This is a genomic window from Scytonema sp. NUACC21, assembly GCF_054684315.1.
In genome coordinates, this window is sequence record NZ_BAAFZH010000040.1 from 1 (window position 1) to 41,157 (window position 41,157).

Below are 41,157 nucleotides of genomic sequence, written 5' to 3' on the forward strand. Positions count from 1 at the left end.
GGAATGGATAACTCTGCGCGAGTGGATGAATGCTAATCGTCAGTTTCGCGTTTGGCAGGAACGGTTAAAAGTAGCAATGCTTGAGTGGAAAAATAACGACTATGATTCTGGGGCGTTGTTGCGAGGTGTGCCGTTAAGTGTAGCAGAAGATTGGTTGTACAAACGCTCAGATGAAATGACGCTGTGGGAGCGAGACTTTATTCAAGCTAGCGCAAGTCAACGGGATAGGGAGAAACTAGAACGCGATCGCAGAAGGCAACTTTTAATTGTAAGCAATTTAGTAAGTTATTTGGTAGCAATCATTGTATTAGGGGCAGCACTGTTAAAGGTTTCACTAGGATTTGAACTGTTGCTTTTTCTTGCAGCTGTAACTATTGCTGCCTTATTCGTTACCATTAGTCAATGGAGGTTACCATTTGTATCATCGTATCGAGATGAACAACTGGTTATACAAGATATACGTGAGTTAGAAAGCTGTATAAATGCGGAGGCTATTCGTAATTTTCACCGTAGACTGGCAATTGACGAGTTACAAAGTCCAACCAGACCTCTGCTAAGAATTTTTTTTAATATTAGTGAAAATGTAGAAGCAGCACTAAATCAAGAAAGTGCTTACTATCAGCGTCAATCTCTTGAGGGTGTTATACAGCGTTTAGATGCACAGTTACACACCTTGGCTCGCAGTACTAACAAATATGCTGCTCGGTTCTACGTTATCGGTCAACATTGGCGTGAAGTACTAAATAATTATTTGAGCGAATTAGCTGAAACTGTAGAAATTCGCCAAGAAATTGATAATCCTTACATAATTGGTATACCTCTTAACGACACACAACGAGAAATCTTTATTGGACGTACTAACATTGGCTTACGCATTGAGCAATTACTGCTAGATCAACGCCGTTCTCCTTTATTACTTTACGGTCAAAGGCGTATGGGGAAAACTTCATTGCTTAACAATTTGGAACGTCTACTTCCAAATAACATCATTCCTATGTTTATAGACTTGCAAGGAGCACCATCATTAGCTAAAGATTTTGCTGGTTTTCTTTACAATCTAGCTAAAGAGATGGTTAAGTCTGCTAAGAAGCAAGGCATTATCCTATCACCCCTGACTCGTGAAGCACTTAAAGATGATCCCTTTACCTGCTTTAACGAATGGCTCTCTGAAGAAGTAGAACAAGTACTAGAAAAAAATATTGCGTTGCTGATGCTAGACGAGTTCGAGGCACTAGATAGCGCCATAACCAAAGGACGCTTTGACGAGCAAGATGTTTTGGGAATGCTACGTCACATCATACAACATCATCCCCAGTTCAAAGTGTTGTTGTCTGGTTCCCATACACTAGAAGAGTATCAGCGCTGGGCTAGCTACCTGATTAACGTACAAGTAGTCCATATTAGCTACTTTAAGCAAGAGGAAACCTGTCAGCTCATTGAGCGCCCTATCAAAGATTTTGCTTTGCGCTATAAACCTGATGCTGTTGAACGTGTACTACAATTGACCCGTTGTCACCCGTACCTAGTACAGTTACTATGTAACGAAATTGTTATTCTTAAAAACGAGCAAGATCCTTCAATTCGCCGATTTGCAAGGTTGAGCGATGTGGAAGCAGCAATACCAAAAGCTTTAAATAGTGGTAGCTTGTTTTTTGCAGACATTCAGAAAAACCAAGTAGACTCCCTTGGGTTATCTATTCTACGCTTTCTGGCAGATCAAGGGGAAGGGGTAACACTCAGCACTAGAACTTTGTCGCAACAGTTCCCTAATAATGTAAATAGCGCTCTGAAACTACTTCTACAACGAGAATTGATAGAAAAACTTGATGACGGCTATCGTTTCCAAGTGGAGCTGATTCGACGATGGTTTGCTCAGTAAAATGTATGTAATTATACTATTAATCTAGTTTTTAAGTATATAGCTAATAACATTGCTGGTACCTTACCAACTATCAAAGAAATTTTGGAGTGGCAATCGTAAAAACCTGACGGTTCAGAATACAAGTTATCGCACATCCTCATATTTGCGTTGATTCAGAGACTTACGCCTGGAGACAGTGGGCTCACTTTTTTCCGTTTTACCAACTTTTGATAATTGGGTGTCGGATAAGGTATGCAGTGCAGACATACGACGAAACTCGACGGAACAAGGGTTAGCGTTACCGCTATTATGCCAAATGTATTCATTTTTACCAACATTCGGTTAAAAGTTGGTATGTTCAATTGTTAGCCAGACTTTTACTTGTGAGAGCAATAAATCAAAAGCTCAGAAGTCATTCTCTCCCTCTTTAAAGTCAACTTTATTAAGCCATAAAGGCATTTCATTGGAAATATATTGATAGCCAACGTGCTCAACATCAACTTCCTTTTTGCCATACCACCAAGAACCTGAAAGCTTATTTCCATCATCCGATAAAGTTAGGCGACCATATCCATTCAAGTTGCGATCTAGCCATCTCCACTTATACTCAAAAGTCCTTCCCTTCAAATAACCTATATATACACCTATCTTTCGTTTTTGCCCAAAGTCATAAAAGCCGATGACTTTACTACCCACTTGCTTAAAGTAGACAGTGTCGTTATCTGCAGGATCTAGCCATTGACCCGTTATATCTCTTTTCTCTGGAAACACTTCTTTAGAAGACTCTGACTTCTGGGTCGAAGAAGCCCTACGTTTCAAAACAGGAGTAATATATTCAGGTAAGCTTGCCCATTGGATAGCGTTACAACCAAACTTATAGGCAAATTCAATAGATCCTCCAACTCCTAAAGCATCATAAAAAGAAACAGCAAATTCAATTGCGGCTGTATCTCCAATACCTTGCTTCATTCCAACAACATAGTTAATGTGTTGTGCGATAGCCTCAGCTTGGAACTCAGAATAACACGCATTCAGAACAACGCATTCTACTGTATCAGAAAATAAATTAAAAAATCCTACCAAAGCTTCTGTACTTACTAACTTTGTCTCCCCTGTTTCATTCTCAAAAGCTATACCTTGCTCACCCTCTCCATGTCCACAAAAATGAATAATGTTGGGTTTGAAATCTAACACTGCTCTACGAACATCCACAGGACGTGCCGCTAATACCTGCCTAAGAATAAATTCATCTCGCTTCTGCGCTCGCTGTAAGCCATTTTCGATTTCGCGAATCTCTTTATCTAAGCGGAGTCGTGATGTGTCTTTAGGATTAGCTGCTAGAACTAAAACTGTTTTTGTCACTGGCTTATTCCTACAGAATTTATACGCTAATGGCTGTCAGGATTTGTTTGGATAATCACGTATTATACTGAAAAAGTACTTATAACGCCACATTTTAGGGATATCTCCCGCCTTAAGCCTATTTTAATTTATCTTGTAGCCGATGGCACAGAGTCCTCTGATCTTTCCATCTCCCTGTAACTTCATCAGGACGAAAATGGTGAGGAATGGAATTTAGGCTTTAGCAGCGATCAAGAGGCTAGTTTATCTGGTTTTTACCCTTAACCGAACCGTATTGCTACCCAACGGGTGTGCCACTTCGTGTCTTGTGCGTCTTTGCAGTAGCCTGCGGCAAGCCCCCGCGCGTCTACGTTAAAATAGGTAATATTAAACCGAGAAGGAAGTAATTTCTCGCGATCAGGAGCGGCGTACTTGACGTTGAGCCATTTCGTAGAATAGCTGGCGAAAAGTCTTAATTTCTAGTGGTTGTGAAAAGAACTGTTCTAGAAAGCAGTTGCATCTGCCTTGAGTGATATTGGTTCACATAAGCTTCCGTATACGTGAAGTGACTCTCCATGCGCCGTGTTAGAGACAGATTGTTGGAAGCCAGTGAACTCAGGTTCTCCATTACGTCCACCCACTTCTGAAATAGTGAATTCGTACTAGGAACGCTTTCGGCGACGACTTTCAAAAGCCTCAAGAGTTCTGGCAAGTTCTTTAATTGCTCCAAAAGCTGAGTCGAGGTCACGTCTATACTGTTCAAGGCCCGAAAGCATCGTATCACGGTCTTTTGGATGATTTTGCGCTCTCCCGTCAAGAATTGACACAAATGCAACATTCCTTAATATTTCTCCAAATTAGGAATTGGAAATTGGACATCGGGAATTGGGAATAGTTAATAAGAAACTCTTATGCCCCGTGCCTCAATCTATGCAGATTTCCGTGTTTCATTCTCTCTCCAGACAAATCAGTGTTGCGGCAATTACTGGATATCAAAAACATATTTCTCCCCGCAAAGGCTTTAGTTGCGCTTATCGCATTCTCTACGGTCGAGAGTCTTGCTCTCAGTATATTAAGCAAGCGATCGCTACTGAAGGATTGAGGGCTGCCATCGTCAAATCGCGATCGCGATTTCAAGCGTGCTCCAAAGCCAATCAAATTTTGCTGTCACACACTCAAAACTCAGACTCAACAGAAGAAACGCCCAACAAAAAGCGTCGTACCTCCTTTTGCTCTAGAAATCGCGATCGTCAATGGGATTGCAGCAGTAGCAACTATGAAGGCTGTGAGGGAAGTTGCGATTGTGCCAGTGGGCTGGGAGAGTTAGCAACTAGCGACTGTGGAATAGTTGATTGTGGCTCCTTAGATTGCAGCGCTGCTGATTGTGGTTCCTTAGATTTTGGAAGTTGTTGTAGCTAAAGTCACTAAATAAACCGCCGAGAATAAACAAAATGCGAATTAAGCAACATAAATTTACTTAAAACCCTTAGTAAGCAAGTGGACAGAAATAAGTAGAACTATGTTACGGAATTTTAGCATACTTGAAATCCTTAGAGGGTGTTTAGAAATAAAAAATAAACTCCTTAGCCGACCCTCAATCGGGAAATTTCTTGAGTGCATCCATACGCGAAAGCTGACTTGCGTGCGCTTTGCGCTTAGCGTCTCCGCCAGGAGAAGAAATAGGAAAAGAAGAGCGGTAATTTACACCGATAAGGGAGTAAGAACATCTTTAGACTTTGCGATTTCACCAATATTTTGGATATTTGCTTTCACGGGTGAAATTATTATAGAGAAGGGCAACGAAGATTAAAATTATTGCTCCAAAAACAGTGGGAAACAGTAGAAAACTCCATGCTGGTTTTGTCAGGTAAATAATAACTGGATTGGAGCCTGCAGGTGGATGAGTTGTTCGGGTAAACATCATCACAGAAATGGCTGTACCAACGGCTATAGCAACTGACCACCAAGTTGCTCCAAAGAGGATTAGACACAACAAACCAATAAAAGAACTGAAAAAATGACCCCCGAGTATATTTCGTGGTTGTGAAAAGGGCACATCTGGAAACCCAAAAACCAAAACGCAGGATGCTCCAAAAGACCCTAGTACAAGTGCTACGGAAAATGTGTTTGAGAGAAGCGCAACCGCAGCGATCACCAAAAATCCTCCTAACCAAGCAAGTATGATTGCTCTAACTGAATGCTTGGGAGGTAATTTAGTATTATCTCCCTTCAGCTTTTGGAAAAAATTTATCTGAGATGCTGTTTTTTTAGAACTAATAGCATTGCTGTTCGATTGCTGAGCCATGTAGATTTTACCTCAAATTACTAGCTGTTATTAGCATTGGAATATTATGATTTGCCTCGCCCGTGCTTAAAGAATGGACGAGGTTTCTTGTTTGATTTAAACTTTCTGTTTGAGGTGCTTGTGTGCCTCTTCTACTAACAAGTCCTTGCGAACTTTACCTGTTGCTGTTTTGGGTAAGTCGGCGAAGAAAAACATTTCGGGTTGTTTGTAAAGACTAAGTTGAGACTTACAAAAAGAGCGCAGTTCTTTTCCAGTAAGCTCTTGGGAGCCCTTTGTTTCAACAAAAGCTACCAGCAGGGTACGATTTTTTCCTAAGTTTTCAGGTGCAATGCCGATAACAGCAGCATCTCGCACCTGTTCGTGTTTGCATAGCACATTTTCAATCTCAACGGAGGAAATGTTTTCCCAACCGTAGTCGGTTTCTACGTAAATTAAGTCCTTTAAGCGGTCTCGAATTTCCAAATAGCCATCTGGATGAATAATTGCCATGTCTCCAGTATGGAACCACCCATCTCGAAAGGCTTTTTCGGTAGCTTCTGGATTGTTGTAGTAGCCTGTTGCTACCGTATTACCTGCTACGATCGCTTCTCCTAGGGTACGACCATCCCAAGGAACGTCTTGTCTTGAGGCATCAACTACTCGCAATCCTGTTCCAGCGTGAATAGTTGCTACACCTTGACGAGAACGTTTGAGAGCACGACTTTCGGGAGATAATGCCTGCCATTCTTTTTGCTCTTCACAGACGACGTAGGGACCATAGGTTTCATTTAATCCATATTGGTGGATGAAATTAACCCCCATCTCATCTAATTGCTGAATTAGAGTCGGAGCAGGAGCAGCTCCTCCTGTGGTAATTGTCAGCCCTCGAAAAGCTTTCTTGTCCCCTGGAGTTAATGCTAGCGATCGCACAAGGCGGGGAGCACCACATAGGTGAGTAATTTGATGTTGGGAAAGCGCCTGGAGCAAATCCGTAGAACCCTTTTGAATTTGGTGGTTGGGGAGAATAACTTGGGTAGCTCCCACAGCGACATTCGCCCAAATGTGTCCCCACCCATTCACATGGAACATGGGAAGTAACCACAAATATTTTGAGGCTCGGCTGAGTCCAATCATCAGCGCCTGTCCCAGTGCATTTAAGTAAGCGCCTCGATGGTTGCATATTACCCCTTTTGGACTACCAGTGGTACCGGAAGTAAAGTTAATGGCGATGGGGTCAAGTTCGCTGACAATAGTTCGATCTAGTTGAAAATCTCCGTTTTCCCCTGCTAAACAGGTTTCGTAGTCGAGGGCTTTAGTAGATATTGGATTAGCAGTATCATTTATAACAATAATTTGTTGCAAGTGGCAAAAGGTAATCTGAGGCTTAAGGAGAATTTTTTCAATTAAAGAGGCATCCACAATCAAAACCTTAGCCGAGCAATAGTTTAGCAGGGATAAAATATCTTGTGCTGCGAGCCACGGATTGAGCGCGACGATTACCGCACCAATAGCTGGAATGCTGAAGTAGGCTTCGATTGCCTGTTGGTTGTTGTGTGTTAGAAGAGCAACCCGATCTCCATATTCTACCTGAAATCGCTTCAGCGTTTGTGCTAAACAACGAGAGCGGTGTAATAGTTCGGCGTAAGTTACTATTTTGTTAGAGCTTGCGATCGCAGTTCCGTTGGGAAAGGCGCGACCACTACGTTCTAGGAAAGTGGTTGGAGTTAAAGGTACGTAAGAATGCATAATTGTTTCTAGATAATTTTGTTAAAAAAGCAACTAATAACATAGAACGGGCGAGGACTCCCGGACCACAAGATAGCTATTTCATAAGATGTTTGTCCCACAAAATAGCTATTTCATATTTCATGATTCTTGCCACTGACTTAATAGGAAATCATTGGACTTGATTGGTGAAGATTGCGATTATTCTTCAACGGGCTTTACATCTTCGTTGCCTGCAGCAAACTCGTTCCACAAATCAGGGCGCTGCTTGACTTTGATATAACGCGTAGCCAAAATGGTGCAGCCATTGATGGAAGCCATTGTATGAAAGGTACCTGGTGAGCGAAGTATTAACGAACCAGGTAAGTAAGTAACACCATTCTCAATATAGTCCCCAGTTAATACTAGAACCATTTCATACCCTATGTGCTCGTGTAAAGCTACAAATGCTCCTGGGTCATATTTAAGAATTGCGGCATCGGGACCTTGCGGATCTTGGTCTACCAAACTAAAAATTGTGTGGATTTGAACACCTTTTCTAACTTCTGGCTGATAGGGTACAAATTCCAGTGAACTAGGTATGGATACATTTTCCATACCCAAGAATTGAAATTCCCTATCATTAATGGAATTGTATGGAAATGGGTCGAACTTTATTTGACCATTGCTCATCAATTGCCCATTTGTTGAAATGGCTCCGTTACCTTTCTTGAGACCGTTATATCCTGATAAAGGTTTATTGGGTGTTTGTTCGTTGTTTAACATTAGTTCACTCCGTAATTTAAGTTGATTGAATTTTTCTTTGTTCTTGGCTGAGACCGTTGTAACCCCCGAACTTTACATCCAAGGGTTTTCCACAGGGTTACCGGAAAATTTGCAACTGCAAATGCTACGCAGCCTTCCCGGTTTGGAAAACTGTATCATGCTTCGTCCGGCATATGCGGTAGAGTACGATTATTTACCAGCTACCCAGTGCTATCCTACACTGATGACAAAGAAGGTGGAAGGGCTGTTCTGTGCCGGACAGGTTAATGGAACCACAGGTTATGAAGAAGCAGCAGCCCAGGGTATAGTTGCTGGAATTAATGCTGCTCGTTTTGCTCGCGGTCAAGAAATGATTGTTTTTCCTCGCGAACAAAGTTACATCGGGACTTTAGTAGATGACCTGTGTACTAAGGATTTACGGGAACCTTACCGGATGCTAACCAGTCGGTCTGAGTATAGATTGGTACTGCGCTCTGATAATGCCGACCAGCGTTTGACCCCGTTGGGACGGGAAATTGGCTTGATTGACGACCGCCGTTGGGAATTGTTTACTCGCAAGCAGGCAAATATAGCAGCAGAAAAAGAACGGCTGTATGCCACAAGGATAAAAGAACACGATGATATCGGGCGGGCGATCGCACAAGAAACCCAGCAAGCAATCAAAGGTTCAATAACTCTAGCGGACTTGCTGCGGCGTCCGGGTTTCCATTACCTAGACCTTAACAGATACGGATTGACAAACCCCAATCTAGACCGCGCCGAACAAGAAGGCGTAGAAATCGATATCAAGTATTCTGGCTATCTGCACAGGCAGCAAACTCAGATTGACCAAATTGCCCGTCAGGCACACCGTCAGTTACCTGCGGATTTGGATTATGCAACAATTGATACTTTATCCAAAGAAGCGCGAGAAAAACTGAATAAGGTAAAACCCTTAACTATCGGTCAAGCTGCACGCATTGGAGGTGTCAATCCTGCTGATGTCAATGCTCTGCTCATATACTTAGAAGTGCGTAAAAATAAAAACCAAAGTAATTTTCCCGCACTAGCGTAGAACCAACTCAACTCAGGGCACTATAGTAATAGGAACATCCAAGGGATGAAGTGTGAAGTAGAATCTGAGAAATAAATACTGGGGCTTTTGCCTGGGTGCGCCATTTTTTTCATGCTTCATCCTTCATTTTTCAGAATTTTCTGAAAACTTTGGTGAAATTATGGAGGCTAGTATGATAAGTGACATGATTTAATAGGCACCATCAACAATCCCAGATTAAAGTTGAATTAAATAACATATATCAATCAACTTGTCTGAATTGGACGAAAAATGGGATAACCCATCCAAAGCTCCTTATTCGCAGGCAGTGGGACGCGGGAACAATAGTTCCAAAAACCACAACTTAAAATAGCCATGTCAGAAAAAGCCAGTACTTATCTCATACTTCCAGAAGCATCCGAGGACTTAATAGTCAGCGAACAACCTTGGTCAATAGAGACCTATGCTGATGGCTTGATGGATGAAATCTTTGCTGATATCGACCAGATTTTGGATAGTAACGATAAGTTACCTACCGGAACTGTACAGCAAGGACACAGCTATCACTTGCAAACAATTACAGTCCCGCAAATTGTCTTACCAGAGACACAAATCCAAACCGTCCAAGCAACTGCTAAAGTGAGGACTAACCCACTAAGCACGGTAGTTTTGGGCACTCCGGCTACAAGCAAAGCAGTTAGCAAACCAAGCAAACAAAAATCAAGCCGCCCCCTCAAAATCACGCTTTGGATGGGAGCAGGCTTAGGTATAGCGATCGCGAGTATCGTTTGGGTATTAAACTCTGGTTTAGTCAATCGTTTGGTTTCCAAATCATTTCAGCAAAGCCTGCTGCAACAACCAGTTCAGTCACAAATCCCTACAAAGGTACAAATTGAGCAAGATTTGGTTAACTACATGCTGGGAGCACTGTCAGTGATTGATAGGCAGGAGGCAAGAAACAAACTCAGATCTGCCAAACCAGTGACAGTTGCTGCTGTCGGAGCGAATCAAACACCTGTTGCTTATTCATCCGCAGGCACTTTGCCAACACCTGTTGCGGCTAATAACGTACCACCTACCGCCAACAGGTCAACAACCATTGTTGAGCGAATCTACATCCCGGTATACCAAGCGCCGCAGCCCATGCGTTACGCGCCCCCTCCCATGCTTGCCAATTTCAGATCCTTGCCACCAGTTGCTAGTTACCCTCAGAAGCATTTGGCGCGTCCCTCCAAGCCAGCACCTGAGAAAATAGCTCTGAACAAGCCACGCTCAACTACCAAACCCATGACTGTCACTGCTCTTGCTGCTGTACGTCATGATGCTGCTGTACGCAATGACATTAAGCCCATAGCAGTACAAACCAAGCCAGTTACCGTGCAGCAAGCATCCAAGCCTCTGCCAATACTGTCTGTGACTTCTGCAAAAATTGCACCACCAAAACTACCAACAGCCACATCACCCGCACCTGCTGGGGCAGCACAAACACAAGAAATAGTAGCTGCGGTTTCTGCGCCAAGCCCTGCTGCACCCGCCCCCGCTCACACCTTAGAAGGTTTGATGGAGTTAGGGAAAAAATCTGCCGCTTTATTCAAAATTCACGGTGTTACTCAACAAATTGAAGTGGGTGAAGCTATAGGTAACAGTGGTTGGACACTGGTGGAAGTTGCCAACGGAGAAGCTATCATTCGTCGTAATGGTGAAGTACGCTCAATTTATGCAGGGCAGACGTTTTAGTTCGTTGTCGTAAGCAACCTCCGAATTAAATTCGGAGGCTTTAGCTAGATCTAGTACTAGTTAAAGCCTAGCTTACCAGACTAAGTGTAAAGAACACTACGTTAACAGCAAGCGTTAAAGTTCCTACTCCGGGATGCGAAGCTAGTCCCTGTGACCCTAGAACCAAGCAATTAACCAGACGTAAAGGTTTAAAGTCAGTGTTGGAGCGGAAAGTACCGACTGTTAACTTTGTCGTTCGCGAAGCGTGCCGACGAAGGAGGCATAGCTAACTTTACCCGTAAGGAGGCTCTGATGAGCAAAGTATTTGTAATTGATTCAAACAAAAGACCACTAGATCCAATTCATCCAGCGCAAGCAAGGCAATTATTGAGAAATAAAAAAGCAGCAATATTCCGCAAATTTCCATTTACTTTAATGCTTAAGGAAGCGAAACCTGATATACCTGTTCAACCCCTAAGACTAAAAACCGACCCAGGCGCAGTCGTAACGGGTATTGTACTATTGAACGATACAACAGGTGAAGTTGTATTTGCTGCTGAAATTAAACATAGAGGCTTTGCAATACGCGACTCTCTTACTTCAAGAAGACTATTAAGAAGAAGTAGAAGAAATCGTAAAACTAGATATCGCCAACCCAGATTTAATAATAGAACACGACCACAGGGATGGCTACCACCTTGTCTTAAAAGTCGTGTTGACAATATCAAAACTTGGGTTGAAAGATTGCGGAAATTTGCACCAATTGAGGCTGTATCTCAAGAATTAGTGCGTTTCGATCTCCAATTAATCAGAAACCCCAACATTGAGGGTAAGGAGTACCAGCAGGGTACACTTTACGGTTACGAGACTCGTGAGTATTTACTTGAAAAATGGGATAGACAATGTGCTTATTGTGAAAGTGGACGAGCCGTGCTTCCTCCTTGGACTAAAGTCGCAAGGTTTCTGCACTCCCGGAAGCTTTTAGATGAAAAAGTTCAAAGACGATCCCTCCAGACACCGTTAAAGGTAGGCTTTGGGGGGATCTGATTTTTTTGATTGCTCCAAGTCAAGTTAAAAACAACTCTTTAATTCCCGCACTGCCAATTTCTATCGCTAGCGCCGCTAACAAAAAACCTAAAAGCTGAGCGATAATCACTTCTCCTTCTGCACCAATCCATTTATCGATTTGATTAGATAGACGCAAAATTAACCAACTAGAAAACATTGCCGCCACAATACCCACAATCACACTAAGGTGGGGACTTGGAGATTCTGACATCAATAGCATCACTGTTGTCAGAGTACCCGGTCCCGCTAGCAATGGCAAAGCTAGTGGTGTAATTGCAATATCTCGTTCTTTATCAATAATTGGCGTACTTAACTCTCCTTGGAGCGTATGGTAAGGCAATGCAGGCGATCGCAGAAGACCCAACTACTGCTAGTTTATTGGGAATTAACAGCGATCGCTATATCGTCCTGACATTTTTTATCAGCAGTTTTATAGCAGGAGTGGCGGGAACTCTCGTCGCTACCAGCGTTAGCATCGCCGGACCTTACTTTGGCATTGGTTTTGGATTGAGGGGATTGTCCGTCATTGTCTTGGGTGGCTTGGGTAGCATCCCTGGTGCAGTGTTGGGAGGTTTGGTGATTGGGCTGGTGGAAGCGTTTGTTCCCGGTGAATATTCTGGCTATAAAGACGCCGTTGCCTTCAGCATTTTGTTTATTATGCTTTTAGTGCGACCTCAAGGTTTACTTGGGCGTCGGTTTATTCAGAAAGTTTAGTCAAGGAAGGTTAAGATATGTCGTCCACTGCGATCGCTACTGTCATTAAAATGATGGAGTCATTGCCTGAAGCTGCACAAAACCAAATTGCCGAACATTTGCGCGAGTACATTGAAGACTTGCGAGATGAGATGCAATGGGATATGGCATTTCAAAAAACTCAACACCAACTAGTAGCTGCTGCTCGAAAAGCCAAACAGGAAATTGCTGAAGGAAAAGCGAAGCCACTGGACTACAACCAGTTATGAATTCTGCTACTTTACCTTCTTTTTGGGAAGCTTATAGCTCCTTAGATAATGACACAAAAAGCAGAGCAAAGAAAGCATATCGCTTGTGGAAACAAAACCCGTTTCACCCATCTTTACACTTTAAGTGTATTAATCAAGAGGAAAGCATTTGGTCTGTCAGAATAACTCGTAGTTACCGGGCTATTGGCATTCTTGAGGGTGATACAGTCACTTGGTTTTGGATTGGTAACCATGACAATTATGAGAGCTTTTTTTAGGAGCAAATAACAAGCATTAAAACTTTATGGTGGAATTCTTCGCGACTTACGGAGCTCTTATCGTTTCTATGGTGTTGGGGGCACTACTGGGGTTGTCGCTGTACCTACCCCTGATGGCTGGACAGTTGTCTCTAGCAAGCCCTGGTTTTTATGCTTTGGGTGGCTACATCGCCGCTATTCTCTCCACAACTGTTTTTTCTACTACAGGAGTATTTCCCATCCCACTCCTGTTACTGGAAATGTTAATTGCAGGTGTCATTTCTGGTTTATTTGGTGTCGCCGTCGGAATACCAGCGCTGCGGTTGCGGGGGATTTATTTAGCAATCGCTACCATTGCCTTTGTGGAAGTCCTGCGAGTCATAGCCTTAAATTTAGATATCACGGGTGGTGCTGTAGGTATTTTTGGTATCCCTCAACCTTTCCAACAACCAATTGAGTATTTATGGATTGCACTACCATTACTTATTATGAGTATGGTATTGATTTACCGCTTGGAACGCATCAAAGTTGGCAGGGCTTTCATTGCTATCCGGGAAGATGAATTAGCTGCTGGTGCGATGGGGATAAATCCAACATACTATAAGGTGTTGGCATTCTCTCTGGGATGTCTTCTGGCAGGGGTTGTTGGTGCTATGAGCGCCCATGTTCTCAATACTTGGAATGCACGTCAAGGTACCTTTGATACTAGTATTAACTATTTGACTTATGTATTAATTGGTGGTTCTAGAACTTTTTTAGGTTCTGTTGTGGGAGGTATGGTATTTACAGCCTTACCAGAGGTGTTGAGAGGAGTAGCAGATACGGGCGGGTTACCTACATGGTTGGCACAATTTTTACGAGATGGCAGATTGATTATTTTTGGATTGCTTATAGTTATTGGTACAATATTTTTTCCTCAAGGGCTTGTCACTCCAGATTTATTCAAGAAACGAAGAAAGCGCCGCAATGAAGTCTTGAAGTAAAGATCATGATTCAAGAAAATTTCCATCAAAATTCATCTGACTTACCAATATTAGAGGCTAAAAATCTCACGCGTCGTTTTGGCGGTCTGGTAGCTGTCAATAATGTGTCGTTTAAAGTCGATAAACACGAGATTTTTGGGCTGATCGGTCCTAACGGTGCTGGTAAAACCACTTTGTTTAATTTAATTACGGGTTTAGTGACGCCCTCTAGCGGTCAGTTACTTTATCAAGGCAAGGAAGTTTCTCAATTGCGGTCGCATCAAATAGCAGCTTTGGGAATTGCCCGGACTTTTCAAAATATTCGCTTGTTTGGCGAACTGTCTGCATTGGAAAATGTTATTATTGCACGGCACTTACATACTAACAGCAGTATAATTAAAGGAGTTTTAGGGCTGTCTCCGGCTCCCAAAGAAGAACTCAAAAGCAAACAAAGAGCTGTAGATTTACTTGGACTGGTTGGTTTAAGCAAACGTCTGGACGAAAAAGCTAAAAATTTTCCCTATGGTGACCAACGCCGCTTGGAAATCGCTCGCGCCCTCGCTCTCGAACCCCAGGTTTTACTTTTGGATGAACCAGCTGCAGGTATGAATCCCAGTGAGAAGCAGGAATTAAGCGAATTTATCCGCAACCTCCGCCAGAGTTTTAATTTAACTATAATTTTAATCGAGCATCACGTTCCCTTGGTTATGGGTTTGTGCGATCGCATTGCTGTTTTAGATTTTGGTCAATTAATTGCTTTAGGCGAACCATCTGTTGTCAGAAATGACCCAGCCGTCATTGAAGCATATTTGGGTAATGAATAAATATTTTAACCGCAGATGAAACCAGATAATTTGAGGATTTTGGAAATTAAAGACCTTTTTGTTAATTATGGGGGCATTCAAGCTCTAGAAAATATTAATTTATCTATCAATAATGGCGAAGTTGTGACCCTTGTAGGTGCTAATGGTGCGGGGAAAACGACTACTTTACGCGCCATTTCCAAAATAGTCAGTCCTCATCGTGGTGAGATTATTTATAACGGTCGAAATATAACTCGCCGTCAACCTCATGAAGTTGTGCAACTGGGTATTGCTCACTCTCCTGAAGGGCGGAGAGTATTAGCACGGCAAACCGTATATGAGAATTTGTTATTGGGTGCTTATATTCGCAGCGAGCGAGAAGAAATTAAAGCAGATATTCAACAACAATTCGAGTTGTTTCCCCGTTTGTCCCAAAGGCGCAATCAATTAGCGGGAACTTTAAGTGGTGGGGAACAACAAATGCTAGCTATAGCCCGTGCTTTAATGAGTAGACCTAAACTTTTGCTTTTAGATGAGCCCAGTTTGGGTTTGGCACCAGCTATAGTGAGAGAAATTTTTAGCATCATTGAAAATTTACGTGCTACAGGTGTGACTATTTTGTTAGTTGAACAAAATGCCAACCTTGCCTTACAAATTGCCGATCGCGGTTATGTTTTGGAAGCGGGTTGCATCACGCTATCAGGTAAAGCATCGGATTTGATGACTGATGAGCGAGTCAAGAAGGCTTACTTGGGCTGATTAAACATGGTAGCACTCATAATAAAAGTTAATAAAACCAAAAAAAATTGACATGATGTCTGTGAGTATGTCGAATTCTTTCACTTTCTAAATTCCTTTATTCAAAGAAATTCTGCCAGTTTCTAATTCAGATAGTGAAACTAAAATTCAATAAAAAATTTTACTTGCAATTTCCAAAATATTGTATTATGAACATTAAATGAGGAAGCGCTTAAGTTAGCCCAAAAGCACTTCCTCAAAAAATAAAGCAAACTAATTTACTAATTTACTAATTCTGGAGATATCTTAGCATGAGTCACACGCCAGAAACAGCTCAACCTGGGAATTTTTCTAAAACAGTTGCCCAAGAAGTCGAAGTTCTCATCCGCAAACTAGCTAAGCCCGGTAAGAACCTGATAGAGGAAGTTAGCTACGAAATTTCCTACACCAACCCGGTAACATTGCTAGGAGCAGCGAAAACAGGTCTATTGTTGCAGTTCCTTAAAGAAAAACTTTCGCCAAAACAATACGAACAAGCGCTGGGAAACTGCATGGGATGGATATCGGGAATTGCTCATCAGTTATTAAAGCTCGCCCCCATACTTGGAAGTTTTACGCCCGAGCAACTTGGTAAGATATCTCTCAACCTATTACCGCAAGCAGTCTACAAATTAGCTGTAGGTCGCACACCAGCTGAGGTAATTCAGTCAATTCTGGAAAAAGCTTGCAACCAAGAGGTTTCCAAGTTCTGCCTGCTGCCATGCTACTGAATCCGTGATTTTAGGTGGCAGTGGAATGAACAAAGGTTATTGAAAGAAAAATTAACAACGTGTATTTATTAAAAAACTGCGTTTTACATCCAAATCTTTTCCCAAGATAGCGGATTTTATTGAGAAATATTTGGAGATATTTATTACGCTCTATTAAATCGGGTGTTAACACTGGGGAGTGAATATGATAGGCAAGCTACTGGATCATCGTTACCAAATTATTAAAGTCCTTGCTACAGGGGGCTTTGGGGAAACATATATTGCTAAAGACACTAGGCGACCGGGCAACCCCATCTGCGTTGTCAAACACCTCAAGCCTGCTAGTTCCGATCCCAAAGTGTTTGACACTGCCAGACGCCTATTCCAAAGTGAAGCAGAAACTCTAGAAAAATTGGGGAATCACGACCAAATACCCCGACTTTTAGCTTATTTTGATGAAAATCAAGAATTTTACTTAGTACAAGAATTTATTGAAGGGCATCCCCTGAGTGACGAATTGCTTCCCAGCCGACGCTGGACCGAACGTCAGGTTATCGAGATGTTGCTGGAAGTTTTGGGTATTTTAAAATTTGTCCACGGACAGGGTGTTATTCATCGTGACATTAAACCAGATAACATCATTCGTCGCGCCTCAGATCGCAAATTAGTTTTAGTAGACTTTGGCGCTGTCAAGCAATTGCGCGTCTCCTCGGGATACTCTTCCCAAACCCAGTTGTTTACTATGGCAGGAAACCACTCTGCCACGGTAGCTATTGGCACGCCCGGTTATATGCCTACAGAACAGGGGCAAGGCAAGCCCCGCCCTAACAGCGATCTCTATTCCTTGGGGATTATCGCTATTCAAGCGCTAACGGGAATAGTACCGATGGATTTGCAAGAAGACACTTATACTGGGGAAATCCTCTGGCAACATTTAATACCTGTTAGCAATAATTTAGAAGCAGTCTTAAGCAAGATGGTGCGATATCACTTCAAAGACCGCTACCAAAGTGCATCGGAAGCATTACAAGCGTTACACTCGTTTACTGCTGCGTCCTCTGCGCCTGTAGAATCCGTTAGCAATTCCACAACATACCCCACACACTACCCACCAATCAAGCCTTTATCGCCCCAGTCCCGGCAAAAAACCATTGCCGTTGCTCCAGCAAATCCCGTTGCTCATCCAATAGAAGTTTCTCCCAGATCCACCCCCTCCCCCAAAGGTTCTAGCGGGCCCGATTTGCTACAGTTATCCATTCTTGCTATTTTAGCCACTGGTGCTGCTGCTATTACCCCAGCTGTAGTTAAGAATGTTCAAAATGTTGCTTCTAATTTTAGCGATAATGACACGACTTCAGCACAAATGTGCTTGGCTGTTGTAAAAGAGAATGTTAACCTGCGTTCTGAGCCAAGTAATATTTCTGAAAGTGTTGTCAAAACCACTACAGAAGACAGCCATTTTGAAGTCACGGGTTTGCGGACAAAACGCGGTTGGGTGCAGATTAAACTTGACCCAAAAACATCAGCATGGGTTCACTCTGATGCTATAAAAGATCGAGATGGGTGGGTTGGGTGCTTGCGAGATAAAGGCATTGCGGTGAAAACAGAGGATGATGACGATCTCATTACCTCTCGCCCCGTTCCAAAAGCAAAACACAAACCAGTTGTTAATGTTACCCCTTCACCTTCAAGTGAGTTACCAGAAAAATCACAAAATAAGTCTGCTGATGATACGTCTAAGATGCTGGAACAAGCCAGAAAGAAGTATGAATCAGGAGATTTACAGGGTGCGATCGCATTACTCCAATCAGCAACGTCAAACTCCCCTCCTGTGAAAGAGACAACAGAAATGGTAACCCAATGGCAGAAAGATTGGGCGAAAGCAGAAGCTTTATTTAAAGACGTGGATACAGCGCTGGCTGAGGGACAATGGGATAAGGTTTTGTCCTACAAGGATCGTCCGGAAAAGTTACCTAATATTCAGTACTGGCGAAATAAAATAGAGCCCTTATTTAAGCAAGCTGCAGAAAATTTAGGACAACAGCAGCTTCCTAACTTAGATTCATCTGGTAAACAAAAAAACCCCAGTCTGGAACAACCCAATCTCAGTCAACCGGACACAACAGATAATATTGATATTATTGAAAGTCTAGAGAAAAAATCTAAAAATGGCTGGTAATAAAATGGTTAGGAGTTAGTGTTTTGTAGAGACGCGCCACGGCGCGTCTCTACAACTATTTTTGCGATTGTTGGGGTGCGGTTGGTCGCTCCAAACCAGCAGTGAAAAAGTAAACGCGATCGCAATATTGGGTTTGGCTGGAACAAACAGCTTCTATAGAAACGTTGGAGACATTACTCACATCAAGGGACAAAGAGGCTTGTTGTGCAGGACCAACAGTGCGGTTCTCAACCTGTTTCCCATCTAAATATACTCTAACATCAACACTTGGACTGCTTATGTTATTATCACGCATTCCAAAAGCCAAATTTAGGGTTTGAAAAACGGGTTGAGGGCGGTTTTCTGGCTTTATGCTGCAAGTGATTGAAGCAGAACGGGTACCGGGTCCTAAATAAAATTGACTGGTATAAACTGCTCTTCCTATGGCAACATCAAGATTTTGCTCGCGGGCAGTGCCAAGTCCACTGTTCACACATTTAGCATTGAGCAAGGGAGTAGGGCGCTGTGGCTTTTGTGCCTGAGCAATTTTTCCAGCAAAACTATTGAAAAAGGATAGAAACACACTACTAGCGATCGCGGACGCAATTAAACGATTTCTTTGCATTGTCGTCTAAAAAAAGTAGTTTTGAGGCAGCAGGCGAAAACCAAGATAATCATAGCTTGGTTTGGTTAGTAGTTAATAGTTAGTGGTTAGTAGTTTGTTACCCACTAACCAATAACCAATAACCACAAACCACCTTAATCCACTCTGACACGGAAGCGAATGTAAACAGGGTTTCCACTAGTAGCGTTAAAACTACCGAAATTCACAATCAATGCCCCCTGAGTATTTGTTTGACTCAAACAGGTATTACCAGAAGGTAAAGGTTGTAAAGGAGTGAAAAAGGTACCTTGGTCTGCACCAGTTCCACCTCCAACAACGGAAATGCTACCGTTGCTGTAGCTTGTTCCTACAGGAATTAAATCGCAGAACCTAACGTCATTGACATTTTGAGCAAGAAAATAGATTGTGTACTCAACTTCATCACCGCTTTGTAGAGGTGTTTGAAGATCTCGAACTCCAAGAACGGGTTGTAACTGGTTGATGTTATTGTCATTATCACCGGGACCATCATCAAAAGTACTGAAGTTAGCTCCAATGGACTGACCGTTTCTCAACACATTAGTAATTCGCTTGACTAGACGTAGATCGGGTTCACCTGCACCCAAGGTAGAAGCAAAGAAACCAAAGTCAACCGTATCGATATTCTGACCTGCAGCTAGGGTAATGGTTGCGGGTGGAACCAGGGTAGGAGTAAAGTCCGAGGGAGTGCCGGTAACTCTAACTCTGTAATTGCCCGGTGGTAAATTGGTGAACGTGTATCTACCGTTGTCATCAGTAGTTGTGGTCTGAGTAACGTCATCGGGAGTACCAAATTGATTATCCGCTCCAGCACCTGTTAAGGTAACGGTAGCGCTGCTGATTCCCCTTTCATCTGGATCTTGACGTTGGTTGCGATTGGTATCAATAAAAACGCTATCCCCAATTGAGTTCCCCGGTCGGAAACCAAAATTAACAGTGTTGATGCTCTGATTGGCACCTAGAGCCACGGGGTTAGGTTGAGTAAGGGTGGCAGTAAAGCCATTCGGGGGATTAGTAACGGCAACTGTGTAGGAGCCGGGTGGTAAGTTGTTAAAACTGTAGTTACCGTTGTTATTGGTAGTTGTAGTTTGTGTAATGTCGTCTGGTGTACCCAGCTGACCGTCTGGTCCTGGTCCAGTTATGGTCAGGGTAACGTTAGGTATGCCAGGTTCTCCTGGGTCTTGAACGCCATCACCATCAGTATCAATAAATACCGCGCTACCTAAGGAATTTACTGGACGAAAACCAAAATCAACGGTGTTGATGGTTTGACCGGGTGTTAAAGTGACGGGATTGGGTTGAGTCAGGGTAGGGGGCTCCTGAAGCGGTTAAGGAAGAAGGTGTCACTTTGTTCCAGGTACGGGTTGCAATTGAGACTGGTGCGGATAAATTGCGTTCTGGGTTGAATGTTGATATGACGTTTTTAGGCGACAAGGTACAAGATGCTTTACTGGTGCCTACTGTAGCGATTGTTACTGAGAAGGGCGAGACGGGTGTCTTGGTGCCGGATGCAAACAATAAACCTGAGTTTCGCTCTGTCACGGTGGGAGCGCAAGTCAAAGACCAAACTCAGATTTTAGATGGCGTGAAAGCGGGCGATCGCATTTTCCTCAACCCACCCTCAGACTACAAGAAAGCACAACAACAGAAAAAATGAACATCTTAGAAAGTATGAAAATGGCAGGGAAAACCTTGCTATCAAATAAGTTACGCAGTGCCCTCACCATGCTGGGAATTGTTATCGGTAACGCCTCAGTTATTGCTATGATTGGCATCGGTGAGGGAGGGCAAAAGTACGTTAACAAGCAGTTGCAGTCTTTGGGTCCAAACGTGCTGTTTATTATTCCTGGAAATCAGGAAACTCAACGTATTTCCACTGATATGCCGAAAAACTTGGTGCTTGAAGATGCTGAAGCGATCGCATCTCAAGTGCCTACAGTGGCGGGAGTTGCACCAGAATTAAACAGGAGATACGTTGTTATATACGGTAATAAAAACACCAATGTCAATATTATTGGTACAACTCCCAGCTTTCCAGAAGTGAGGGATTTTAACACTGCCAAAGGGCGGTTTTTTACCGAAATTGACATGAAGCGCAATAATCAAGTCACCGTACTTGGTGCTGAGATAGCAGAGAGGTTATTTGGTAATAGCAACCCTGTAGGTCAGCAGTTGCGAATCAAAAACGCCAGCTTTTTGGTGATTGGCGTCTTAGAAGCTAAAGGCTCAAGCTTGGGGGCTGATTATGATGAAGCAGCACTTGTACCCCTGACAACATCAGCAAATCGACTTGTGGGACAGAATTCTCCCTATGGCATTGCGTTAGATTATATTGTGACTTCGGCTCGCGATGGCAATAGTGTCGATGCGGCAGAGTTTCAAATCACTAACTTATTGCGTCAGCGGCACAAAATTATCGGTGAGGATGATTTTACTATCCGCAGCCAAAAAGATGCTTTGCAAACTGTCGGTCAAATCACGGGCGCTTTGACAATTATGCTGGCGGCGATAGCAGGTATTTCCTTGTTCGTTGGTGGCATCGGTATCATGAATATTATGCTCGTATCCGTAACCGAACGCACTCATGAAATTGGTTTGCGTAAAGCCATTGGTGCAACCCCCCAAGATATTTTGCTGCAATTTATGATTGAAGCAGTGATTCTCTCAGCAGCTGGTGGTTTCATCGGGACTGCCTTTGGTGTAGGTGGCATTATGCTGGTCGCTAGTTTGACACCTTTGGAAGCGGGAATTTCCCCTGTGGCGATTGGTCTTGCTGTGGGGGTTTCCGGTGCTATTGGTTTGTTCTTTGGTGTCGTTCCCGCACGTCGCGCTGCTAAACTTGACCCAATCGTGGCTTTAAGAAGCGCTTAGAAAATTCAAGCTTAGGGTGGGCATTGCTTACTAAGTCATTTATGGTGGGATAAAAAATCTTTATGGCAAATACTCTATCAATTACCGACTCTCGCACTCCCAATCCCCTATCTAAACCGGAAATTATTCGTCTGGAAAATATTTTTAAAATCTATGGCAGTGGTGAAACGGAAGTCAGGGCACTTAATGAAGTTAATTTAACTGTAGAAGAGGGTGAATATTGTTCCATTATGGGTCCATCTGGTTCTGGGAAATCTACAGCCATGAACATCATTGGCTGTTTAGACCGCCCAACCTCAGGACATTACTATTTAGATAAGGTTGATGTTGCCCAAATGGATGATACGGAGTTGGCACACATCCGCAATAAAAAACTGGGGTTTGTGTTCCAACAATTCCACTTGTTACCCCAACTTTCAGCCCTAGAAAATGTGATGCTGCCTATGGTATATGCTAGTGTAAATGCTAACGAGCGTCGCGATCGCGCAGCAGAAGCACTCAAGCGGGTGGGTTTAGAAAAGCGTCTCAATAATAGACCAAACCAACTCTCTGGGGGACAGCAACAAAGGGTCGCTATTGCCCGTGCGATCGTTAACCGTCCCGTTGTCCTTCTAGCCGATGAACCTACAGGCGCACTTGACTCGCGCACAACTCAAGAAGTACTCGATATTTTTAGCGAATTGAATGCCACCGGCATTACTGTGGTCATGGTGACTCACGAACCAGATGTTGCTCGTCAAACACAGCGTATTGTTTGGTTTCGGGATGGTCAAGTCGTACACTCTCATCTCACTCCATCTGATTTAAGTCACCTTGCATCGTAGGTTGCTAGTTGTTAATTGACATCTTGCACGCTCAGAAGAGGAAGGGGATGTGGGTCACAGATAACCGCACAAATTTGCCTCATTTTAGGCGATGTAGAGACGCGCCATGACGTGTCTCTACACAAGATTTGAGTGAGATGAGAACCATTAGCTATTAGCTGTTACAAACTTGGTGTTTTACCAGTTTGAGCTTGTGTTTCAATAGGCTTAATATCGGTGTAGCCCATGTCACCAACGATTGTCCGAAGCACGGACATTTGTGCTTCAAAATCCAGTCCCTCTATTTGGGAAAGCACGTTGTTAATTGCGTCAGTTGCTTTGTAGTTTGGTGGCATATCCACAATTGATTCACCCATCTTAACCGCCCATCCATACCAAACAAAAAGCTGGTTGTTTTCTTTTAATGCACCGTATGCACGGGAGTATTCTGAATCTTCACGATTCACAATTTGCCGCATAATTTTTAATTGCTCCTCGTCAGACAATTGATGATAATCACCGAGCAGTTTTGGTGCTAATTCTGGTTCGCCAGCAGCGGGAGCAGCCGGAGTGATAGAATCACCCATTTTTTTATAAACAAAATACAGCCAAGCTAGCTTAGCATCAGTATCCAAACGATTGAATGCATTGACTACTTTTTGAGTTTCATTGCTTAAAGCTTGAGGAGCACTTTTATTGTAACTTGCAGTCATAATTTATCTCCAAAAGTATTTAACATTGTTATTTGTTAGTAGTTGGTAGATAGTGCTTAGTAGAAAATAACAGCTACTAACTCCTGTAGGAAACGGGTTTAATCAAATAGTTTCTGGCTACACTAAAACAAATGAATTGGTTTAACCCTCTCCTACTAACTCCTAACTTTGCACTGAATTAAGGCGTATCAAAGTTTTAGAAACAAGTTCTACCTCCATGAGAAAGAGATTAAAAAAAAAGTTTTTATCTGCCTTTTAATAGAGGTAAGAATCTATCTTAGGATGCCAATAAATGAACATATGACCCTGATAGAATTTCAGCATTGGTAAAAATACTTAAAAAGGTGACCTATGGCTGACCAAATTCAACCCAATCCCTCTCAAGCCCCTACTCATGATGCTCAATTGGCTGCGGAGAACATGAGGAGTGGTGAGGAAAAAACGCCAAACGTTGATATGGAAGCGGATTACCAAGCAGCCCAGAAATTTAGCGTTAGTGATGTCGATCGCACTGGTGAAGGTGCAAAAGCTGCTGACGAAGCAACTGCACCTAAGTTTGAATTACACGAACCGGAACAGACAAACACCCAAACGAAGCAAACAGGCGATCCACAAGATTATATGGATATGGCAAAGGATGTTCATGCTTCCACAACTGATGGTGTAAGCGAAGTTAGCGATGATTTAGTTAAAGAAGCTTTGGAAAAAGGTCAATCTAAGTAAGAGTCATTAGTCATTTGTCATTGGTCATTCGTAACGGTTTCAGATGCATTTACATTTTGTAATGTATTTCTGTTTATTCACACCGACTTCCTTACAAGACAAGTTTTCTAAACCTAGTTCGGGCACAGACCATAATCAATCATATTTTCTACTAATGACCAATGACTTGTTCGATTGGTGGGCAGTGCCCACCCTACGTACTACTAACCACTAACTAATGACCAATGACTTGTTCAATTGGTGGGCAGTGCCCACCCTAAGTACTACGTACTAACTAATGACCAGTGACCAATGACCAAGGACTAATGACCAATGACCAATGACCAATGTGGACAACCTATCGTTTTTGACCGTGTCAAAGGCGCATACATTTGGGATGTGGATGGAAACCAATACATTGACTATGTGGGCAGTTGGGGTCCAGCTATTTGCGGTCATGCTCATCCTGAAGTTATCGCCGCTCTACATGAAGCTTTGGAAAAGGGTACCAGTTTTGGCGCACCAAGCGTGCTGGAAAACGTACTGGCTGAAATGGTGATTGATGCAGTTAAGAGCATCGAAATGGTAAGATTTGTTAGCTCGGGGACAGAAGCTTGTATGGCAGTCCTGCGACTTATGCGGGCTTTTACTCAGCGTGACAAGATTATCAAGTTTGAAGGCTGTTACCACGGTCATGCCGATATGTTCCTTGTGAAAGCAGGTTCTGGTGTGGCAACTCTGGGTTTACCAGACTCCCCTGGAGTTCCCAAATCTGTCACCAGTAACACCCTTACTGCTCCTTTCAACGATCTAGAAGCAGTCAAAGCCTTGTTCGAGGAAAATCCCGGCGAGATTGCAGGCGTGATATTAGAGCCAGTGGTTGGTAACGCTGGGTTTATTCCTCCTGACGCAGGCTTTTTAGAAGGGTTACGGGAACTCACTAAAGACCATGGAGCGTTATTGGTCTTTGATGAGGTTATGACAGGTTTCCGCATTGCTTACGGTGGTGCTCAGGAAAAGTTTGGCATTACCCCCGATTTAACAACCTTAGGAAAAATTATCGGTGGTGGATTACCTGTAGGAGCCTATGGTGGTCGTCGGGATATCATGTCAATAGTTGCTCCAGCAGGTCCGATGTACCAAGCAGGAACCCTCTCTGGCAATCCCCTAGCAATGACCGCTGGAATTAAAACTTTGGAATTATTGCAAAAATCGGGAACTTATGAGTATCTTGACCGAATTACTCAGAAGCTAACACAAGGTTTGCTGCAAATCGCTAAAGAAACCGGTCATGCAGCTTGTGGCGGTCACATCAGTGGTATGTTTGGTCTGTTCTTTACGAATGGTCCCGTCCACAGCTACGAGGACGCTAAAAAGTCCGATTCAACCAAGTTTGGCCGATTTCATCGCGGTATGCTAGAGCGCGGTATTTATCTAGCACCATCTCAATTTGAGGCTGGGTTTACTTCGATAGCTCATACAGAGGAAGATATTGACCGGACACTGCAAGCTGCACGTGATGTCATGTCTAATCTCTAAGTTGGTAATTCGTAATTCATAATTCCTAACTGTAAAGTTAGAAGTGCGAATTATGACTTATGGTACCTAGTAGTACGGGGGTGAATGGCTGTTCGCCCCCTGTATTTATTAATACCGAACCTAACAGCCACAGCCACTGTGACCGCAGCCTTTAGTTTTTGTATGCCCTTCTGCACAAGCTTCCGAGCAGTAGTACTTGCCATCTTTATTGACGGCATCCGGTATAGAGATAATACACAGACAAGAGTCGCAGGCACACTTCATTTGGGTGACGTTTGTCATAAGCTTTTTCCAAATTTCTCTTTATTCTTAAGATTTAATATACAATATATGAACAAATGTTCAGTTATTAAGAAATAAAAACTAAGAAAAATTGATATAAATTAACATCTTGACAGCACCAAGCAATGATTCCTTACCATGAAGGTGGGTTAGAAGAGCCCTCGGATAAATGTAAAAATAGATACTAAGGTTATGCGGGTAGAACAAAACCTATGACTGTTAGCCCATAACTGTACACTCATCTAAAATAAACTTCATTTTATTTAAAAATTGTGAAAAGGATCTGGGTCTAAATTGTCAGAAAAATAGCTTGAGGCAAACACGAGGGTGTATAGTTTTAAGAGCAGCGATTCATGTTGTGTAAGATGAAAACATAAACTTCCTACTACAAAAAATTAATGAATTTTTTTAAACTTTGAAGGTTGAGGTTTTAATTTTAAAGAAATAAAGGTGAATAATAAGCTGGATGTGGCTTAATAGCTTCGATATGGGAAATATTAGTGAGTTTACGATTGCTTCACGCAATACTTGCTGAACTTTAGCAACTCTTCAATAGAATTCCAGAGAAAATTACCTGGCAAAAGCCAATTTTGGACTAAATAATGAGAGAAGAGTTCAACACTCATCATCATTCGTGTAGCGAGTTGACTGTACATGAGCTACTGCATAAATCCCACGTGTGTTAACCCTGAAAATTTGGCATATAGCGACAGGTGTCAGTCTTGTGGCTCGCGACTGCTAATGCGCGATCGCTATCGAATCGTCAAAGCCTTAGGTCAGGGTGGTTTTGGAGCAACCTTTCTAGCTCAAGATGAAGCCTTACCAGGAGAACCAAGTTGTGTAATCAAGCAACTACGTCCTTCAGGAACAGCTCCGCACATAATCCAAATGGCACGAGAGCTTTTTGAGCGAGAAGCTGTAACTTTGGGTCGAATTGGTAATCATCCCCAAGTACCACGGTTACTAGACTATTTTGAAGACCGCGAACAATTCTACTTGGTTCAAGAATATATCAGCGGTCTTACCTTGCAACAAGAAATTAAACGCAACGGAGTTTGTAGCGAAGCAGGAGTTAAGCAGTTTTTGAGCGAGCTTTTGCCCTTACTGCAATACATTCACGAACGGAAAGTGATTCACCGTGATATCAAGCCGGCAAATATAATTCGTCGTGCTCAAGATTGCAGATTAGTTCTTATTGACTTTGGTGCTGTTAAAAACCAAGTACAAACATTAACAAACCAATCCGAACAGACAGCATTAACGGCTTATGCAATTGGCACTCCAGGTTTTGCACCACCTGAACAAATGGCAATGCGTCCCGTCTATGCAAGCGATATCTACGCATTAGGCGTGACATGTATTTACTTACTAACTGGCAAATCTCCTAAAGACATCGATTATAATCCCACAACAGGAGAAATGCAGTGGGAGCAAATCGTACATATTAGCAATCACTTCGCTGAAGTCCTGCGGAGAATGCTAGAAGTCTCGGTTCGCAATCGTTACCAGTCAGCAGAAGAAGTCCTCAGAGCACTAGCACTTGAGCCTTATTTAGATAGTTTGGCTCAAAGTATGGTAGTACAGCCTCAAGGTCATGCAAAAGAGCGATCGCCGCATTGGGAAGAATCCAGCGCTTTGTCCAGCAATCCTTCTGCTCATGCTTCTGGAGGACAGGGAGTTGCACAAATGGCAGCTGCAATTCGCGCAAGACGAGCCAGAATCGGAGAAGGTACCGGCATTAATGGAGTAGGCACACAAAGAGTGATGACAACCAAATCAACCACTCTAACTAGCAGTTACAGCGGACCTTCTGCAGAGCAAAAGTCCCAAACTCCACGTAAGTTAGATACTCAGGGTTTACTGACAGCTTACATGAAAGGGAGAAGAGATTTTGCCCTGTATAATTTAAGTATGCTAAACCTACAAGGTGCTGACCTATCAGGAACAAATTTCCATAGTTCTCAATTACAAAACGTTAACCTTCAAGGAGCTAATCTCAACAACAGCGATTTTGGGCGAGCAAGCCTCAATCGAGCCAATCTTAAAGATGCCATTTTGACTAAGGCATATCTTAATAATGCTGATTTAGAAGGAGCCGATCTTCGAGGCGCAGACCTGAGTCATGCTTATCTCAATAATGCAAATTTGAGAGGAGCCAATCTCTGTGGAGCTAATTTAACTGGTGCCAAAATTTCTGATGAACAATTGGCATTAGCTAAAACTAACTGGATGACTGTGCGTCCTAATGGCAGACGCGGCTTACTGTGATTTTAGATTTATGGGCAGGCGGGATACCCACACCACAAATCTATTAACTTATTAGCTTAATCGGAGAGTCCGTTTTTCCACTTAAGAAGTGGAAGATTTAAAAAAATTTATTCTTCTTCAAATTCTTCATCCATCTCTTCTTCTTGCTCGTCTTCGCTTGTCTTCCTGACAGAATTTGCGGAAACAACAGCCCCCATTTCTAGTTTTTCACGTACCTGCTGTTTAATCTTTTCTGTAAATTCGGGTTTCTCCTCCATGTACTTAATAGCATTGTCCCGACCTTGAGAGATATTTTCACCGTTATAGCTATACCAAGCACCCTTACGGATCAACACACCAGTTTCTTCAGCTAAATCTACAAGACAACCGATTGTAGAAATACCTTTGCCAAAGATAATGTCAAGCTTGGAGACTGGCTTTCGCAGATATTTAACCACGCCTAAGTCTTGATTCTCTGGGGCAGCGAAGTACTTAATTGGGTCATGCGCTTTGCCTTTGTCATTTGCGATACTAAAATGGTACAAACTGCGAAATATCATCTCAAACGTCTCACGTAATATCGTCAAAATTCGCCACTACTTTTGCTAAAATCTAGTGTAGATTGAGGTTTCGGCTCCCGGCAATATTTGGCAATATTTGGCGAGATTAAAATATGAATAAACAACAGGCGGCGGATTTTTTAGGTGTAAGTGTTCGAGCACTGGAGCGTTACGTCCAACAGGGCAAAATCAGCGTTCGCTATGAGAAAGGTAAAACCCGACCAACAGCCAATTTTGATGAGACGGAACTGGAAGCGTTTAAAGAGGAGCTTTATCAACCCAGTTACAAACCTGCTGTAGAAAGTCGCCAAAATCCGACAGGAGAACACGGGCAGAAAGATACAGCATTTGACCAGGATGAAGAAGGGGCGAGTTTTGGCGGAGATTCAGCGAACGAAACTTGCCAAATCACGACAACCTTACACTACCAGCAAGATACAAAAGTTTACCCCAGTGGCGAGATTGCGGAATTTGGCGAGAATCCCACAGTAATTGAACGGCTGTCAGCAGTCATCGAAACGTTGCTGGCTAGAACTGGAGAAGATACCCGTGTTCGCGTAGCTGAGAAATTACTGCTAACTATTGCCGAAGCTCAAGAGTTAACCGGGCTATCTCGCCAAGTCTTGAGAGAGGCGATTAACAAAGAAAAGTTGAAAGCCAAGGTTATCGGTAGAAGTTGGAGAATCAAGCGTGCTAACCTTGATGAGTATGTAGCAAGCTTGTTCTGAAATATCGCCAAATGTCGCCAAGACTTAGGACATTAGCTGCTTAATATTTACGAATTAGCTGTTATTCTGGGATTTCTACTGCCCCCATATCCTTCAAAGACGCAATAGTTGCCTGGGTTAAACCTGTAACCCCACGGATGTTCATACCTTCGTAGAGTCCATAGTTTGTTAGTGTCTCCAGGCACTCACCTGTTAAAACATTCCATAGCTTCACTGTCCGATCTTCACTGCCACTAGCCAGAATTTGACCATTTGGGTTAAAGGTAACTGACCGTATCCAGTGGGTATGTCCTTCTAAGGTTTTGAGGCATCTACCAGTGCGGAAATCCCATAACTTTATTGTTCGGTCTGTACTACCACTAGCTAAGGTATTACCGTCTGGGCTAAAGGCAACTGACAATACCCAGCTTGTATGTCCCTCTAAAGTTTTGAGACATCTACCAGTGCGGAAATCCCATAGCTTGATTGTTTGGTCTTTACTACCACTGATTAATGTATCACCATCTGGGCTAAAAGCAACTGACAATACCCAGTCTGTGTGTCCCTCCAAAGTTTTACACTCAAGACCTGTGTTGACATTCCACAAATGTACTTTTTGGTCATCACAGCCACTAGCTATGGTTTTACCTAGAGGACTAAAGGCAATCGACCATACCCCATTTTTATGTTGCAGTATTTTAAAGCACTGACCATGAGAGGTATCCCACAGCCTTACTGTTTTGTCATCACCGCCACTGGCTAAGATATTACCTGTGAGACTGAAAGCAACAGCCTTTACCCGATTAGTATGACCTTGAAATGTTTTGCGACAAAGACCTGTGCTGGCATCCCATAGCTTTACCGTCCAATTCTCACAGCCACCAGCAAAGGTTTGACCATCCGGACTAAAGGTAACTGTTCTTACCCCATTCGGGTGTACTGGCGAAGAGTTCAAGCATTCATCAATGCTAACATTCCCTATACTTGCAGTTTGCTTTGTACTATCTCTACCAAAAGTACCACCCTCCGGATTTAAAGCGATCGAGCGAACATAACTAAGATGTTCTTTTAAAGACAATAGTTGCTCACTCTCTCCAACTATTTGCCATAATCGAATCTCACCATCAGCGTCACTTGTAACTAAAAATTTTCCATTGCTACTAAATGATAGCGAATAAATGCTGTTGAAAGCTCTATTAAAAACAGATTTTGTTAAATCTGCGTGGGCAAAATTAACCTTACTTAAATTACAACCCCATAGGTCTGCCTGCCAAACTGTCAGGTAGGAAAAATTATACCCGCTTAAATCAATTTTTAGATGCTTAAGCAGATTGAGAATATTTCCAGCTGTATATCCCAATTCAAGTGGAGATCGCTGTCTTAGACTTTCTATAATTTCATTTAACCAATCTTTGACACCTCTTTTGCTTTTAAAAATACTAATCAGCCCATTTATAACTGGCTGGAGAATAAAGTGTATTTGAGCTTCCCTAATAGAACTTTTACTCTCTGCCTTCATTAAGGCATACTTTCTAAGAAATACAAGCTGTTGGGTTGCAATATCTTCACAGGCTAAATCTATCAATTCAGTAGTTACATATTCCATTATTACAGGTTGTAATGTGAAGCGTGCTGCAGCTTTTTCAATTAAACTGCGCCGTCCTAGAGATTCCAAAGCTTCCAACAATCTTTGTTGTGATACTGGTGCTACAATATCTTCTTGTAATTCTAAAAGCGAAATTGGCTCACGGTTAATTGTCAGCCAGTACATTATTTCTTTTTCTAAATCTGATAAGCGGTTAAACTGCTGTTCTAAAAACTGGCGATACTCACCAAAAACAACTGTATTTTGTTTTAAAAATTCAGAAATGTTGCTATCAAAAACATCTTCAATGGTGGTAGTTACTATCTTCAAAGCTGATGGATTACCTCCATAGTAGTTCACCAGTTCTTTGCATTCTTCATTAGAGACTAAAAAACCTTTATGTTGAAAGATTTTTTGCGCCTCCACCTGTTTGAGACCACTTAGGTGTAATGAATGAACTAATAGTGATTCTCCTTCGAGTGATGCCACTTCTTTGGGTTTTTCACGGCTTGTTAGCATCATGCAGCTTTTGTGAGAAACTTCTCCTACCTGTTGAAATAAGCGTCCATAATTTTCATATCCCTTTCGATAGTACCCAGCATAAGTGCCACTCTGTAGAATTGCCTCAACGTTATCAAGCAAAATCAGACAGCGGTGTAAGCGAAAATGATTAATCAGGTACGAAATTTTGGAATTTATGCTACTTTCTTGCAGCTCTGTTTTAGCCTTCTGCTTATTGGATAAAAATTGAATCAAATCATCTAAAACGTCTTGAATTAATGGAGCATTCCATAGCGAGCGCCAAATGACATACTCAAACTTATTCTCAATCTGTTTTGCTAACTTTACAGACAAAGAAGTTTTACCAATTCCCCCCATACCCAACACTGTAACTATTCGGGAACCTTCATTGATAATCCATTGCTCTAGTTTAGCAAGTTCTTCTGTACGCCCGTAGAAAGCTGAGACACAAATTGCTTCTCCCCAATCTTGATTCAGTGGAGTAACAACCTGTTCAATCCTCTCATCATTGGAAGCAGGTTGTGAATAGTCGCTTTCATTCAGTTCTAGATAAAACGCTTTGAATAGATGAATAAGTGTTCGTTTGTCAACTTTTTCTTCGCAAGCCATTACCCTTGCTAGGGTAATAGTAGTTAATCCTGTACGTTGGCTCAAGTTTTCAAAAGTGAACCTTGCTCCAAAGTTTTCCCGCCATTCTAATTCAAGTATCGTTTTCTGCAGCTTTTCTCTCCCTGAAGGGGTAAGAATAACACCACGGTGGCGTTTAGACTTGTGTTTATCTAGATTTTTCAGGTCTGTTTTGGTGTTAGATACTTCTGCAACCATATGTAAGTTTTTCATAAGCATCATTGGGAATAATAAGCTAACATCCAAAGCTTTACCAATTGTTTTAAAATTTATTTTATAGATTCATTATTAGTCTTTAAGTTTTTTTAAGAAATATGAAAAATATTTAAATTTTCCATACTAAGTACTAGTAAACTTGTTTAAGAATTCCGCGAAATTCTTTACTTGCCATGTAGCAAGGATGAATAGCGGTCTAAAGACGAGGTGCTAAGAAAAGGCAGAGGAATACTTTGGAATGTAGAAAAATGAATTGTGATATTTTATACAATTTTTCTTCAATTTCTTTACAAGTTCTTCAATTTTTTCCCTATAACTCACATCTTGCACCTGTACGAGTAAACCGCAAATAAGCTTACTTACAGCACATAAATACCCCAGAACTGATGCCATTACCTATATGCCTTGCTCACCGTATTGCTCGTCGATTGGCGGCTGTTCGCAAGACAGGGGTTTTACCCTACCTGCGACCGGATGGAAAAACTCAGGTGACCATCGCATATGAGGACGGACGACCTGTCGGAATTGATACTATCCTGATTTCCACCCAGCATACAGCTACCATTGGTGAAATTACAGATGAGGCAGAGGTGCAAGCCAAGATTAAAGAAGACCTCTGGTCAGCTGTAGTTGAACCTGTTTTTGTGGACCTTGATGTCAAGCCAGATGAGCAAACTCGCTTTTTGGTTAACCCCACAGGTAAGTTTGTGATTGGAGGTCCTCAAGGGGACTCCGGTCTGACCGGACGCAAAATCATTGTTGATACCTATGGCGGTTACTCGCGTCATGGCGGCGGGGCATTTTCTGGCAAAGACCCCACAAAGGTAGACCGCAGTGCTGCTTATGCCAGTCGCTATGTGGCGAAAAATATTGTCGCTGCAGGGTTGGCAGAAAAATGTGAGGTGCAACTGAGTTATGCCATCGGTGTCGCACGACCCGTAAGCATTATGTTGGATACCTTTGGCACGGGTAAAGTTGATGACCAAATCTTATTAGAAGTCGTCAAAGAGCATTTTGAACTGCGCCCTGCCGGTATTATCCATGCCTTTAATCTACGTAACTTACCAAGCGAAAGAGGCGGACGTTTTTATCAGGACGTCGCGGCTTACGGTCACTTGGGACGTAACGATTTAGACTTACCTTGGGAGCGTACTGATAAGGTAGAGTTGTTGAAGCAAGCTGTTGACAATCTAAGCGCGGCTATTGCGTAAGACTCTTGCGTGGAAGTTAGTAAATAAGCACCAATCCTGGAGCTAAACCAAACTATAGAGACGTGAAGTGCAAAGTTCCTTAAGGAACAAGGCATTTCGCGTCTCTAAAAATTTAAAATCTGTGATAGAAATGAAGCAGGTCAGGCAAACTATACTAGTCAATGGAGAAAAAATTAGAGATGAAAGGAGTCAATATCTACTGTCCAAGAGCATGGCTTCCTATTACTTGCGGGTGCTCTTTCATGAAATTTATATGCCCTCCTTTGTGAAAAGTAGCATTCTACTAGTTTGGGTATGGTTTACCATCAGCGAGAATAAAGGCACTTTGTAAAAACTTCATAATAGATCCTTAAAAACTTAGCCTTTATTTATAATCTAAACTTTATTTTCTACTGATAACTCCCCTAATCTTGTTAAAAAAGAAGATAAAGTGGTAGGTGTTAATCGCAAATTAATAAAATTGCAGCCCCTATACAAATTCACAGATTTTCGCGGGAGGGCAAGGAGAATTTGAGGTATGCAAACTCAAAAGCCAACCGCTGTTGACAGCAATATAGAAAGAAAACAAGTGTCAGCCGAACAGCCCTCTACCGACGAACTCCCAACCATTGAATTTCCCTCCCGAGGGAAACTCAAAGCTAGTTCTTGGCGAATTCATCAAAAGATAGGCTATGGATACTTTTTAGCGATTGGTATTGGTTTTTTAGGCTCGCTGACCGGTATAGTGATCGCTAACTATTATCGAGGAATTGAAATCGGGCAATTAAGCCATGCCCGGTACCAAACTCATATGCTTTCTAACTATAGGAATGCCTTAGTAGCAGCACAGTTACACAGTTCCAACTTAGTTGTTGTTATAGAAGACCCAGAGAGGCTGTCAAGCAAAAAATTTGACCTATTTAGGAGTTTTGACAGAGCTAAAAATGTCGAACAACAAATTACAGAATTCTTAGACAGTAAACCGGGAAGGTTAGCAGCAACCGAAAACACTTTACGAACTCTAATGCACGATTATGCAAGTAACTTAGACTCCTACGTTTGGCAAATTGATGCAGTTCTACAGCAACTCGAAAAACAGCCTCAACAGCAACAGCGAATTGCCTTTGCCCGAGAACAGTTACTAACAATTATGGGTGGTGAAACATCTCTCCGTCTCGATCGCTTACGCCAGCAATTGAGTAACATTTTGCAAAGTGCGGAAGAGTATGAGCGAGGAATAGAAAGAGATGTAGAGATTGCTAAAGGAGTCGAGAGGTTAATTGTTATAGTAAGTATGCTTCTATCGGTGGCGATCGCTGCTGTTGTTGCATGGCGCACTTCGCGAGCTATAGCAGAACCAGTTATTCTTGTGACTCAAGTTGCGGAACAGGTAGCCAAGAAATCTAACTTTGATTTGCGAGCGCCAGTCAGCACCGAAGATGAAATTGGGTTACTTGCTAAATCTCTAAATCGTCTCATTGAGAGAGTTTCCGAACGGACTAAAGAACTCCAACAAGCAAAAGAACTTGCAGAAGCAGCTAGTAAGGCAAAAAGTCAGTTTCTTGCCAATATCAGCCACGAGTTACGCACGCCATTAAATGCCATTATTGGTTTGAGTCAACTGCTCAAAGATGATGCTGCTGATTTTGGCATGGCAGAAGATTTTATCAGTGACCTTGAATCTATTAATGGTGCAGGAAGGCATTTGCTGACACTGATCAACGATATCCTCGACCTCTCAAAAATTGAAGCGGGGAAAATGACCTTTTACCCAGAGACGTTTGAACTGGCAACACTGATAAATAACATCATTATGACAGTCAAGCCCTTAGTGGAAAAAAATGGCAATGTCTTAGAAGTCGATTGTGATGAGGAGCTTGGCGTGATGCATACCGACCAAACCAAGCTCAGGCAAGTTCTTTACAATCTTTTGAGTAATGCTGCCAAATTTACCAACAACGGCAAAGTTAAGCTGGTCATTCGGAAAGAAAAGCAAAGCTCAAATGAGAACGGGTCTTCCAAAATGATTAATTTTACAGTTGAAGACACGGGCATTGGAATGACCTATCATCAACAGCAGCAGCTCTTTCAACCCTTTACTCAGGGGGATGCCTCGACTACCAAGAAGTATGGGGGCACCGGGTTGGGGTTGGCAATTAGCCGACACTTTTGCCATATGATGGGAGGTGATATTTCTGTTAAGAGTGAACCTGGAGAGGGCTCGATTTTTGCTGTTCGCCTTCCACTTTCTGTTAAGAATTAAGTGACGTGTCAGTACTCAATAGTAGTTGGTTGTGAGCACGGGTTCTTGACAAAAGTGTTGATGTTGCTCCATTTACGTAGAAATACTATCTTTATATTTGTTAAATAAAAATTATAATTCTTGAAATTTTGAACAATTGGTAGGTCAGTACTATTGACTCTACTGCAAGCAAGACTACAAGCGTCTGTAGTCCTACGGATAGCTTTCAGCGATCGCCCCAAAGCATGACAATTGAAATTCCTCTATAATGTGACATTACGCGATACGTGTTGCTCCCTCACGCCCATGACAACAACCAACGACTTTCTCAGTCACCTCAACCCCAGTCAACGCCGCGCTGTAGAACATTTTTGCGGTCCCTTACTAGTTGTTGCTGGTGCGGGTTCCGGTAAAACACGAGCGCTGACTTATCGCATTGCTAACCTAATTTCCCATCATCGTGTCGATCCAGAGAATATTTTGGCGGTGACCTTTACTAATAAAGCCGCACGAGAAATGAGAGAACGCATTCAAAAGCTGTTTGCCGAACGGTTGGCAATGATGGAATATGGTGAACGGTTTGATTTACTAGCAGAATACGAACAGAATAAACTGAAGTCACAGGTTTGGAAAAAAACTGTCAAACACATTTGGTGTGGCACTTTCCACAGTTTATGCTCTCGCATTCTCCGCTTTGATATTGCAAAATATGAAGATGAAAAAGGACGTCGTTGGACACAGAATTTCTCGATTTTTGACGAGTCCGATGCCCAAAGCTTGATTAAAGAAATTGTTACAAAACAACTTAACCTAGACGATAAGAAGTTTGAACCTCGTTCTGTCCGTTATGCTATCAGCAACGCCAAAAACCAAGGTTTATCACCTCAAGAATTCGAGAGAGAGCAACCTAATTATCGGGGACGGGTGATAGCAGAAGTTTACAGCTGCTATCAAAATCGCCTTGCAGAAAACAATGCTTTGGATTTTGATGACCTTATCTTCGTTCCTGTGAGGCTATTTCAGCAAAACGAGCAGGTTTTGGGTTATTGGCACAATAAGTTTCGCCACATTCTAGTAGACGAATATCAAGATACTAACCGCACTCAGTATGACTTGTGCAGAACTCATCAGTAACTGACCCATGTGACCCGCTTCTAGAAGACAGAAATCTTTTGCCAGTTCCCCATACATAGGGGCGATCGCATTGAGTTTTCCAATTAAAAATAGTGAAAAGGCAGATTGTTCAAAAATGTTTTGATTATCACCATAAACACTGCCCTCAATTTCGCTGGTGGTGCTGAGTAATACCAGACGGTGGTCGGCGGGATGGTAATAGTATATGCCTGCTTCTAGACCTTCGACTCGGTTGGGTTTGATGAACAAGTAAGTCTGCACGGGATAGAGACTGCCAGCAGAAGGATAGCGATATTTTGGTAAAGGATAATCATCCAATTTCATTTGCTGGAGACAGTTTAAAAACTGGCTGAACTGTTCCAAGGAAATAGGTTGAGGCAGAAATTGCCGATAACTCTGACGCTCTAAGTAAGTTTGACTGAGAACTTCATCAAACTCAGGCTGAGGCAATTGAATACTGAGTTGAGAAGATTTTAGTGGTCGTAATCCCGGTTGTTTCAGCTTAAATTCTATACGCTCTACAGCATCGGTCAATACTCCTTCAAGTTGAGGTGGTTGGTAAGCTTCAGCTAGATTTTGAGTTGATGTCAACTTGCGATCGCAGACGACATAAGCGACTAATTGTTTATTCTTTTGTGATTCTCCTACAGCAGTAACCACGGACTCCTTAACATTGGGATGCTGTTTCAAAGTTGCTTCAATTTCGCCGAGTTCGATACGATAACCATTGATTTTGATCTGAAAATCTTCCCGCCCTAAAAACTCAATGTTGCCATCGGGTAAATAGCGTCCCAAATCACCAGTGTTGTATAATCGCTCTTTGGTATGCGGATGAATAATAAAGCTAGCGTTTGTCTTCTCTTCATCCTGCCAGTAACCTTTTGCTAGACCAATCCCCCCTATATATAGTTGCCCAATCACCCACACAGGACATGGTTCCAATGCTTCATTCAGCACATATAAACGTTGATTACTTAGTGGTTTCCCATAGGGAATACTCTTCCAATTACAGTCAACTGTCTCAATAAGATAGTAAATCGACCAAATGGAAGCTTCGGTTGCTCCTCCCAAACTTACTATCTGTACATTTGACCACAGTGCTTGAATTTGCCCCGGTAAACTCAGAGGTAGCCAATCCCCACTTAACAAAGCTAAACGTAGAGATGAGAGGGATTTTTGTGGTGGTTGGGATAAATATTCCACCAACATCTGCATTAAGGCTGGAACTGAGTTCCAGAGAGTGACTTGTTGAGACACCATTAATTCTAGCCAGTGCGCGGGGTCTCTGATTTTATCTGGGGCTGGAATAACAATAGTTCCCCCTGCCGCCAGAATACCGAAAATATCGTACACTGACAGGTCAAAGTTCAATGCCGAAAGAGCTAGCACTCGGTCAGATGGGCTGACTCTAAAACGTTTATTGATGTCCAAAATTGTATTGACTGCACCTTGATGGTCGATCGTGACCCCTTTAGGCAAACCTGTAGAACCGGACGTGTAAATGACATAAGCTAAATCACTGGGAGCCTGCGCTAATTCTATGGAGCTAAAATCGCTATTTTCTGAGTTTTGACTCTCCACACATAAATACTGAATATTTGATGGCCAAGACAGGTAACGATTGAGGTGAGACTGGGTGAGGACTAACTGCACTTGTCCCTGTGCCAGTAAATACCACTGTCGTTCTTGGGGTAGTTCGGGATCGATGGGGAGATAAGCCGCCCCGGACATTAAGATTCCTAATACCCCGACAATTTGCTCCCACCCCTTCTCCATCACCACAGCAACTAAAGTATTGGGAGTGACTGCTAACTGCCGCAATTGATGTCCCAATTGATTGGCGCGTTGGTATAACTCCTGGTAAGTTAGGGTGCGATTTGGAGTCATGACGGCCCTGGAATCAGGTTGCAGTTGTACTCGTTCGATAAACAGACCGTGCAAAGTTTGTGAGGAAAGGGGTACAGCAGTATTATTTATTGCAATTCGCGTTTGAAGTTGAGCGTTGCTTAACAATTGTTGACGGGTCTCAAACCAAACTGATTCTGAAGTAGCTAGCTGCTTGAGCAAATTACAGTAAGCTTCAAACATATCGTTAAGAAAACCAACTGGGAAGAGTTCTTCGACTGCATCCCAGTTGAATAGTAATGCCCCATGTTGCTCTATAACTTGATGATCCAACCAAACTTGTGGGGTTTGGCTGATACTGTAGACCACTTCTCCTAACTGATTCAGCGACGATGTGTTTTGACCGAGTGATTCCAAACCTAGCGTGCTGGTAAAGACAATTGGCATAAATTGATAGCTTTCTCGCCGACGGCTGAGTTCTCGCTGAACTCGCAAACCACTAACATAGCCGTGGTCTAAATCTTGCCATAGTTGTTGTTGTATTTTTTGAGCGCGGGCGGTAAAAGTATTAGGAACTGAGTTATCTATTTCCAAAAGCGTGAGGGAGGTGAAGTCTCCAACAATTTGATTAACTTGGGGGTGCAAGGGTAGACGCTTAAACAGTGTGAGATTGATAGTAAATTTTGCACTTTTGCTCCACTGAGTAAGGATTTGGGCAAAAGCACTCAACAGCACCCCAGAAGGAGTCAGGTTGACTTGGTTAGCTCGGTCTTTCAATTGTTGCCATTGGGTTTGTGAAAGTTGAGCGCTGCGACGTTGAAATTTTGGCTTAGTAATGGAATTTGGGTTTTTAGCTAAGGGTAATTCTGGGGGTGTCGCTAAGGTGTCTAGGCGGTTAAACCAATATTCTTGAGAACGTTGATACTGGGGTGTATTTTCTAGAGTTGACTCTGCAAGCACATAATCTCGGAACGACAGTTCTAGGGGTGGTAATACCATCTCGAGATTTTGGTACAGTTGCGACCACTCCCGCATCAGCACAAACAAACTCCAAGCATCGCCAATCAAAGCGTCAAAGCTAAGGTGGAGTCGAGTCCGTTGTTCATCTAAACGAGTCGCTTGTATATTGAACAGGGGCCATCGATCCACAGATAAAACCTCATGAGACATACGATCGCGAATTGCTTGTAGCTGTGTGAAAATAGTTTCAGGTAACTGTCCGCGCAGGTCTACAACCTCTATTTCATAAGGAGAGACTGTTGTGAGAATTTGCTGCTGACCATCCGGTAAAATCACTGCTCTAAGCATATCGTGACGCAGGATGAGTTTTTGCCATGCCCGGTTTAACCTTGCTAAATTCAAGCGATCGCAATCTAGCTCTATATAACCATGAGCAGCAATATTGCCAAGCTCGAAGGCTTCATTGCGACCCAACCAATAAGCTTGTTGAATCTCAGTTAAGGGGAAGGGTTGATAGTGCTGCTTTGGATCTGGCACAATTGTCGGCAGAGGAACAAAGGATTTTTCCCATGCTAAGGATGGAGTTTGACAGTACTCTGCAAGCGTCTGGCTGAGCCCTGCCACTGTAGGAGATTGTAACAAACAACGTAGCGGCAATTCGATGTTAAATGTTTGTTGTAAGCGAGAAATAACTTGAGTTGCAAGCAGGGAGTGTCCTCCGAGTTCAAAAAAGTTGTCGTGAATGCCTACTTGTTTTAGTCTCAAAACAGAAGCGATGATATTGGCGATCGCTTTTTCAATGGATGTCCGAGGCGGGACAAACTCTGTGATTCGATACTGTTCTATATCAGGTGCTGGTAAGGCGCGACGGTCTAGCTTACCGTTAGGTGTCAAAGGTAGAGCCTCTAGGATTGCAATAGCAGACGGTAGCATATAATCGGGTAACTTCTGTTTGAGGAAATTACGCAATGCACTGCTGCTAAGGAATTCCTGGCGAGGAACAATATAAGCAACTATGTATTTGTTGTCAGCTTGTTCTTCTCGGACAACGGCTACTGCTGCTTGTACTTGAGGATGGGTACTAAGAACTGCTTCAATTTCCCCTAGTTCGATCCGGAAGCCACGAATTTTCACTTGATGGTCAATTCGACCAAGCAACTCGATATTTCCGTTAGGAAGGTAACGTGCTAAGTCTCCTGTTTTATACAAACGAGCTGAAGAAGGCAAAACAGAAGAATCTCCCTCTGTTTTTGCCTGATGAAAGGGATTAGGAATAAATTTCTCTGCGGTCAAGTCCGGACGGTTGAGGTAGCCTTGAGCTAAACCAACGCCTCCAATGTGGAGTTCACCAGGGACAAGCATCGGAAC

Annotated in this window: 27 protein-coding genes and 9 pseudogenes; 23 read left to right on the forward strand and 13 right to left on the reverse strand. The window is 42.6% G+C overall.

What is annotated here, in order from left to right:
* Positions 1–1,879 (forward strand): AAA family ATPase (locus tag ACYRY3_RS04240; RefSeq protein WP_460200498.1); only part of this gene is annotated, 1,879 nt, incomplete at its 5' end.
* A gap of 387 nt (positions 1,880–2,266) precedes the next feature.
* On the opposite strand, the gene ACYRY3_RS04245 is transcribed toward ACYRY3_RS04240, so the two are convergent.
* Both ACYRY3_RS04245 and ACYRY3_RS04250 read right to left on the reverse strand, forming a co-directional pair.
* Positions 2,267–3,223 carry a CHAT domain-containing protein gene (locus tag ACYRY3_RS04245; RefSeq protein WP_460200499.1) on the reverse strand — a complete coding sequence of 319 codons (957 nt, stop codon included), beginning with the start codon at positions 3,221–3,223 and terminating at the stop codon, positions 2,267–2,269.
* A gap of 641 nt (positions 3,224–3,864) precedes the next feature.
* A complete protein-coding gene (locus tag ACYRY3_RS04250) occupies positions 3,865–4,029 on the reverse strand; it encodes a hypothetical protein (RefSeq protein WP_460200500.1) in 165 nt (54 codons plus the stop codon).
* Between the two features lie 37 nt (positions 4,030–4,066).
* Between ACYRY3_RS04250 and yidD the strand changes: the two genes are divergently transcribed.
* Positions 4,067–4,621 carry a membrane protein insertion efficiency factor YidD gene (gene yidD / locus ACYRY3_RS04255; protein ID WP_460200501.1) on the forward strand — a complete coding sequence of 185 codons (555 nt, stop codon included), beginning with the start codon at positions 4,067–4,069 and terminating at the stop codon, positions 4,619–4,621.
* Between the two features lie 325 nt (positions 4,622–4,946).
* Here yidD and ACYRY3_RS04260 read toward each other — a convergent pair whose 3' ends face one another.
* The 3 genes from ACYRY3_RS04260 to ACYRY3_RS04270 all read right to left on the reverse strand — a co-directional run bounded on the left by ACYRY3_RS04260 (position 4,947) and on the right by ACYRY3_RS04270 (position 7,976).
* Entirely contained in the window at positions 4,947–5,507 is a 561-nt protein-coding gene (locus ACYRY3_RS04260) for an HPP family protein (protein ID WP_460200502.1), read from the reverse strand.
* A 96-nt stretch (positions 5,508–5,603) separates the two neighbouring features.
* Positions 5,604–7,232, reverse strand: coding sequence for an AMP-binding protein (locus ACYRY3_RS04265; RefSeq protein WP_460200503.1), 1,629 nt, complete (start codon positions 7,230–7,232; stop codon positions 5,604–5,606).
* Between the two features lie 180 nt (positions 7,233–7,412).
* On the reverse strand, positions 7,413–7,976 hold the full coding sequence (locus ACYRY3_RS04270; RefSeq protein WP_460200504.1) for a cupin domain-containing protein: 564 nt from the start codon (positions 7,974–7,976) through the stop codon (positions 7,413–7,415).
* A 61-nt stretch (positions 7,977–8,037) separates the two neighbouring features.
* On the opposite strand from ACYRY3_RS04270, the pseudogene ACYRY3_RS04275 reads away from it, so the two are divergent.
* From ACYRY3_RS04275 to iscB, 3 genes and pseudogenes are all read left to right on the forward strand, one after another.
* Positions 8,038–9,030 (forward strand): annotated as a pseudogene (locus tag ACYRY3_RS04275) (FAD-dependent oxidoreductase); the annotation flags it as partial.
* Between the two features lie 354 nt (positions 9,031–9,384).
* Positions 9,385–10,746: a hypothetical protein gene (locus ACYRY3_RS04280; RefSeq protein WP_460200505.1), complete on the forward strand. Its 1,362-nt coding sequence runs from the start codon at positions 9,385–9,387 to the stop codon at positions 10,744–10,746.
* Positions 10,747–11,037: 291 nt separating this feature from the next.
* Positions 11,038–11,640, forward strand: a pseudogene (gene iscB, locus ACYRY3_RS04285) (RNA-guided endonuclease IscB); the annotation flags it as partial.
* Positions 11,641–11,791: 151 nt separating this feature from the next.
* On the opposite strand, the pseudogene ACYRY3_RS04290 reads toward iscB, so the two are convergent.
* A pseudogene (locus ACYRY3_RS04290) lies at positions 11,792–12,118 on the reverse strand (MarC family protein); the annotation flags it as partial.
* Here ACYRY3_RS04290 and ACYRY3_RS04295 point away from each other — a divergent pair.
* The 8 genes and pseudogenes from ACYRY3_RS04295 to ACYRY3_RS04330 form a co-directional block, all read left to right on the forward strand.
* Positions 12,118–12,507, forward strand: a pseudogene (locus ACYRY3_RS04295) (branched-chain amino acid ABC transporter permease); the annotation flags it as partial. The pseudogenes ACYRY3_RS04290 and ACYRY3_RS04295 sit on opposite strands and share 1 nt — an antisense overlap.
* A gap of 17 nt (positions 12,508–12,524) precedes the next feature.
* Positions 12,525–12,755: a hypothetical protein gene (locus ACYRY3_RS04300; protein ID WP_460200506.1), complete on the forward strand. Its 231-nt coding sequence runs from the start codon at positions 12,525–12,527 to the stop codon at positions 12,753–12,755.
* Positions 12,752–13,012, forward strand: a complete 261-nt coding sequence (locus ACYRY3_RS04305; protein ID WP_460200507.1) for a ParE family toxin-like protein — start codon at positions 12,752–12,754, stop codon at positions 13,010–13,012. Before ACYRY3_RS04300 ends, ACYRY3_RS04305 begins: the two co-directional genes overlap by 4 nt.
* A gap of 26 nt (positions 13,013–13,038) precedes the next feature.
* Positions 13,039–13,974: a branched-chain amino acid ABC transporter permease gene (locus ACYRY3_RS04310; RefSeq protein WP_460200508.1), complete on the forward strand. Its 936-nt coding sequence runs from the start codon at positions 13,039–13,041 to the stop codon at positions 13,972–13,974.
* A 5-nt stretch (positions 13,975–13,979) separates the two neighbouring features.
* Positions 13,980–14,777 (forward strand): ABC transporter ATP-binding protein, encoded by a 798-nt coding sequence (locus tag ACYRY3_RS04315; RefSeq protein ID WP_460200509.1) that lies wholly within the window; start codon positions 13,980–13,982, stop codon positions 14,775–14,777.
* Between the two features lie 15 nt (positions 14,778–14,792).
* Positions 14,793–15,515, forward strand: coding sequence for an ABC transporter ATP-binding protein (locus ACYRY3_RS04320; protein WP_460200510.1), 723 nt, complete (start codon positions 14,793–14,795; stop codon positions 15,513–15,515).
* 290 nt (positions 15,516–15,805) lie between these two features.
* A complete protein-coding gene (locus ACYRY3_RS04325) occupies positions 15,806–16,264 on the forward strand; it encodes a hypothetical protein (protein ID WP_460200511.1) in 459 nt (152 codons plus the stop codon).
* A gap of 184 nt (positions 16,265–16,448) precedes the next feature.
* The gene (locus tag ACYRY3_RS04330; protein WP_460200512.1) at positions 16,449–18,422 is read left to right on the forward strand and encodes a protein kinase domain-containing protein; all 1,974 of its coding nucleotides are present in this window, start codon (positions 16,449–16,451) and stop codon (positions 18,420–18,422) included.
* Between the two features lie 55 nt (positions 18,423–18,477).
* Here the strand turns inward: ACYRY3_RS04330 and ACYRY3_RS04335 are convergent, their stop codons facing one another.
* Both ACYRY3_RS04335 and ACYRY3_RS04340 read right to left on the reverse strand, forming a co-directional pair.
* Complete coding sequence (locus tag ACYRY3_RS04335; RefSeq protein ID WP_460200513.1) at positions 18,478–19,026, reverse strand: hypothetical protein; 549 nt, start codon at positions 19,024–19,026, stop codon at positions 18,478–18,480.
* 134 nt (positions 19,027–19,160) lie between these two features.
* Positions 19,161–20,351: an SdrD B-like domain-containing protein gene (locus tag ACYRY3_RS04340; protein ID WP_460200524.1), complete on the reverse strand. Its 1,191-nt coding sequence runs from the start codon at positions 20,349–20,351 to the stop codon at positions 19,161–19,163.
* 8 nt (positions 20,352–20,359) lie between these two features.
* On the opposite strand from ACYRY3_RS04340, the pseudogene ACYRY3_RS04345 reads away from it, so the two are divergent.
* From ACYRY3_RS04345 to ACYRY3_RS04355, 3 genes and pseudogenes are all read left to right on the forward strand, one after another.
* Positions 20,360–20,701, forward strand: a pseudogene (locus ACYRY3_RS04345) (efflux transporter periplasmic adaptor subunit); the annotation flags it as partial.
* Positions 20,698–21,915 (forward strand): ABC transporter permease, encoded by a 1,218-nt coding sequence (locus ACYRY3_RS04350; protein WP_460200514.1) that lies wholly within the window; start codon positions 20,698–20,700, stop codon positions 21,913–21,915. The pseudogene ACYRY3_RS04345 and the gene ACYRY3_RS04350, both read left to right, overlap by 4 nt.
* A 62-nt stretch (positions 21,916–21,977) precedes the next feature.
* Positions 21,978–22,739: an ABC transporter ATP-binding protein gene (locus ACYRY3_RS04355; RefSeq protein WP_460200515.1), complete on the forward strand. Its 762-nt coding sequence runs from the start codon at positions 21,978–21,980 to the stop codon at positions 22,737–22,739.
* A gap of 161 nt (positions 22,740–22,900) precedes the next feature.
* On the opposite strand, the gene ACYRY3_RS04360 is transcribed toward ACYRY3_RS04355, so the two are convergent.
* Positions 22,901–23,431: an orange carotenoid protein N-terminal domain-containing protein gene (locus ACYRY3_RS04360; protein ID WP_460200516.1), complete on the reverse strand. Its 531-nt coding sequence runs from the start codon at positions 23,429–23,431 to the stop codon at positions 22,901–22,903.
* A gap of 351 nt (positions 23,432–23,782) precedes the next feature.
* Between ACYRY3_RS04360 and ACYRY3_RS04365 the strand changes: the two genes are divergently transcribed.
* Together ACYRY3_RS04365 and hemL are read left to right on the forward strand one after the other, a co-directional pair.
* Positions 23,783–24,154, forward strand: coding sequence for a hypothetical protein (locus ACYRY3_RS04365; protein ID WP_460200517.1), 372 nt, complete (start codon positions 23,783–23,785; stop codon positions 24,152–24,154).
* 330 nt (positions 24,155–24,484) lie between these two features.
* A pseudogene (gene hemL, locus ACYRY3_RS04370) lies at positions 24,485–25,672 on the forward strand (glutamate-1-semialdehyde 2,1-aminomutase); the annotation flags it as partial.
* A gap of 120 nt (positions 25,673–25,792) precedes the next feature.
* Here the strand turns inward: hemL and ACYRY3_RS04375 are convergent.
* On the reverse strand, positions 25,793–25,954 hold the full coding sequence (locus tag ACYRY3_RS04375; protein ID WP_460200518.1) for a metallothionein: 162 nt from the start codon (positions 25,952–25,954) through the stop codon (positions 25,793–25,795).
* Positions 25,955–26,608: 654 nt separating this feature from the next.
* On the opposite strand from ACYRY3_RS04375, the gene ACYRY3_RS04380 reads away from it, so the two are divergent.
* Positions 26,609–28,222 carry a protein kinase domain-containing protein gene (locus ACYRY3_RS04380; RefSeq protein ID WP_460200519.1) on the forward strand — a complete coding sequence of 538 codons (1,614 nt, stop codon included), beginning with the start codon at positions 26,609–26,611 and terminating at the stop codon, positions 28,220–28,222.
* A gap of 107 nt (positions 28,223–28,329) precedes the next feature.
* On the opposite strand, the pseudogene ACYRY3_RS04385 reads toward ACYRY3_RS04380, so the two are convergent.
* A pseudogene (locus ACYRY3_RS04385) lies at positions 28,330–28,770 on the reverse strand (hypothetical protein); the annotation flags it as partial.
* Between the two features lie 104 nt (positions 28,771–28,874).
* Here ACYRY3_RS04385 and ACYRY3_RS04390 point away from each other — a divergent pair.
* Positions 28,875–29,489, forward strand: coding sequence for a helix-turn-helix domain-containing protein (locus tag ACYRY3_RS04390; RefSeq protein WP_460200520.1), 615 nt, complete (start codon positions 28,875–28,877; stop codon positions 29,487–29,489).
* Positions 29,490–29,550: 61 nt separating this feature from the next.
* Here the strand turns inward: ACYRY3_RS04390 and ACYRY3_RS04395 are convergent, their stop codons facing one another.
* A complete protein-coding gene (locus tag ACYRY3_RS04395) occupies positions 29,551–32,415 on the reverse strand; it encodes an NB-ARC domain-containing protein (protein ID WP_460200521.1) in 2,865 nt (954 codons plus the stop codon).
* 377 nt (positions 32,416–32,792) lie between these two features.
* On the opposite strand from ACYRY3_RS04395, the pseudogene metK reads away from it, so the two are divergent.
* The 3 genes and pseudogenes from metK to ACYRY3_RS04410 all read left to right on the forward strand — a co-directional run.
* Positions 32,793–33,629 (forward strand): annotated as a pseudogene (gene metK / locus ACYRY3_RS04400) (methionine adenosyltransferase); the annotation flags it as partial.
* 517 nt (positions 33,630–34,146) lie between these two features.
* Positions 34,147–35,871: a sensor histidine kinase gene (locus tag ACYRY3_RS04405; protein ID WP_460200522.1), complete on the forward strand. Its 1,725-nt coding sequence runs from the start codon at positions 34,147–34,149 to the stop codon at positions 35,869–35,871.
* A gap of 285 nt (positions 35,872–36,156) precedes the next feature.
* Positions 36,157–36,972: pseudogene (locus tag ACYRY3_RS04410) on the forward strand (UvrD-helicase domain-containing protein); the annotation flags it as partial.
* Here ACYRY3_RS04410 and ACYRY3_RS04415 read toward each other — a convergent pair.
* On the reverse strand, positions 36,922–41,157 hold a 4,236-nt coding region (locus ACYRY3_RS04415; RefSeq protein ID WP_460200523.1), incomplete at its 5' end, for an amino acid adenylation domain-containing protein. The pseudogene ACYRY3_RS04410 and the gene ACYRY3_RS04415 sit on opposite strands and share 51 nt — an antisense overlap.

Bases quoted from the DNA above. Each gene is read 5' to 3' on its own strand.
- ACYRY3_RS04260 (WP_460200502.1), bottom strand. From the start codon at position 5,507: ATGGCTCAGCAATCGAACAGCAATGCTATTAGTTCTAAAAAAACAGCA.
- ACYRY3_RS04265 (WP_460200503.1), bottom strand. From the start codon at position 7,232: ATGCATTCTTACGTACCTTTAACTCCAACCACTTTCCTAGAACGTAGT.
- ACYRY3_RS04270 (WP_460200504.1), bottom strand. From the start codon at position 7,976: ATGTTAAACAACGAACAAACACCCAATAAACCTTTATCAGGATATAAC.
- ACYRY3_RS04280 (WP_460200505.1), top strand. From the start codon at position 9,385: ATGTCAGAAAAAGCCAGTACTTATCTCATACTTCCAGAAGCATCCGAG.
- ACYRY3_RS04300 (WP_460200506.1), top strand. From the start codon at position 12,525: ATGTCGTCCACTGCGATCGCTACTGTCATTAAAATGATGGAGTCATTG.
- ACYRY3_RS04305 (WP_460200507.1), top strand. From the start codon at position 12,752: ATGAATTCTGCTACTTTACCTTCTTTTTGGGAAGCTTATAGCTCCTTA.
- ACYRY3_RS04310 (WP_460200508.1), top strand. From the start codon at position 13,039: ATGGTGGAATTCTTCGCGACTTACGGAGCTCTTATCGTTTCTATGGTG.
- ACYRY3_RS04315 (WP_460200509.1), top strand. From the start codon at position 13,980: ATGATTCAAGAAAATTTCCATCAAAATTCATCTGACTTACCAATATTA.
- ACYRY3_RS04320 (WP_460200510.1), top strand. From the start codon at position 14,793: ATGAAACCAGATAATTTGAGGATTTTGGAAATTAAAGACCTTTTTGTT.
- ACYRY3_RS04325 (WP_460200511.1), top strand. From the start codon at position 15,806: ATGAGTCACACGCCAGAAACAGCTCAACCTGGGAATTTTTCTAAAACA.
- ACYRY3_RS04330 (WP_460200512.1), top strand. From the start codon at position 16,449: ATGATAGGCAAGCTACTGGATCATCGTTACCAAATTATTAAAGTCCTT.
- ACYRY3_RS04335 (WP_460200513.1), bottom strand. From the start codon at position 19,026: ATGCAAAGAAATCGTTTAATTGCGTCCGCGATCGCTAGTAGTGTGTTT.
- ACYRY3_RS04350 (WP_460200514.1), top strand. From the start codon at position 20,698: ATGAACATCTTAGAAAGTATGAAAATGGCAGGGAAAACCTTGCTATCA.
- ACYRY3_RS04355 (WP_460200515.1), top strand. From the start codon at position 21,978: ATGGCAAATACTCTATCAATTACCGACTCTCGCACTCCCAATCCCCTA.
- ACYRY3_RS04360 (WP_460200516.1), bottom strand. From the start codon at position 23,431: ATGACTGCAAGTTACAATAAAAGTGCTCCTCAAGCTTTAAGCAATGAA.
- ACYRY3_RS04365 (WP_460200517.1), top strand. From the start codon at position 23,783: ATGGCTGACCAAATTCAACCCAATCCCTCTCAAGCCCCTACTCATGAT.
- ACYRY3_RS04375 (WP_460200518.1), bottom strand. From the start codon at position 25,954: ATGACAAACGTCACCCAAATGAAGTGTGCCTGCGACTCTTGTCTGTGT.
- ACYRY3_RS04380 (WP_460200519.1), top strand. From the start codon at position 26,609: ATGAGCTACTGCATAAATCCCACGTGTGTTAACCCTGAAAATTTGGCA.
- ACYRY3_RS04390 (WP_460200520.1), top strand. From the start codon at position 28,875: ATGAATAAACAACAGGCGGCGGATTTTTTAGGTGTAAGTGTTCGAGCA.
- ACYRY3_RS04395 (WP_460200521.1), bottom strand. From the start codon at position 32,415: ATGAAAAACTTACATATGGTTGCAGAAGTATCTAACACCAAAACAGAC.
- ACYRY3_RS04405 (WP_460200522.1), top strand. From the start codon at position 34,147: ATGCAAACTCAAAAGCCAACCGCTGTTGACAGCAATATAGAAAGAAAA.